The 56,106-nt window shown below is 72.7% G+C and carries 50 protein-coding genes, 3 pseudogenes and 1 riboswitch (1 of these 54 only partly in view); of the genes and pseudogenes, 25 read left to right on the top strand and 28 right to left on the bottom strand.

The features are described 5' to 3' along the window. Window positions 1-1,358: 1,358 nt before the first annotated feature. The 3 genes and pseudogenes from ACIG5E_RS28445 to ACIG5E_RS28455 all read left to right on the top strand — a co-directional run. Window positions 1,359-1,913, top strand: a pseudogene (locus tag ACIG5E_RS28445) (GDSL-type esterase/lipase family protein); the annotation flags it as partial. Between the two features lie 196 nt (window positions 1,914-2,109). Next, a complete protein-coding gene (locus ACIG5E_RS28450) occupies window positions 2,110-3,831 on the top strand; it encodes an FG-GAP repeat domain-containing protein (RefSeq protein ID WP_396538039.1) in 1,722 nt (573 codons plus the stop codon). 163 nt (window positions 3,832-3,994) lie between these two features. Next, a complete protein-coding gene (locus ACIG5E_RS28455; protein WP_396538041.1) occupies window positions 3,995-5,293 on the top strand; it encodes a hypothetical protein in 1,299 nt (432 codons plus the stop codon). Window positions 5,294-5,349: 56 nt separating this feature from the next. Here the strand turns inward: ACIG5E_RS28455 and ACIG5E_RS28460 are convergent, their stop codons facing one another. Then, a complete protein-coding gene (locus tag ACIG5E_RS28460; RefSeq protein ID WP_396538043.1) occupies window positions 5,350-6,087 on the bottom strand; it encodes an SDR family oxidoreductase in 738 nt (245 codons plus the stop codon). A 213-nt stretch (window positions 6,088-6,300) separates the two neighbouring features. Further along, a complete protein-coding gene (locus tag ACIG5E_RS28465; protein ID WP_396538045.1) occupies window positions 6,301-7,401 on the bottom strand; it encodes a Gfo/Idh/MocA family protein in 1,101 nt (366 codons plus the stop codon). A 223-nt stretch (window positions 7,402-7,624) separates the two neighbouring features. Here ACIG5E_RS28465 and ACIG5E_RS28470 point away from each other — a divergent pair, with 223 nt between their 5' ends. Next, the gene (locus ACIG5E_RS28470) at window positions 7,625-8,065 is read left to right on the top strand and encodes a winged helix-turn-helix transcriptional regulator (RefSeq protein WP_396538047.1); all 441 of its coding nucleotides are present in this window, start codon (window positions 7,625-7,627) and stop codon (window positions 8,063-8,065) included. 167 nt (window positions 8,066-8,232) lie between these two features. Here the strand turns inward: ACIG5E_RS28470 and ACIG5E_RS28475 are convergent, their stop codons facing one another. Genes ACIG5E_RS28475 through ACIG5E_RS28495 form a run of 5 tightly spaced genes read right to left on the bottom strand, consistent with a single transcriptional unit; the run spans window position 8,233 to window position 14,021 of the window. Further along, window positions 8,233-9,000: a 3-oxoacyl-ACP reductase gene (locus ACIG5E_RS28475; protein WP_396538049.1), complete on the bottom strand. Its 768-nt coding sequence runs from the start codon at window positions 8,998-9,000 to the stop codon at window positions 8,233-8,235. 5 nt (window positions 9,001-9,005) lie between these two features. Further along, window positions 9,006-10,379: an aldehyde dehydrogenase family protein gene (locus ACIG5E_RS28480; RefSeq protein WP_396538051.1), complete on the bottom strand. Its 1,374-nt coding sequence runs from the start codon at window positions 10,377-10,379 to the stop codon at window positions 9,006-9,008. Then, window positions 10,376-11,104, bottom strand: coding sequence for a gamma-glutamyl-gamma-aminobutyrate hydrolase family protein (locus ACIG5E_RS28485; protein WP_396538053.1), 729 nt, complete (start codon window positions 11,102-11,104; stop codon window positions 10,376-10,378). Before ACIG5E_RS28485 ends, ACIG5E_RS28480 begins: the two co-directional genes overlap by 4 nt. Beyond that, window positions 11,101-12,459, bottom strand: coding sequence for a glutamine synthetase family protein (locus ACIG5E_RS28490; protein WP_396538055.1), 1,359 nt, complete (start codon window positions 12,457-12,459; stop codon window positions 11,101-11,103). The genes ACIG5E_RS28485 and ACIG5E_RS28490 overlap by 4 nt, the downstream gene beginning before the upstream one ends. After that, window positions 12,456-14,021 (bottom strand): amino acid permease, encoded by a 1,566-nt coding sequence (locus ACIG5E_RS28495; protein ID WP_396538057.1) that lies wholly within the window; start codon window positions 14,019-14,021, stop codon window positions 12,456-12,458. The genes ACIG5E_RS28490 and ACIG5E_RS28495 overlap by 4 nt, the downstream gene beginning before the upstream one ends. Window positions 14,022-14,241: 220 nt before the next feature. Here ACIG5E_RS28495 and ACIG5E_RS28500 point away from each other — a divergent pair, with 220 nt between their 5' ends. Continuing rightward, complete coding sequence (locus ACIG5E_RS28500) at window positions 14,242-14,985, top strand: FadR/GntR family transcriptional regulator (RefSeq protein WP_396538185.1); 744 nt, start codon at window positions 14,242-14,244, stop codon at window positions 14,983-14,985. Window positions 14,986-15,076: 91 nt separating this feature from the next. On the opposite strand, the gene ACIG5E_RS28505 is transcribed toward ACIG5E_RS28500, so the two are convergent. Then, window positions 15,077-15,382, bottom strand: coding sequence for a hypothetical protein (locus ACIG5E_RS28505; RefSeq protein ID WP_396538059.1), 306 nt, complete (start codon window positions 15,380-15,382; stop codon window positions 15,077-15,079). Between the two features lie 510 nt (window positions 15,383-15,892). Here ACIG5E_RS28505 and ACIG5E_RS28510 point away from each other — a divergent pair. Continuing rightward, window positions 15,893-16,048, top strand: coding sequence for a hypothetical protein (locus tag ACIG5E_RS28510; protein ID WP_396538061.1), 156 nt, complete (start codon window positions 15,893-15,895; stop codon window positions 16,046-16,048). Continuing rightward, a complete protein-coding gene (locus tag ACIG5E_RS28515) occupies window positions 16,045-16,176 on the top strand; it encodes a hypothetical protein (protein ID WP_396538063.1) in 132 nt (43 codons plus the stop codon). Before ACIG5E_RS28510 ends, ACIG5E_RS28515 begins: the two co-directional genes overlap by 4 nt. Window positions 16,177-16,332: 156 nt before the next feature. On the opposite strand, the gene ACIG5E_RS28520 is transcribed toward ACIG5E_RS28515, so the two are convergent. Beyond that, window positions 16,333-17,049 carry a flavodoxin family protein gene (locus ACIG5E_RS28520; protein WP_396538065.1) on the bottom strand — a complete coding sequence of 239 codons (717 nt, stop codon included), beginning with the start codon at window positions 17,047-17,049 and terminating at the stop codon, window positions 16,333-16,335. Between the two features lie 994 nt (window positions 17,050-18,043). On the opposite strand from ACIG5E_RS28520, the gene ACIG5E_RS28525 reads away from it, so the two are divergent. Further along, window positions 18,044-19,651 carry a neuraminidase (sialidase) gene (locus ACIG5E_RS28525; protein ID WP_396538067.1) on the top strand — a complete coding sequence of 536 codons (1,608 nt, stop codon included), beginning with the start codon at window positions 18,044-18,046 and terminating at the stop codon, window positions 19,649-19,651. An 87-nt stretch (window positions 19,652-19,738) separates the two neighbouring features. Here ACIG5E_RS28525 and ACIG5E_RS28530 read toward each other — a convergent pair whose 3' ends face one another. Beyond that, entirely contained in the window at window positions 19,739-20,242 is a 504-nt protein-coding gene (locus ACIG5E_RS28530; RefSeq protein WP_396538069.1) for a DUF3995 domain-containing protein, read from the bottom strand. Window positions 20,243-20,437: 195 nt separating this feature from the next. On the opposite strand from ACIG5E_RS28530, the gene ACIG5E_RS28535 reads away from it, so the two are divergent. Beyond that, entirely contained in the window at window positions 20,438-20,944 is a 507-nt protein-coding gene (locus ACIG5E_RS28535) for an RNA polymerase sigma factor (protein ID WP_396538071.1), read from the top strand. Further along, window positions 20,941-21,435, top strand: coding sequence for a hypothetical protein (locus tag ACIG5E_RS28540; RefSeq protein ID WP_396538073.1), 495 nt, complete (start codon window positions 20,941-20,943; stop codon window positions 21,433-21,435). Before ACIG5E_RS28535 ends, ACIG5E_RS28540 begins: the two co-directional genes overlap by 4 nt. Before the next feature lie 88 nt (window positions 21,436-21,523). Here the strand turns inward: ACIG5E_RS28540 and ACIG5E_RS28545 are convergent, their stop codons facing one another. The 3 genes and pseudogenes from ACIG5E_RS28545 to ACIG5E_RS28555 all read right to left on the bottom strand — a co-directional run bounded on the left by ACIG5E_RS28545 (window position 21,524) and on the right by ACIG5E_RS28555 (window position 23,921). Next, the gene (locus ACIG5E_RS28545; RefSeq protein WP_396538075.1) at window positions 21,524-22,237 is read right to left on the bottom strand and encodes an IclR family transcriptional regulator; all 714 of its coding nucleotides are present in this window, start codon (window positions 22,235-22,237) and stop codon (window positions 21,524-21,526) included. Window positions 22,238-22,437: 200 nt separating this feature from the next. Then, window positions 22,438-22,580: riboswitch (SAM riboswitch) on the bottom strand. 104 nt (window positions 22,581-22,684) lie between these two features. Continuing rightward, a pseudogene (locus ACIG5E_RS28550) lies at window positions 22,685-22,978 on the bottom strand (CGNR zinc finger domain-containing protein); the annotation flags it as partial. A 169-nt stretch (window positions 22,979-23,147) separates the two neighbouring features. Next, a complete protein-coding gene (locus ACIG5E_RS28555) occupies window positions 23,148-23,921 on the bottom strand; it encodes a class I SAM-dependent methyltransferase (RefSeq protein WP_396538077.1) in 774 nt (257 codons plus the stop codon). A gap of 303 nt (window positions 23,922-24,224) precedes the next feature. Here ACIG5E_RS28555 and ACIG5E_RS28560 point away from each other — a divergent pair, with 303 nt between their 5' ends. Then, window positions 24,225-25,454 (top strand): hydroxymethylcytosylglucuronate/cytosylglucuronate synthase, encoded by a 1,230-nt coding sequence (locus ACIG5E_RS28560; RefSeq protein ID WP_396538079.1) that lies wholly within the window; start codon window positions 24,225-24,227, stop codon window positions 25,452-25,454. A 7-nt stretch (window positions 25,455-25,461) separates the two neighbouring features. On the opposite strand, the gene ACIG5E_RS28565 is transcribed toward ACIG5E_RS28560, so the two are convergent. Beyond that, window positions 25,462-25,758: a hypothetical protein gene (locus ACIG5E_RS28565; RefSeq protein WP_396538081.1), complete on the bottom strand. Its 297-nt coding sequence runs from the start codon at window positions 25,756-25,758 to the stop codon at window positions 25,462-25,464. 176 nt (window positions 25,759-25,934) lie between these two features. Here ACIG5E_RS28565 and ACIG5E_RS28570 point away from each other — a divergent pair, with 176 nt between their 5' ends. From ACIG5E_RS28570 to ACIG5E_RS28590, 5 genes are all read left to right on the top strand, one after another. Continuing rightward, window positions 25,935-26,279: a hypothetical protein gene (locus ACIG5E_RS28570; RefSeq protein WP_396538083.1), complete on the top strand. Its 345-nt coding sequence runs from the start codon at window positions 25,935-25,937 to the stop codon at window positions 26,277-26,279. Then, window positions 26,231-27,616 carry a M1 family metallopeptidase gene (locus ACIG5E_RS28575; RefSeq protein WP_396538085.1) on the top strand — a complete coding sequence of 462 codons (1,386 nt, stop codon included), beginning with the start codon at window positions 26,231-26,233 and terminating at the stop codon, window positions 27,614-27,616. Before ACIG5E_RS28570 ends, ACIG5E_RS28575 begins: the two co-directional genes overlap by 49 nt. A gap of 88 nt (window positions 27,617-27,704) precedes the next feature. After that, on the top strand, window positions 27,705-29,465 hold the full coding sequence (locus ACIG5E_RS28580; RefSeq protein WP_396538087.1) for an RNA ligase family protein: 1,761 nt from the start codon (window positions 27,705-27,707) through the stop codon (window positions 29,463-29,465). Continuing rightward, window positions 29,465-32,290, top strand: a complete 2,826-nt coding sequence (locus tag ACIG5E_RS28585) for a poly(A) polymerase (protein WP_396538089.1) — start codon at window positions 29,465-29,467, stop codon at window positions 32,288-32,290. Before ACIG5E_RS28580 ends, ACIG5E_RS28585 begins: the two co-directional genes overlap by 1 nt. Window positions 32,291-32,381: 91 nt before the next feature. After that, a complete protein-coding gene (locus ACIG5E_RS28590) occupies window positions 32,382-32,513 on the top strand; it encodes a hypothetical protein (protein ID WP_396538091.1) in 132 nt (43 codons plus the stop codon). Window positions 32,514-32,623: 110 nt separating this feature from the next. Here ACIG5E_RS28590 and ACIG5E_RS28595 read toward each other — a convergent pair whose 3' ends face one another. Together ACIG5E_RS28595 and ACIG5E_RS28600 are read right to left on the bottom strand one after the other, a co-directional pair. Beyond that, window positions 32,624-33,532: a serine peptidase gene (locus tag ACIG5E_RS28595; RefSeq protein ID WP_396538093.1), complete on the bottom strand. Its 909-nt coding sequence runs from the start codon at window positions 33,530-33,532 to the stop codon at window positions 32,624-32,626. Beyond that, window positions 33,529-37,974, bottom strand: coding sequence for a hypothetical protein (locus tag ACIG5E_RS28600; RefSeq protein WP_396538095.1), 4,446 nt, complete (start codon window positions 37,972-37,974; stop codon window positions 33,529-33,531). Before ACIG5E_RS28600 ends, ACIG5E_RS28595 begins: the two co-directional genes overlap by 4 nt. 236 nt (window positions 37,975-38,210) lie before the next feature. On the opposite strand from ACIG5E_RS28600, the gene ACIG5E_RS28605 reads away from it, so the two are divergent. Both ACIG5E_RS28605 and ACIG5E_RS28610 read left to right on the top strand, forming a co-directional pair. After that, window positions 38,211-38,804 carry an ArsR/SmtB family transcription factor gene (locus ACIG5E_RS28605; RefSeq protein ID WP_396538097.1) on the top strand — a complete coding sequence of 198 codons (594 nt, stop codon included), beginning with the start codon at window positions 38,211-38,213 and terminating at the stop codon, window positions 38,802-38,804. A gap of 30 nt (window positions 38,805-38,834) precedes the next feature. After that, window positions 38,835-40,100: an MFS transporter gene (locus ACIG5E_RS28610; protein WP_396538099.1), complete on the top strand. Its 1,266-nt coding sequence runs from the start codon at window positions 38,835-38,837 to the stop codon at window positions 40,098-40,100. A 13-nt stretch (window positions 40,101-40,113) separates the two neighbouring features. On the opposite strand, the pseudogene ACIG5E_RS28615 reads toward ACIG5E_RS28610, so the two are convergent. After that, window positions 40,114-40,617: pseudogene (locus tag ACIG5E_RS28615) on the bottom strand (2OG-Fe dioxygenase family protein); the annotation flags it as partial. Window positions 40,618-40,783: 166 nt separating this feature from the next. On the opposite strand from ACIG5E_RS28615, the gene ACIG5E_RS28620 reads away from it, so the two are divergent. Beyond that, window positions 40,784-42,181, top strand: a complete 1,398-nt coding sequence (locus tag ACIG5E_RS28620; protein WP_396538101.1) for a pyridoxal phosphate-dependent decarboxylase family protein — start codon at window positions 40,784-40,786, stop codon at window positions 42,179-42,181. Window positions 42,182-42,379: 198 nt separating this feature from the next. After that, a complete protein-coding gene (locus ACIG5E_RS28625) occupies window positions 42,380-42,808 on the top strand; it encodes a PPOX class F420-dependent oxidoreductase (protein WP_396538103.1) in 429 nt (142 codons plus the stop codon). 102 nt (window positions 42,809-42,910) lie between these two features. On the opposite strand, the gene ACIG5E_RS28630 is transcribed toward ACIG5E_RS28625, so the two are convergent. The 5 genes from ACIG5E_RS28630 to ACIG5E_RS28650 all read right to left on the bottom strand — a co-directional run bounded on the left by ACIG5E_RS28630 (window position 42,911) and on the right by ACIG5E_RS28650 (window position 48,982). Continuing rightward, on the bottom strand, window positions 42,911-43,702 hold the full coding sequence (locus ACIG5E_RS28630; protein WP_396538105.1) for a putative protein N(5)-glutamine methyltransferase: 792 nt from the start codon (window positions 43,700-43,702) through the stop codon (window positions 42,911-42,913). A gap of 258 nt (window positions 43,703-43,960) precedes the next feature. After that, window positions 43,961-46,042, bottom strand: a complete 2,082-nt coding sequence (gene ligA, locus ACIG5E_RS28635) for an NAD-dependent DNA ligase LigA (protein WP_396538107.1) — start codon at window positions 46,040-46,042, stop codon at window positions 43,961-43,963. 137 nt (window positions 46,043-46,179) lie between these two features. Then, window positions 46,180-46,842 carry a ScbR family autoregulator-binding transcription factor gene (locus tag ACIG5E_RS28640; RefSeq protein ID WP_396538109.1) on the bottom strand — a complete coding sequence of 221 codons (663 nt, stop codon included), beginning with the start codon at window positions 46,840-46,842 and terminating at the stop codon, window positions 46,180-46,182. 96 nt (window positions 46,843-46,938) lie between these two features. Continuing rightward, window positions 46,939-47,877, bottom strand: coding sequence for a BTAD domain-containing putative transcriptional regulator (locus ACIG5E_RS28645; protein ID WP_396538111.1), 939 nt, complete (start codon window positions 47,875-47,877; stop codon window positions 46,939-46,941). A gap of 382 nt (window positions 47,878-48,259) precedes the next feature. Next, entirely contained in the window at window positions 48,260-48,982 is a 723-nt protein-coding gene (locus ACIG5E_RS28650) for a ScbR family autoregulator-binding transcription factor (protein WP_396538113.1), read from the bottom strand. Between the two features lie 378 nt (window positions 48,983-49,360). Here ACIG5E_RS28650 and ACIG5E_RS28655 point away from each other — a divergent pair, with 378 nt between their 5' ends. Together ACIG5E_RS28655 and ACIG5E_RS28660 are read left to right on the top strand one after the other, a co-directional pair. Further along, the gene (locus ACIG5E_RS28655) at window positions 49,361-49,816 is read left to right on the top strand and encodes an ArsR/SmtB family transcription factor (RefSeq protein WP_396538115.1); all 456 of its coding nucleotides are present in this window, start codon (window positions 49,361-49,363) and stop codon (window positions 49,814-49,816) included. Next, entirely contained in the window at window positions 49,813-50,307 is a 495-nt protein-coding gene (locus ACIG5E_RS28660) for an SRPBCC family protein (RefSeq protein WP_396538117.1), read from the top strand. Before ACIG5E_RS28655 ends, ACIG5E_RS28660 begins: the two co-directional genes overlap by 4 nt. A gap of 148 nt (window positions 50,308-50,455) precedes the next feature. Here the strand turns inward: ACIG5E_RS28660 and ACIG5E_RS28665 are convergent, their stop codons facing one another. After that, window positions 50,456-50,743 (bottom strand): hypothetical protein, encoded by a 288-nt coding sequence (locus ACIG5E_RS28665; RefSeq protein WP_396538119.1) that lies wholly within the window; start codon window positions 50,741-50,743, stop codon window positions 50,456-50,458. Window positions 50,744-50,898: 155 nt separating this feature from the next. On the opposite strand from ACIG5E_RS28665, the gene ACIG5E_RS28670 reads away from it, so the two are divergent. Then, window positions 50,899-51,339: a hypothetical protein gene (locus ACIG5E_RS28670; RefSeq protein ID WP_396538121.1), complete on the top strand. Its 441-nt coding sequence runs from the start codon at window positions 50,899-50,901 to the stop codon at window positions 51,337-51,339. 125 nt (window positions 51,340-51,464) lie between these two features. Here ACIG5E_RS28670 and ACIG5E_RS28675 read toward each other — a convergent pair whose 3' ends face one another. After that, a complete protein-coding gene (locus ACIG5E_RS28675) occupies window positions 51,465-51,869 on the bottom strand; it encodes a RidA family protein (RefSeq protein ID WP_396538123.1) in 405 nt (134 codons plus the stop codon). 232 nt (window positions 51,870-52,101) lie between these two features. Here ACIG5E_RS28675 and ACIG5E_RS28680 point away from each other — a divergent pair, with 232 nt between their 5' ends. After that, entirely contained in the window at window positions 52,102-52,716 is a 615-nt protein-coding gene (locus tag ACIG5E_RS28680) for a C40 family peptidase (RefSeq protein WP_396538125.1), read from the top strand. Between the two features lie 2 nt (window positions 52,717-52,718). Here ACIG5E_RS28680 and ACIG5E_RS28685 read toward each other — a convergent pair whose 3' ends face one another. After that, window positions 52,719-53,195 (bottom strand): MarR family winged helix-turn-helix transcriptional regulator, encoded by a 477-nt coding sequence (locus tag ACIG5E_RS28685; protein WP_396538127.1) that lies wholly within the window; start codon window positions 53,193-53,195, stop codon window positions 52,719-52,721. A gap of 67 nt (window positions 53,196-53,262) precedes the next feature. On the opposite strand from ACIG5E_RS28685, the gene ACIG5E_RS28690 reads away from it, so the two are divergent. Then, window positions 53,263-53,673 (top strand): VOC family protein, encoded by a 411-nt coding sequence (locus tag ACIG5E_RS28690; protein ID WP_396538129.1) that lies wholly within the window; start codon window positions 53,263-53,265, stop codon window positions 53,671-53,673. An 80-nt stretch (window positions 53,674-53,753) separates the two neighbouring features. Here ACIG5E_RS28690 and ACIG5E_RS28695 read toward each other — a convergent pair whose 3' ends face one another. The 3 genes from ACIG5E_RS28695 to ACIG5E_RS28705 form a co-directional block, all read right to left on the bottom strand. Continuing rightward, window positions 53,754-54,296 carry a hypothetical protein gene (locus ACIG5E_RS28695; RefSeq protein WP_396538131.1) on the bottom strand — a complete coding sequence of 181 codons (543 nt, stop codon included), beginning with the start codon at window positions 54,294-54,296 and terminating at the stop codon, window positions 53,754-53,756. A gap of 129 nt (window positions 54,297-54,425) precedes the next feature. Then, the gene (gene thrS, locus ACIG5E_RS28700; RefSeq protein WP_396538133.1) at window positions 54,426-55,700 is read right to left on the bottom strand and encodes a threonine--tRNA ligase; all 1,275 of its coding nucleotides are present in this window, start codon (window positions 55,698-55,700) and stop codon (window positions 54,426-54,428) included. 214 nt (window positions 55,701-55,914) lie between these two features. After that, window positions 55,915-56,106 carry the 3' portion of a leucine-rich repeat domain-containing protein gene (locus ACIG5E_RS28705; RefSeq protein ID WP_396538187.1) on the bottom strand. It continues 543 nt past the right edge of the window, so the window shows 192 of its 735 coding nt (coding positions 544-735); its start codon lies off the right edge, out of view; the stop codon is at window positions 55,915-55,917.

The raw sequence follows: 56,106 nt of genomic DNA on the forward strand, positions 1-56,106 counted from the left end.
AAGCAGCGAGCCAGGCGCCACGACGTCGGCAAGACCGTCAAACGCGCCGAGTCGATCAAGGAACACCAAGCCCGCCGAGGTTAAACGGCAAGCTTGATTGAACGTCAGATTTCCGTTAGCCGCCGGTGGCTTTTCCCGGCACAGACCGGGCTGCGATGTTCGCACTGTCCGGATCGGACGCGCCGGGACCGGCCCCGCCCTCTCCTCAACCCAGCATCGCGCGTTCCGCGCAGATTGGTTGAACCGTGTCGATAGCCCCGCCGACGACCGGCGCTGCCGTCAACCCTCCACCGCGCGGCCGCCCGGCCGGGCACCGCGCCCGCCTCGGCCCGGCCCGGTCCGCCGCGGCCGCCCTGCGCGAGCTGTTCGAGACGCTCGGGCGCCTGAGGCTGCGCGGCTACGATCCGCGTGCGGTGGCCGTCTGCGTCGCACTGAGCCTGCTGAGCCTCGCGCTCTCCCAGGCCCCGGCCTCCGCGACCGCGGCACGGCCCCTGCGGGCCGCCGCGGCGAGCACGGCCGGCGCCCTGCCGAACCCGGCGACCATCACTCAGAACAGCTCCGGTGACCTGACGATCAGCTACCCCGTCGACAACGTCGACCCAGCTCTCGTCAAGGCCCACGTCCAAGACTTCATCGGCTCGGCGACCCCGTCCCCGACCGCCGTCAGCGACAAGATCGCGCAGAGCATCGCCGCGTGGGACGCCAAGGAGCCGGTGGGCACCCTGGGCCACATCGACGCGAAGTGGCCCGGCTGCGCGTGCACCCTCACGGTGAACTCGACGGGCAGCGGCAACTCGGCGACCAACACCCTGACCCTGGACGTGCCCGCGGCCGCGCTGGGCAATGCCGTCATCCCGCAGGGCGCCCCGTTCGACAAGGACAGCTACTGGGCCAACTTCATCGCCGGCGGCCTCGGCACGCTGATCGCCGTCGCCGGCGGAATCGTCTGCGCCTACGCCATCGGCGCCACCGGCCCCATCGGCGCGGCGGTGTGCGGCGCGGTCGCGGGCGCCCTCCAGGCGTTCACGACGCCCTGGATCACGGCCCTGCTCACCGGTCAGGACTTCTTCAACGACCCGGTCGTCTGGGGCAACGCCCTCCTCGCGGCCTTCTGGGGCGCGGTCAGCGGAGCCGCGGTCGGCCTCGCGATCGGCTGGACCGGGGTGAGCCTCAAGGGCGTTCTCGACGGGGTCGGGGCCAACATCCGAGCCGCCCTGGGCGCCCTCGATGACAGGACGGGTGGCTGGATCGGCAAGGGGCTCGGCACCCTGGCCTATCTGATCAGCAAGATCGGGGCCGGGACCGGCCCGGCGGCGCGGACCTTCATCACCTCACCGAACTGCGGCGACTTCTGCGGAATGGCACCGGCCCTCAACACGCCGAACTTCCTTCGTATCCTCCCCTTCGGTGACTCGATCACGTTCGGGATCCAGAGCTCGACCGGCGGCGGCTACCGGTGCGACCTGTCGGACTCGCAGACCGCCATGGGGCTGGGCAACATCTACGCCGGCAGCCAGACGGCCGGCCCCTGCGCGCAGAACGCGAACGAGGGGCACCCCGGCTGGACCATCGAGGGCCTCCAATCCCTGGAGCAGTGCACCATCGCGGGCTACCAGCCCAACGTGGTGCTGCTGGACGCGGGCACCAACGACATCAACGTCGCCACCCCATGGGTCAACGTCGCCGGTGGTGACCCCACCCACGCCGCCCACGCGATGGAGGACCTGATCACCTCCGTCCGCAACGACGATCCGGGCGTCACCATCGTGGTCGGCGGGCTCATCCCCACCACCAACGCCACCACCGCCGCCAACATGGCGTCCTTCAACCAGCAGGTCAGCTCCTGGATCAACCAGCAGCAGCAGAGCGGCTGGCACGTCCGCTGGGCCGACATGGGCTCCATCCAGACCGGCGACCTCGCCGACGGCCTGCACCCCAACGACACCGGCTACCAGAAGATGGCCGCCGCCTGGGGCGCCGGAATCAACCAGACGATCCTCGACGGCTGGGTCCATCCGGCCAACGCGCCCGGGAAGGGCTGCGCGAACCCGACGCCGAGCGGGCCCCCGGCCCCGACCTGGCAGGCCCAGGGCGTCGTCGCCCCCCGGCGTGCAGGGCTACAGCCCGCCGGTCTGGAACGCCCAGGGCCAGGTCGCGCCCGGCGTGCAAGGCTCCGGCTGGACCGACGCCGTCGGCCAGCAGATCCGCTTCGCCCCGCTGTTCGGCTCCGGCCGATCCGACTACCTGTTCATCCGCCCGGACAGCTCCGTCCTCGGCTGGCGCAACGACGGACCCGCCCCGGGCGGGGGCATCACCTGGACCTCCGTCGGCCTGGTGGTCCCCGGCATCCAGGCCTCCGGCTACAAGGGTCCCGGCGACGGCACCCTCTCGTTCGTCGACCTGACGGGCCAGGGCAGGGCCGACTACGTCTGGACCAAGAACGACGGCACCACCCTGACGTGGCTCAACTCCGGCGCCAGCTCCGCCGGACAACCCGTCTGGGTCGGCCCGTTCACCATCTTCCCGGGCAGCACCGCGGCAGCGGCCGGCTACACCGGCCCGCAGTCCGGCACCCTCCAGTTCGCCGACCTCAGCGGCGACGGCTGGCCCGACCTCGTCTGGACCAAGCCCGACGGCACCGTCCACTGGTGGGAGAGCGGGCACGACGGCCTGGTCAACCACACCTGGACCGACCGCGGCAACCTCGCGAGCATCGGCGCCCCCGGCGGCGAACTGCACTTCGCCAAGGCCACCGGCGGCGCCCGGGCCGACCTGCTCGACATCCGGCCCGACAGTTCGGTGGTCGGCTACGGCCTGCGCGACAACGGCAGCGGCGGCCTGTCCTGGGGTTCCGAGGGCCTGATCGCCCCCGGCGTCCAGGGCGTCGGCTACACCGGAGCGGGCGACGGCGACATCGACTTCGCCGATCTGTCCGGCCACGGCCGCGCCGACTACGTCTGGGTCAAGCCCGACAGCTCGGCGCTGATGTGGCAGAACACCGCCGGCGCCGGCCTGGACGACCAGATCCGCTTCGCCCCACTGGACACCGGCAACACCAAGCGCGCCGACTACCTCGACATCTCACCGCTCGACGGATCCATCACCGCCTGGGCGAACGTCGGGCAGGCCGCCGCCGGTGGCGCCTACACCTGGGTACCCCAGAACACCGTCTTCGCGGGCGTTCCCGGCTACCAGGGGCAGGGCAACGGCAGCATCGGCAACATCCAGCTCGCCCACGTCACCTCGCCCGGCCAGATCGCACAGGACGCGCTGTACATCCGCCCCGACGGCTCGGTCCAGGGCTGGGTGCTCCTGACCGGCAACGCCACCAACGTGCCGCTGGGCACCGTCGTGCCCGCCCTCAAGAACGGCTACGACGGCACCGGCGAGATCCAGTTCGCCGACATGGACGGCAAGGGCACCGCCGACTACCTGTGGGTGCACCCCGACAGCTCCGTCAGCATGTGGCAGAACCAGTACCCCAACTGGATCCCCAAGGGCGAGATCGCCGTAGGCGTCCAGGCCTCCGGCTGGACCGACTCCCCGGGCCAGCACATCCGCTTCGCCGACCTCACCGGCTCCGGCCGGGCCGACTACCTGTTCATCCGACCCGACAGCTCCGTGATGGCCTGGTTCAACCCCGGACCCAGCGCCAACTACGCCTGGCAGCCCATGGGACAGATCGCCGCCGGTGTCCAGGGCTCCGGCTGGACGGCCGGAGCCCCCGGCAACACCATCCAGTTCGCCGACCTCAACGGCGACGGCAGGGCCGACTACCTGTGGGTGCGGCCTGACAGTTCCGTCCTCATGTGGCAGAACACCCCGGGCTAGGCGTGCCGCACTGGCGGCTCACCCCGCCGCTGCACGCAGGCTCACGGTCCCGCTCCGCCCGTCCTCCGACGGGCGGAGCGGGACCACCACCGCACCGGCTCGCAGTCCCAACCGCCCGGCAGTGCAACCTTGTTCGCATCCTCGTGACCCTCAGGAGCCGACCGTGCCCTTCCTCCCCCACCTGCGCTCGCGCCTGCTCCGGGGCGCAGTGGCGGCCACGCTGGCGGCCCTCGCGCTCGCCTTCGCCTTCGGCTGCTCCCGGGCCGGCACCGGGGTCGGCGCCGCACCCTCCAGCCCCGCGCCGACCGTTGCCGCCGTCTCGGGCACACTGACCGGCGTCTCGTGCACCTCCTCGACCTGCGTCGCCGTCGGCTCGTACGGACGGACCTCCGTCGGCACCGTCCCCGTCGCCGAGGCGACCCGGCCACTGGCCGAGTTCTGGGACGGGTCGCACTGGCGCGCCCAGCAACCGCCGGTGCCGCCCGAGGCGGCGGTGGCGATGACCGTCCTGCAGAGCACGCTCACCAGCGTCTCCTGCACCTCGCCCTCGGCCTGCTCCGCGATCGGCTCCTACACCAAGGGCCACGGCAAGGTGCCCTTCGCCGAGACCTGGGACGGCACCACCTGGACCGTCCACCCCATCGCCCAACCGACCGACGCCACCAGCACGGAACTGCACCGCGTCTCCTGCACCTCGCCCACCGCGTGCACGGCGGTCGGCTCCTGGACCCGCCGCCCCGACGCCGTCCTCTCCTCCACCGAGCCCGGAGCCGAGCCGCTGGCCGAGCGCTGGGACGGCCGGGCCTGGACCCTGGACGATGTCCCCGCCCCGACCGACAGCCGAGGCAGCCACCTGGACGGCCTGGCCTGCCCCGCACCCACCGCCTGCACCGCGGTCGGCACCGCGCTCGACGCAGATCCCGCCGTCACCTCCGAACACGCCTTCGCCACCGCCTGGGACGGCAACCACTGGACCACCCAGCAGCTGGACGAGCCCGCCGGCGCCAGCAGCACCCTCCTGACCGCCCTCTCCTGCACGACAGCCCCCTGGTGCACGGCGATCGGCTTCGCCGTGACCGGGACGAACGTGGCAGCACTGACCGAGACGACCGACGGGACAAGCTGGCACACACTCAACCCGACCGCCCCCACCGGATCCGGCGCCACCCTCACCGACATCTCCTGCGGCGGCGCCACCGACTGCGTCGGCGTCGGCAGCACCACGGCCACCACGGGCATCCGCCCGGCCGCCGAAATCCTGGACGCCACGGCCCGGACCAACCGCCCACCGCTCGCTCCGCCCGGCGCACAACGGGCCTACTTCACCGGTGTCTCCTGCGCCGGCCCGGCCCACTGCATGGCCGTCGGCGAGGCCGTACCCAGCACCACCGTGGCCATGACCCAGCAGTGGGACGGCCGACGCTGGACCCTCGAACCGGTGCCGATGCCCACAGCCGCATAAGCAGGGACAGAGCCGAGAGCGGGCAGTGGCTGTGCGGTGCCCCGCCTGCCGGAACCTCAGCCCTGCGCGGTCGGCCGGACGACGATGTCGTTGACGTCCACCGTGTCCGCCTGGGCGACGGCGAAGGCGATCGTCTCCCCCACGGCCTCCGGCGGGATCGCGAACTTCTCCCTCGCGGCAGCGAGTTCCGCACGCACGCGATCGTCCGGAACGGAATCGATGAAGTCGGTCCGGACGAATCCGGGCGAGACCACGGTGACCCGCACACTGTCCCCGGCCTCCTGGCGAAGGCCTTCGGACAGGGTGCGCACCGCGTTCTTGGTCGCGGCGTACACCACCTGATTGGGCACGATCCGCAGGCCCGCGGTGGAGACGACGTTGACGAAGTGGCCGCTACCTTGCGCACGGAAGACCGGCAGGGCGGCGGCGATTCCGTACAGCACGCCCTTGATGTTGACGTCGACCATCGCCTCCCAGTCCTCGACCCGCAACTCGTCGAGCGCGGAGACCGGCCCGATGCCGGCGTTGCTGACCAGCACGTCCAGGCGGCCGAACCGCTCGCGTGCGAGCGCCACGAGGGCGGTCAGATCGGCGCGGCGGGTGACGTCCGTGCTGGTCCAGGCGACCTGGCCCCCCTTCGCCGCGATGCGCGCCGCGAGGTCCCGCAGACGCTCGGTGCGCCGGGCACCGAGCACGACCCGCGCGCCCCGTCCGGCCAGCAGCAGGGCGGTGGCCTCGCCGATCCCGCTGCTGGCGCCGGTGATGGCGATGACCTTGCCGTCGACTCCCGACATGTGCGACCCCTCAATAGTCCAAGCGAATGTCAGGTTGCGACCTTAACTGGCGCGTCAAGGCAGGGCTACGGGCGTTCGACGTGCCCAACGCACCGTTCGTCGACGCAGCCCACGCCCTCATCAGAGGCGAGCGGGTTCCTCCGCTCATCCTCGTCGGCGGCAGGCAGGACAACCTGGTCTGCCTCGACTTTCTGGAACCCCCGCACAGCCGTGTCAGTCCCGCAGGGTCTGCCGCTGTCCGCTCTCGGCGGACCTCTTGATGGCATCAAGCAGGCGGTGCGTGCGCAAGGCGGTGCCGAAGTCCGGCTCGAACGGCTCCCCGGTACGGATCGCGTGCGCCAGATCGGCGTACACCTGGCGCACGTTGCGCACCGCGGGCGGCGCGGCAGCCGGCTGCCGCCGGTAGCGCTCGGGCACCTCCAGCTCCACCGGCCTCCCGCCACCGCCCGCCGCGTGGGTGAGTACGAATTCGGGGCCGACCAGCGAGTCGTCCGTGGAGCGCAGCACCAGCCGGCCGGCGCGCCCGTGCACCTCGATGCGGAAGCCGTCGCCGTGGGGGCCGCCCGTCATGAAGTGTGCCGATGCGGCGGCACCGGACTGGAGCAGCCCGGCCACCGCGATCTGGTCCGGGGAGGTTACCTCGATCTCCCGACCGGTCTCTTCCAGCGTGATGCGGCGGATCCGGGTCGTCAGTGTCGCCGACAGTTCGGTGAAGTCGCCGACGATGAAGCGGTACATGTCCATCGAGTGGCCGCCCACGACCGCCACGTGGTTGACGCCCTTGGTGTGGTCGAACAGCGCGGCGTACCGTTCGGACCAGACCTCCGGTGTCGACAGGGAGTACGTCAGCGAGGTCGACAGCACCTCTCCGACGAGGCCGTCCGCGATCAGGTCGCGCATCAGCCGGACCGCCGGGTGGTGGCGGCTCTGCAGTCCCACCGCGTGCCGCACCCCTGCGGACTCCGCCTCCGTACGGAACTGCTCGGCCTGTGCCGCGGACAGGGTCAGTGGCCACTCGCTGTAGACGTGCTTGCCCGCCGCGATGGCCGCGGAGACCAGCCCGTCGCGACGCGGAAGCTGTACGGCGATGGTGACCAGGTCGACCTCCGGGTGCGCCATGAGCGCCTCGGGGTCGGTGAAGGCGTGCCGGGCGCCCCACACCTCGGCCGCGGCCCCCGCCGATGCGTCGCTGGTCCCGGCGACCGCGGTGATCTCGTAGTCGTCGAGCGCCGCGAGCGCCGGCAGGTGCACCCCGCGTGCCCAGCCCCGTTGTGCGTGCGCGCCGACGACTCCCACTCGGATCTTGTCCGCCACGATGAACCCTCTCGTTTCCGTCTGAACTCGTCTGCCTGGTCGGCCTGTTCTTTTGGCTGGTGGTACCAGCTGCCGGGCGTGCCCGTTGCGGCCCCTGGCTGGCGCACGGGTTCCGTGCCCATGCCGCTATCGCGCGGCCGCCGTGCGCGGACCGACTAGGTGCACGTCTTGTTACAGAGGTAATGTTCTGAAACCATGCCCGGCAGCGGAAGGAGGCACTTTCATGTCCCAGAGGAACACCCGTGTGACACCCCAGGTCAGCGGCTCAGATCGGTGCGAATCTCCTGCCGCGGAGGCTGCCTGCTCGGTCCTCGAAGTCCTCGGACGGGTGAGTGGGAAGTGGAGTATCGGCATCCTGCTCGTCACCACCCAAGGCCCGGCGCGCTTCACCGAACTGGAGCGCCAGGTCAAGGGCATCAGCCGCCGCATGCTCACCCTCACCCTGCGCAACCTGGAACGGGACGGCCTGCTGACCCGCACCGTCTACCCGACCGTTCCGCCCAAGGTGGAGTACACCGCCACCCCGATGGCCCGCGAGCTGTATGAATCGCTGCTGGCGCTCACCGGCTGGGCCGAACGCCATCGCCACCAGATCGACCAGGCCCGCACCGCCTACGACAACGCCCAGGTCGAGGAGGCGGCCATCCCGGCCCCGGCAGCCTGAGAGGGAGTACTGCGGGCCGCTGCCGGAGTTCAGCTTGAGTTGGCCTCCGGGGCGTTTCAGCTTGGCACGGGTGTTCTTCGGTGTGCCGCGGCTCGGGTCCAGGCCGACGGCTCGCCCGCCCCTGTCACGGGGGGCGAGCCGTCGGTGCCCTCCGGGGGAGGACGCCGCTACTGCGGCGTCACGTAGGCGCCGGAGATGCCGCCGTCGACGAGGAAGGTGTTCGCGGTCATGAAGGACGAGTCGTCGGAGGCGAGGAAGGCCACCGCTGCGGCGATCTCCTCGGGCTCGGCGAAGCGGCCGAGCGGGATGTGGACCAGTCGACGGGCAGCCCGCTCCGGGTCCTTGGCGAACAGTTCCCGCAGCAGCGGGGTGTTCACCGGGCCGGGGCAGAGCGCGTTGACCCGGATGCCCTCGCGGGCGAACTGCACGCCCAGCTCGCGGGACATGGCCAGCACTCCGCCCTTGGAGGCGCTGTAGGAGATCTGCGAGGTGGCCGCGCCCATCACGGCGACGAACGAGGCGGTGTTGATGATCGACCCCTTGCCCTGGCGCCGCATGTGCGGGATCGCGTACTTGCAGCACAGGTAGACGCTGGTCAGATTGACCTCCTGGACCCTCTTCCAGGCGTCCAGGCCGGTGGTGAGGATGGAGTCGTCGTCCGGCGGCGAGATGCCCGCGTTGTTGAAGGCGATGTCGAGCCGCCCGTACTCGTCGACGACCCGCTGGAAGAGGTCGCGCACCGCCTGCTCGTCGGTGACGTCGGCCTCGATGAACAGGCCGCCGACCTCGTTCGCGGCCTTGGCGCCGGTCTCCGCGTCGAGGTCGACGCAGACCACCTTGGCGCCCTCGGCGGCGAAGCGGCGGGCGGTCGCCAGGCCGATGCCGCTGCCCGCGCCGGTGATGACGGCCACCCGGCCGTCGAGTCGCTGGGTCATGATGATCACTCCTCCGTGGAGATGAAGACGTTCTTGGTCTGGGTGAAGGCGTCGAGGGCGTCCGGACCGAGCTCGCGGCCGAGGCCGGACTGCTTGAAGCCGCCGAACGGCGTGGTGTAGCGCACCGAGGAGTGCGAGTTGACGGACAGGTTGCCGGCGTCCACGCCGCGCGAGACCCGCAGTGCGCGCCCGACGTCCCTAGTCCAGATGGAGCCGGACAGCCCGTACTCGGTGGCGTTGGCGATGCGCAGGGCGTCCTGTTCGTCGCGGAACGGGACGACCGCGACGACCGGGCCGAAGATCTCCTCGGTGAAGACGCGGTCGTCGTGCCGCACGGGCGCGAGCACGGTCGGCGGGTACCAGAAGCCGGGCCCGTCGGGGGCGCTGCCGCGGAAGGCGACAGCCGACCCGTCCGGGACGTAGGAGGAGACCCGCGCCCGGTGGGCAGCGGAGATCAGCGGGCCCATCTCGGTCTTCTCGTCGGTCGGGTCACCGACCCGCACGCCGCGGACGGCTGGTTCCAGGAGCTCCAGGAAGTCCTCGAAAACGGATGCTTCGACCAGGATCCGGGAGCGGGCGCAGCAGTCCTGGCCGGCGTTGTCGAAGACCGCGTAGGGGGCCGTCGCGGCGGCCTTGGCGAGGTCGGCGTCGGCGAAGACGATGTTGGCGCTCTTGCCACCGAGTTCGAGGGTGACGGGCTTCACCTGGGCGGCGCAGCCCGCCATGATCTCCTTGCCGACCCGGGTCGAGCCGGTGAACACCACCTTGCGCACGTCGGGGTGGGTGACGAAGCGCTGTCCGACGACCGGGCCGCGGCCGGGCAGGATCTGCAGCACGCCTTCCGGGATCCCGGCCTGGAGGGCGAGTTCGCCGAGGCGCAGGGCGGTGAGTGGAGTGAGTTCGGCCGGTTTGACGATGACGGTGTTGCCGGCGGCCAGCGCCGGGGCCAGGGCCCAGGCGGCGATCGGCATCGGGAAGTTCCACGGCACGATGACCCCGACCACGCCGATCGGTTCCTGGAAGGTGAGATCGATGCCGCCCGACACCGGGATCTGTCGGCCGAACAGCCGCTCGGGCGCGGCGGCGTAGTACTCGATGACGTCACGCGCGTTGCCCGCCTCCCAGCGCGCGTTGCCGATGGTGTGGCCGGCGTTGGCGACCTCCAGGGCGGCAAGGTGCTCGCGGTCGGCGTCGACGGCGGCGGCGAAGGAGCGCAGCAGCCGGGCCCGGTCGGCGGGTGCCACCCGGCGCCAGGCGTCGAAGGCGGCGCGGGCGCGGGCGACGGCGGCATCGGTTTCGGCGAGGCCAGCCAGTTCGACGGTGGTGATCACCTCCTCGGTGGCGGGGTTGACGACCTCGAAGAGGTCCGGTGCGGTCATGGGGCTGTCTCCCTGTGTGTGGAGGTGGTCTGGCCGGCGGCGACCAGGGCCTGGAAGAGGCGCAGGTCGTCGGGGTTCGTCTCGGGGTGCCACTGGACGCCCAACGCGAAGCGGCGGCCCGCCAGTTCGAGCCCTTCGACGGTGCCGTCGGCGCTGCGGGCGGTGACCTGCAGACCGGCGCCGAGCCGGTCGACGGCCTGGTGGTGGTAGCAGGAGACCTCGGCGGTCGGCCCCAGGACGTCGGCGAGCCGGCTGCCCGCCACCACGCCGACCCGGTGGCGGACGTAGCGGGCGGGGACGATCTGGTGGTTCCCGTCGGGCAGGTGTTGCAGGAGGGTGCCGCCGAGTTCGACGTTGAGCAGCTGCATGCCGCGGCAGACGCCGAGCACCGGCAGGTCCCGGGTGAGGGCGGTGTGCAGGAGCATGCTCTCCCAACCGTCGCGGGCGTGGTGCGGCGGGCCGGTGCGCGGGTCGGCGTCCGCCGCGTACCGGGCCGGGTCGACGTCCGGTCCGCCGGCGAGGACGAGTCCGTCCAGGGCGTCGAGCAGGTGGTCGGCACCGCCGGGTTGCGGCGGCAGCAACACCGGGGTGCCGCCCGCGCGGACGACGGCGTCGACGTACGTCTGGGGCACGAGGGAGGCGCGCTGGTTCCAGACGGACCAGGCGGCGTCGTCCTGGTAGCTGGTGATGCCGATCAGCGGTCGTCGGCGGTCGTTGCGCGTCACAGCCGCTCGAAGCCGCGGCGCCGCTCCCAGTCGGTCACCGCCCGTTCGTAGGAGGCGAGTTCGGCGCGTCCGGCGTGGGTGTAGTGCCGGACGACGTCCTTGCCGAAGGCCTCGGTGGCGACTGCGCTGCGCTCGAAGGCGTCGACCGCGTCGCGCAGGGTGGCGGGCACCCGGGGCGCGGCGGAGGCGTACGCGTTTCCGGTGAACTCCGGTTCGAGTTCGAGCTGTTGCTCGACGCCGTGCAGTCCGGCCGCGATCAGCGCGGCGACCGCGAGGTACGGGTTGACGTCACCGCCGGGGACGCGGTTCTCGAAGCGCAGCGAGGGGCCGTGGCCGACCACGCGCAGGGCGCAGGTGCGGTTGTCGCGGCCCCAGGCGATGGCGGTGGGTGCGAAGCTGCCGGGCACATAGCGCTTGTAGGAGTTGACGGTGGGTGCGAGCAGCAGGGCGAAGTCGGCCAGGCAGGCGAGCTGTCCGGCGAGGAAGTGCTCCATGGTGCGGGAGAAGCCGTGCGGACGGTCACCGGCGAACACCGGGGCGCCCTGCTCGTCGCGCAGGCTCAGATGGATGTGGCAGGAGTTGCCCTCGCGTTCGTCGTACTTCGCCATGAACGTGAGGCTGCAGCCCTCCTGGGCGGCGATCTCCTTGGCGCCGGTCTTGTAGACGGCGTGGTTGTCGCAGGTGGTGAGGGCGTCGGCGTACTTGAAGGCGATCTCGTGCTGGCCGAGGTTGCACTCGCCCTTGGCGGACTCGACGGTGAGGCCGGCGCCGGCCATGCCGTTGCGGAGTCGGCGCAGGAGGGGCTCGATCCGGCCGGTGCCGAGGATGGAGTAGTCGACGTTGTACTGGTTGGCCGGGGTGAGCCGGGCGTAGTCCTTGCCCCAGGCCTGTTCGTAGGTGTCCTGGAAGACAATGAACTCCAGCTCGGTGGCGGCCTGGGCCTGCCAGCCGTAACCGGCCAGCCGGTCCAGCTGGCGTTGTAGGACCTGGCGCGGGGAGACGGCGACCGGGCTGCCGTCGTGGTGGGTGACGTCGCACTGCACCATGACGGTGGCGGGGTGCCAGGGGACGGACCGCAGGGTGGCGAGGTCGGGGCGCAGCACCAGGTCGCCGTAGCCGTTCTCCCAGGAGGAGATCTCGTACCCGTCGACGGTGTTCATGTCGACGTCGACGGCCAGCAGGTAGCCGCAGCCTTCCGCAGCGCCGGGCACGACGTCGTCGAGGAAGTACTCGGCGGCGACGCGTTTGCCCTGGAGGCGCCCCTGCATGTCGGTCATGGCGAGCACGACGGTGTCGACGGATCCGTCGGCGACGTGGGCGCGCAGTTCGTCGAGGGTGAGCCGGGGGCTGGTCATCGGACCTCCAGTTCGGTGTCCCGTGCGTCGGGTTCGGGTGGCGTGCCGTGGACGGTCGGCCCGGTGAACCAGTGCCGGGCGGAGGCCAGCCACCACAGGCCGGCGAATCCGACGACGACGGCCACGGCGACGGGTGTGTAGTTGAAGCTCTCGACGGTGATCGGGCTGACGGTGGGGAGCATGAACAGGACCGTGATCACCGCGGTCCAGCCGACCGCGACGACGCCGATCGGCCGGCTCCATCGGCCCAGGTGCCAGGGGCCGCGCGGAAAGTCCTCGCCCTGGCGCAGCCGCAGGTAGACCGGGATGACGTAGGAGATGTAGAGGCCGATGACGGAGATGGAGGTCACGGCGGTGTAGGCGGTGGTGTTCCAGAGCGCGGGCAGCCCGAGCAGCAACGCGCCGCCCGTCGCCAGCCAGACCGCGTTGGTCGGGGTCTGGGTGCGCGGGTCGATGCGGTGCCACAGGCGGGAGCCGGGCAGCGCGCCGTCCCGGGAGAAGGCGTAGATCATACGGGAGTTGGCGGTGACGGAGGCCATGCCGCAGAAGAACTGGGCGCCGATGACGATGAGCAGCAGGAGCTGGGCGCCGCCGGCGCCGATCGCGTCGATGAAGATCTGCGCGGGCGGGACGTCCGTGTCGCTGGCGAGCGCGCCGTCGTAGTCGCGGATCGCGAAGGTGATGCCGAGCAGCAGGATCCAGCCCGCCACCAGGGAGACGGTGATGGCGTTGACGATGCCGCGCGGGCCGGAGCGGGCGGCGTCGTGGGTCTCTTCGGTCATGTGCGCGGAGGCGTCATAGCCGGTGAGGGTGTACTGGGCCATCAGCAGGCCGAGCATCGCGACGTAGAACTGGTTGTGGAAGCCGGTCTGGTTGACGAATTCCGTGAGGACGAAGGAGACGGAGGCGTGCCGGTCGGGGAGCACGGTGAGCGCACCGACGATGACCGCGACGCCCACCAGGTGCCACCACACGGACACGCTGTTGAGGACCGCGACCAGGCGCACCCCCCGGGTGTTGAGCAGGCCGTGCACCAGCAGGATGACGGCGAAGATCTCCATGGTGTGCGCGGGGCTGGCCGCGACGCCGAAGCGGAGGGTGAGGAACGCGTTGGTGAAGAAGGCGGCGCCGTAGTCGACGCTGGCGGTCACCGCGACCTGACCGAGGAAGTTGAACCAGCCGGTGAACCAGCTCCAGGCCGGGCCGCGGCTGCGGGTCAGTTTGGCGGACCAGTAGTAGAGCCCGCCGGCCGTCGGGTAGCTGGAACAGATCTCGGCCATCGCCAGCCCGACGCAGAGCGTGAGCAGGCCGACCACAGGCCAGCCCCAGACGATCAGCGCGGGGCCTCCGGTCTTCATCCCCGTTCCGTACAGGGTCAGGCAGCCGGAGAGGATGGAGACGATGGAGAAGGAGACGGCGAAGTTGGAGAAGCCTGACATCGAGCGGGCCAGTTCCTGGGTGTAGCCCAGCTCGCGGAGCCGCTGTTCGTCGGCGGAAACGGGGGCGGTGTTCTCCGGAAACACTTCGGGGGCAGGGTGATCGGGTGAGCGTGCGTCGGTCATGGGCACCCCTGGGGGTTGAGGGTGTGCCGGGGAGCACACGGCCACGACGGCGTGGCGCGGTCGCCCCGACGAGTTCGACGGTCGGACGGCTCTTCAATGGCCTGGAATCAGTCCATTGGGGTGGGTGAGCAGCATCGTTCCGGCTGGATCGGGGCCGCGTCAAGAGCGAGGAGGGAACGAGTCCGGGGAACCCGTTCATAGGTACGATTCCGGCGTGGACGTGGACGAAACACGTGAGCAGGCGCGGCTCGACTGGCAGGCCGGGGCGATCTTCCGCCCGGTCCGGACCGGCAACGCCTTCGAGGAGACCGTCGAAAGGCTGCTCCAGGCGATCAAACTCGGCGTCTTCGACCTCGGCGACCGACTGCCCGCCGAACGGGATCTCGCCGCCCGGCTCGGCGTCAGCCGGGAGACCCTGCGCGAGGCGCTCCGCACGCTGCAGCAGGCCGGCTGCGTCGAACCCCGCCGCGGCCGGTACGGCGGCACCTTCGTCACCTATCGGCTGCCCGCGCCGGACGTCGCCGACCTGCGCCGCGCGGCCCGCGACCTCGGCGGCGCGCTGGAGGACGCGCTGACCTATCGCCAGGTGCTGGAGGTCGGCGCCGCCGAGGCGGCCGCCCGTCGCCCCCTCTCCCCCGACCAGCGGGCCCATCTGGAGAGCCGGCTGACCGACCTGGAGGGAGCCCCGCCGGAGCAGTACCGCCAGCTGGACTCGCGCTTCCACCTCGCCATCGGCGAGCTCACCGGCTCCCCCACCCTTGCCGCGGCCATCGCCGAGGCCAGGATGCGTCTCAACGACCTGCTCAACGCCATCCCCATGCTGGACCGGAACATCGAGCACGCCGCCGAGCAGCACCGGGCGATGGTCCGGGCGATCCTCGCCGGCGACGGTGACGCCGCCCGACGCGCCACCGAGGAGCACCTCGCCGCTACGGCCGCACTGCTGCGGGGCTTCCTGGCCTGAGGTTTTACCGCCGCAAGCTCCTACCTTCACATCACCTACAGCGTCGTTGGTGCGCCGGCCTCCTGAGGATCCCGATGACTCCCGGCGTCGGTCATGCCCTCACCGCCGCCGAGGTCGCCCGATCCGCAAACCGGGTGCTGGGCGCATGACGTGGCCCTGGGAGTCTCTCCACGGTGTTGACGACCTCGTCGCCGGTGTCGATGGGCACCATGGAGAAAGCGGACGGCTCACCGGGGACCTTGAGGCTGAAGATCAGATCGAGATGTGCTGGCAGGCCGACGCTCGCCAGGGTGTCGACGTCAGCGTCCGCAATCTTGTTCCGGACGGCCTCTTCACGGTCGAGGGTGATCACTCCTTCGGGGCTGAACAGCTGGGTGAGTTCGTCGTGCGTAGCCACGGTGCTCCTCGGTCGGTTCGGTGGTCGGGCAGGAGCGAGACCACGTGGTGAGCCCGCTGAGCCGGAGCAGCTGGTACCAGTGGCTGGCTCCGAGGTCACTGGGGTCGAGCGTCAACCTGGAGATCGGTGGCCTGATGGGAAAACCGGGCACCGTATCAGAGCGAACGGTCAACAATTCGCTTACGGGTAAGACCAGTTGGCCGCCCGCCAAACACCCGGAGGCACTCAGGGCAGTATTCGGGTGTACTGGTCCAGACCTCAGGTTCGTCCAACCCGGGAGAGGCAATCGCGTGCACCCGGGCACCCGAAGCACGCCGGCATGCTCGACCGATTCGGCTCAGCCTTGCTGAACATGGCGCCGAACAGTCCCCATACGCAAACTCTGGGACCAGTACACCCACGACAACCGAAGGACACCCGCGTGACAGAGCCGGACCTGCGCCACTTCACCGAATTGCCCCCCTTGCACGCCAGACGCTGATCGACCTCTATGGGGACGTCCGAGCACCGTTGCTCCACCTCGCCGACTACGCCGTCGCGACGTTCGCCGAGCGCCTTGACCGCCACGGCGGCGAGCCCGGCTTCGACGCCGTCATCGGCTACGACGAGGAGGAACCGATCCGCTACGCCTACGGCAACACCATCCGCTCCGGCGACCGCTGGTGAACCCGGCCGCGGCCGACGGCAAGCTGCTCGCACTGTACGAGTCCTGGGGTTACTCGGCCGTGAACGAGGTCCAGCCGAATCCGGACGCACCGCCGCTCGTGGCGATGATCCGGAAGTGCGTGGTCTGAGGGTCCGATCGCGCCTGGGGAGCAGTTCCCGGTCCCGCCCGGCCCGGCCGGACGAACTCCTGGTCTGAGTGAGTGGTGGCGCAGCTGTAGACAGTGAGGAGCTGTTCGGCTCGGGCGTCGTCGGCGCCGTGGCGAAGACGGTCGGCCAGGTGCAGTTCAGCGGTGTTCGGGGTTCTCGAAGTCGAAGCGGCAGCCGGCGTCCCACTCGGAGCGCTGGTTGCCGTGGGCCGGGATGCCGCCGGCATCCTTCAACATCCGGGCCAGGTGGAGCTGGTTCCAGGTCATGAAAGTGGCGTTGCGATTGGTGAAGTCGTTCTCCGGACCGCCCGAGCCCTCATCCAGGTAGGACGGCCCGGGGCCCGCCTCGCCGACCCAGCCGGCGTCGGCCTGCGGGGGGATGGTGTAGCCCAGATGCTGAAGGCTGTAGAGGACGTTCATCGCGCAGTGCTTCGCACCGTCCTCGTTCCCGGTGATCAGGCAACCCCCGACCCGGCCGTAATAGGCGTACTGGCCATGCTCATTGAGGATCGACGAGCATGCATACAGCCGCTCGATCACCTTCTTCATCACCGAGGAGTTGTCTCCTAGCCACACAGGCCCGGCTAACGTGAGGATGTCTGCGGCCATCACCTTCGAGTAGATGACCGGCCACTCATCGGTCTCCCATCCGTGCTCGGTCATGTCCGGCCACACACCGGTCGCGATATCAAGATCCACCGCCCGCAAGACCTCGACCGCAACTCCTTGACGCTCCAGGATGCCCGTACTGAGGTCGATCAGCCCCTGCGTGTGGCTGCGCTCCGGTGACCGCTTCAGCGTGCAGTTGATCACCAGAGCGCTCAGATCACGGTAGGACGTCGCTGGTTCCGGCATGAACGTATCTCCTTCGCGCAGGCCGGGCGCACGGTGTCCAGCGCCAGCGGCTGCAGCCTCTCTGCTGCTTTCCGCCTCCTACTCCAGCAGATCTCGGACACCCGCGCCCGGCACGTTCGGCCACCCGCCTGATGTGCCGCCCTTCGCCCCCTTCGCGCACCACCGCGATCGGGCGGTAACCGACGTCACGGCCGTCAGCCATCAACAACCTGACTGGCTCAACCTTCAACTGACACTCGATTCGCCGATCGGGCACACGCAGGGCCTCCACCATGGGGGCGACAGCCTCCGCCAGGCCCCACGAGGAGGAGGTGAGAGCGAAGCGCCCGACGCCTGGCTCATCGGCAAGCCGGAAGGTGATCCTGCTATCGGGTTTCGGGCCGACACCAGCCCGGGCCGCAGCCCTCCTCGCGGACCAGGTGGGTCCACACCCACGTGGCAGCGCGGCTCGACTCGGAGGCTGGAGGAAACGGTCACCGTCACAGACGTGTTCGAAGCCGCGCGCCCCTCGCCGCACCATCCGAAAGGAGAATGACTCCCGGCCGTCGAGGACCATCGACAAGCTGGTCCGATTGGTGACTACCTGATCCCCCGTGCTCCGCCACCAGCCGCGACCGGCTTGAGCCTCCGAGCGACGATGCAATCGCCTCGGCGGGTTCGCGAGTTGGGCCCGTGAAGCACCAGGTGTGGCCAGCGCTTACGCGTCCGGCCTCAGCGCTCCCCTGACCGTGGCAGCTTGAGCCAGGACCGTCGAGCGTGCCCTGCGGGAGGACGGGCGGTAGGCGGGGCGCGCAATAGGCCTGTCGTACCGGAGGCCGGTCGGCCAGGCGGATGGTGTCCATGCGGTAAGAAGCGTGTCCTGATCGTTGGCGAGGCGCCCGTGCCTGGATAGACTCGCGCGGCCGACCGAACATCAACTCCAGTTCGGTACCGGAACAGCGCAGCACCACCCAGGACACCAGGCAGTTTGCAGCCGACGACCATGGGGGTCTCCATGCAGTTCCGCACCAGAGCGTCGCTCGCCACCGCGACCGCAGCGCTCGTCCTCGCCGCCGTCGCAGGCGGCACACCGGCCGGTGCGAGTACGGCCGATGGAAGCACGGGCGGCGCGAATGCGGCCCGCCCGCCGCTCGCCGTGATCTCGCCCGGCGATCCGTACGCCTCGTGCAACCTCGCCGCGGACGGCCCCGGCACCAATAGCCCGTCCGCCGAGGACGAACCGTACGCCGCCTCCAACCCGCTCGACCCGGCCAACACGATCACCATCTACCAGCAGGACCGGTGGTCCAACGGCGGCGCCCGGGGCCTGAGTTCGAGCTACACCACGGACGGCGTGCACTTCACCCAGACCGCCCTGCCGTTCACCCACTGCGCGCCGGGCGGGCTGGCCTACCAGCGGGCCTCCGACGGCTGGGTGAGCTTCGGTCCGGACGGCGCCGCCTACGCCAGCGCCCTGATCTTCGACGCCACCACGCCGCGCAGCGCGGTGGCCGCCGCCACCTCGACCGACGGCGGCCGCAGCTGGCAGCACGTCGCCGAGCTGATCAGCGACAACGACCCGGCGATCACCGACGACAAGAACGCCGTCACCGCCGACCCGGTGCACCCGGGCGTCGCCTACCAGGTCTGGGACCGGATCGACCAGACCACCGGCCCCACACCCACCTTCGACGGGCCGGGCTACATCTCCATCACCCGTGACCACGGCCGCACCTGGACCCCGGCGAAGCCCTTCGTCATCACCAGCACGACGCCGAACACCCAGACCATCGGCAACCAGATCGTGGTCGACCCGCGGACCGACACGCTGTACGACTTCTTCGACTGGATCACCTTCACCGACGGAACCGCCACCACCGTCACCGACGTGCACTTCGGCATGGTCAGCTCCACCGACCAGGGCCGGACCTGGAGCCAGCCGGTCCGGGTCGCCGCCGACACCTCCGTCCCCGAGGTCGACCCGAACGCGCCCGCCGACGCCACCAAGTCCCTCCGGGCCGGCGCCGGGCTGCCGAGCGTGGCCATCGACCCGCAGACCGGCGAGCTCTACCTCGCCTACGAGGGCTCGGAGTTCACCGGCGGCCAGTACGACGCGATCCAGCTGGCGCACTCCACGGACGGCGGCCGGACCTGGAGCGGCCCGATCCGGATCAACCAGGCCCCGGGCGCCCCGGCGTTCACCCCGTCCATCACCGTGACCGCCAACGGCACCGTCGCCGTCAGCTACTACGACCTGCGCTACCTCACCGCGGGCAACACCATCACCCTGCCCACGGCCGCCTGGCTGCTCAGCTTCCCGCGCGGCGGCGAGGACAGCCCGATCGAGCGGCAGGTCTCGCCGGTCTTCGACTGGCTCCAGGCACCCTTCGCCGGAGGCCACTTCCTCGGCGACTACCAGGCGCTGATCAACGACGGCCACCAGATCCGCCCGGTCATGGTGACCGCCAACAACGCCGACCCGCTGAACTCCACGGACGTGTACAGCGGCCGCTTCCAGCCCAGCACCCTGCGCAGCCCGGCCGCCGGCGCGCCGAGCGCACAGACGGCGCACGCCGCAGCGCCCGTGGCCGCCCCGCGCGCCGTGCAGCACCTGCGGCGCTGACCCGGTCGGTCCGGATGGACGGACGGCGTCCTGCGGCTCCTGCCTCCCGAAGGCGGAGCCGCGGGGCGCCGTTCGGGTTCCGGAGGCTCAGGGCCGCACCGCCATGCCCACTGCCGCAGTGCCCGGGGCCGTGCCAGAAGCGCTGTCCCAGGCGGACACCTGCCAGGCCGCCCGGCTGAGCAGCAGGCACAGCGGGGTGTAGAGCAGCAGGTTGAGCCAGTAGAAGGTGTCACCCGGGTCCGCCCAGGCGCCGGTCACCCAGACCAGTCCGGCCGCGCCGCGGACGAGCAGTCCGCAGGCCACCGCCCGGCTCCCCCAGCGCGGCAGCAGCGCGGGCAGCCGGCGGGCCAGGGCCGGCAGCCGGCCGCCCCGGACCAGCACCAGCGTCGCGCCCGAGAAGAGCATCCCCGCGAGCGGCACCAGCACCTGCGGGGTGAACGGCACCTGGGTGTTGAGCACCAGCTGCGAGAGCCGGGCGGTGCCGTCCACCGGCCAGGTCCGCCCGGTGGCCCAGTAGAGGTGGACCAGACCGTCCACCGCCAGCACCACGCCGACCGCGGTGGCCCTGCTGCTGATCTTCTTCGACTTCATGCCGTCACCTCACGGGGTCTCAGGACGCTCGGACACCCGAAGGAGCACCCCGCCGACCGATCCGTTCCTGTGACGAGGAACACTGCACCGGGGCGAAATCCGCAGGGAACGTTTCACCGCTTCGGGTCCTCCTTCTACGGACCCCGGTCGCCCGACGGACGACCCGACAGCAGAAGAAAGAGCGGAGAGACCACCATGCAGGAGCCACCGCCCGGCCTTGCCGAGCTGGTAAGGGCCGCCCAGGGCGGCGACCAACTCGCGGTCGGCCGGCTGCTGGACCTGATCACCCCGTACGTCCGCCGGCTCTGCGGCCCGATCGCGCTGGACGACGGCGCCGACGCGACCCAGGAGGCGCTCATCGTGGTCTTCCGCAAACTGCGCCAACTCCAGGACCCCGCAGCGCTGTACGGCTGGGTCCGGGCCATCGCGGTGCGGGAGGCGGTGCGGTGCGCCACCCGGGCGGCGCGCTCGCGGCCGGCCGAACTCGGCGAGGTGCCCGCGCCCGGCGACCCCCAACTCGCCGCGGACATCCGCGACGTGCTCTCCCGGCTCTCCCCCGAGCACCGCGCCGTGCTGCTGATGCGCGACCTGGAGGGGCTGGACGAACGACAGACCGCGGCACTGCTCGCGGTCGCGCCCGGGACGGTCAAGTCCCGGCTCTCCCGGGCCCGACTCGGCTTCCGAAAGGCGTGGCAGCAGTGACCGACACCCCGATGCCGCAGTGGCCCGTCGCCGAGTTCGACCCGGTCCGGCGACTGCACGTGATTGCCGCGACCGCGCCCGGGGCGGCCCGGATCGGCGAGACCGTCCTCGACGCGCCGTTCGAGCGGGTCTGGGCGCTCGCCCAGGACCTGGAGCGCACGATGCCGCTCTGGATCCCCGACGTCCGCACGGTGCACCTCGTCCGCTCCGCCCCTTCCGATTCGCCACGGGCGGCTTCGCTCCACGCCCGGATCCATGGTCACACCCGGCTCCGGGCGACGTTCGGGATCGACCTCGCGCCGGGTTGGTGCCTGATGCAGAGCCGCCTGGTGCTCGGCGGGATGGCGGCCCGCCCGGAGACCGACCGCACCACCCGCTTCGCCTTCCTCGGCGGCCTGCGGTTCCCCGGCGCGCGCCTCCTCGCCCCCGCGCTGCGCCCGTTCACCGGGGACCCGCTGGCCCGGTTCGCCGCCCTGCTCGACGAGGAGTAGGGGGGCACCGGTTGGGAGGCGGCGGCCCGGACGCGCGGCAGCGGCCCGGACGGGCGGCAGCGGCCCGGCCGCGGAGGCGGCCTCCCGGTCAGGGCCGGTGCAGGGCTTCGGTGAGCCGGGCGGCCGCCTCGATGACGGCCTGGGAGAGCTGGGCGCCGGGGTGGCGGGTGAGCCGTTCGATCGGGCCCGACACGGACACCGCCGCCACGACCCGGTTGGACGGGCCGCGGACGGGGGCGGAGACGGAGGCCACCCCGGGCTCGCGTTCGCCGATGGACTGGGCCCAGCCGCGACGCCGTACGCCGCTGAGGGCGGTGGCGGTGAAGCGGGCGCCCTGCAGGCCGCGGTGGAGGCGCTCGGGCTCCTCCCAGGCCAGCAGGACCTGGGCCGCCGATCCGACCTTCATCGGCAGGGCGAGGCCCACCGGGACGGTGTCTCGCAGGCCGAAGAGGCGCTCGGCGGCCGCCACGCAGATCCGCACGTCGCCCTGCCGGCGGTAGAGCTGGGCGGTCTCGCCGGTGAGGTCGCGCAGGTGGGTGAGGACCGAGCCGGCCGCTGCCAGCAGGTGGTCCTCACCGGCGGCGGCCGAGAGCTCGGCGAGTCGCGGGCCGAGGACGAACCGGCCCTGCAGGTCCCTGCCGAGCAGGCGGTGGTGTTCCAGCGCGACGGCGATCCGGTGGGCGGTCGGCCGGGCCAGGCCGGTGGCATCGACGAGTCCGGCCAGGGTGGCCGGACCGGCCTCCAGGGTGCCGAGGATCGAGGTGATCTTGTCGAGCACGCCGACGCCGCTCGTGTTCTCCATGGACGGGTACTCCAGTCTCGAATCCCGTGAGCCGTGGGTGGGTTCGGCTCACGGACGCTCCGGTGGGGTGGGGAGCGGGGTGGTCAGCGAGGACAGGCCTGCGAATGCAGCCGATTGCCTGCGCCGGACACGAGACGGGTACGCGGAAGGGCCGGGGCGGGAAGCGCCCGGGCGAAGGACAGCACAGAGAGCACCGTGTCTCCTCATCTTTCCCGCGCCACGTTGGCGACAGGCCGGAGTTGGCACTGATCCCGGGCGGCACGGCGCGTACTTCGGACGCCGGGTCGACCGGGGAGTTGCCGGGGCTTCGTAGGGCCGGTCCCTCCACCCCTCTGGATGATTCGCGACGAACCATACAAGACTTCCCCGGCGCCCCGCCAAACTTTTCCCTCACCCACACACCCGGGACCGCACCGGGCAGGGCCGCCCCCGGAACGCCCCCGGCCGTCAGAGCCGAGGAGTGCTCCCGTCGGCCGCCGCGCGCTGCCGCTGGTCGTGGCGAGCCACCCGGGCACGGTTGCCGCAGGACGGCTTGCACCACTCCTGCCGCCCGTGGCTCTTCACGAAGTAGCGCAGGCACCGGGGCACGGTGCAGGCGCGCAACTGCTCTCGTTGCGGGCCGCTCAGGAAGTCGATGGCGGCGCGGGCCAGGGCCGTGACGAGTCGGACCTCCGGTCTCGTCTCCGCCGACAGCAGCCGGGGCGCCGGGGCGCGGTCGGCGGCCGGCCAGCCCAGGTGCGGGACGAGTCCAGGCCGGCGATGGTCTCGGTGAGGGCGCGGTTGCCCGCGGGGTGGCGGGCGGTGCGGGTGAACAGGTCGACGAGCGGGCCGAGTTGCTCGTCGGCTTCGCCCGGCAGTACCTGGGCGCGGGTGTTGGCCAGCACGTTCCGGGACTGGTTCTGAGGATCAATCAGTCCTGGGCGTGGCGGATGATCAGCATGTCCTGGGTGTGGCCGATGGTGTAGCCGCCGTCGGGTCGGGTGAAGTGCTGCCGGACGTAGGCGGTGAGGGCGGCCCTGGTCGGGCGGGCGTCGAGGGTCGCGAGGTCGGCGACGTTGACCATGAACTCGGCGACGTCGACGGCTTCGGCGAGGTGGGGCGTGCGGTAGTGGAGGGCGAGGGTCTCCAAGGCGTAGTCGTGGGACGGGTGGTGGGTGCGCAGGCGGTCGAGGAGGGGGCGCAGGTCGTAGCGGACGCCGGTGAAGTGCGCGGCCATCCGCATGCAGGGGCTGTCGGGGTTCTGCAGGACGACCAGGAGGGTGCCGCCTGGGGCCGTCCAGCCGAGGGCGCGGGCGACGGTGGGGAACCAGTCGGGCTCCGGGACGTAGTAGAGCACGTGGGAGAGGTGGACCAGGTCGGCCGGCTCGGGCGGGGTGGCGCGGTCCAGCGGTTCGGGGAGGACCAGGGCGTCCGGGCAGGCGGCGGTGAGCTTCTCGCGCATGGCGGCGCTCGGCTCGACGGCGATCGTGCGGTCGAAGTGCCGGGCCAGGTAAGCGGTCGTGCGGCCGTCGCCGGCGCCGAGGTCCAGCAGGACCCGGCGGTGCGGCAGGGAAGTGGCGATCTCGCTCAGCCGGGCGTGGGTCCGGGGCTTCTCGTCGGTGCCGGCGAGGAAGAGGTCGAAGGCCCGGCGGTAGTCGGTGCCCGAGGTCTCCAGTACGCGGACCGGATCGGTGTCGGTGGTCATCGGCTGCTCCATCGGGCGGCCCTCTCGTGTGATGTGCGGCCGGCGTTCGGCTCGGGTCGGCCCATTGCAGCCCGGTACGGCGCCCGCGGAGTGCAGGGACGTTCCTGCCCGCGTGTTGCGTGCACGGCGGTGTGGCCGCCTTGAGCCCTTGACCGCCTTTCGTCAACCTGCCGAACGGCAGCTTCACCTGGTGGGGTGGTTAGCTTTCGCTTTTCGATAGGTAGTCGAACCAGGCTTGGACTTCTCGCCTGGTACGAATACGGAACGACAGGAAATCCGGTACGGGCGGGGGAGTTGAAACGGATGAGGGCGAAGGCGGAGACCCGGACGGTTGCCGTGGCCGGGGTGGAGTTCGGCTGGGGCAGTTCGGGGAAGTTGAGCGCGGTGCTGTCCGCCCTCCGGGGCGCCGGCGGCGACCGGCTGAGATTCATCGGGCTGGCCTCCGGACTGGGGAGGTCGGTGCTCGCCGAGCAGCCGGTGGAGCGCTGGTTCGACCTCCCGGACACCCGGTCGGACGCTGAGCTGAGACGGATCGTCCAGGCGGAGCGTGTGGAGGCGGCACTGGTGGTGCTCGACGGCGGGTTGGCGAAGGCGCTGCGGGCCTGTGGGGTGCCCGTGGTGTTCGTGGACAGCCTTCCGTTCCTCTGGACGGACGGCGACCGCGCCGACCTCCCGCTGGACGTCGAGGTGTACTGCGCCCAGCGGTGCGTGGAGCTGCCGCGGGAAGGCGCCAGGGTGCTGGCCGACGTGCACCACCTCCGCTGGGTGGACGCCGTGATCGTCGACGGCGGAGCCACCCGCAGCACCGCGCCGACACCGCACCCCCGGCGTGCCCTGCTCAACCTCGGCGGCCTGCGCGCGCCCCAACTCACCGACTGGGCCGGCTATCCGCGGCTCGTCCTGCCCGCAGCCCTGGAGGCGCTCACCGCGAGCGGGATCACCGAGGTGCACGTCGCGGGCAACCTGCCCGCCTGGCTGGCCGCGCAGCTGGTGGACTCCTGTGTGCATCCGGCCACCACCACCGTCGGCGCCCTCCCCCATGAGGCCTTCCTGCGCCGCCTCGCCGAGTGCGACGTGCTGCTCACCTCCCCCGGCCTGACCACCCTCCTGGAGGCGGGGCAGCTCGGGACCCCAACGGTCTGCCTGCCACCGCAGAACCTCAGCCAGATCTTCAACGGCCGCTTCCACAGCCAGGCGCTCGGCATCGACATGCGCGTCCGCTGGCCCGAGGAGGTCTTCGACGAGGACGAGGCCCTGGCACTGCGGACCCACGGCGAGCGCAAGGCCCTCGACCTGATCCACAGCGGCATCGCCCGCGCCGCCGACCTCGGCCGCCACCGGACGGCGACGGCCGTACGGCAGGGGCTGGTCGAGAAGCTCAAACGCCTGGCCGACGTGTCGGGGTCGGACACGCCCGGCTCCGACGCGCCCGGCCTCAGCACGCCCGGACCGGACTGGACAGCGATGACGCGCGCGGTCGGCACCGCCGGCGCGGCGCAGGTCGCCGACGCTCTGGTCCAGCTCATGGTCTGACCCGCAGTCACTCGCGGGCGTAGGCATCGACCTCACCGCCCGGACCTGGATGGTCGAGCGGTTCCTCGGCGGCACCGACTGGAAGGCCTGCGCGATCGTCCACCGGGGTGAAGGTGCTGGACGCCTGGCCGAGCGCGCTGCCCTGCCGCCCGCTGGACGCCGTGGCCGGCTTGAACAACATGGCCAGGTGGCCGGCGTGGCCGGTGCGATGAACACCAGCATGAGCGTCGGCACCCGCGAGGCCCCTCCAGTCGATCGGCGCACGCTGGTGCAACGGATCGTCACCGGCATGGGCATCGACCACGGCACGCGTACGGCTTCGACGTCCTCAGCGCCACCCTGGACGTCTACCGGGGCATCCGGCCGGACCTGCACTACGCCGTGCGCCGGTGCGCGGGGAGCCTGCTGCTGCCGCTGCCGGGTACGGGAACGGGAACGGGAACGGGAACGGTCCAGTGGATCACTCCGACGGAGGAGCTGGTGCGTGTCCCCGGGGTGGTCGGGGCCGTTCTCAAGATCGGTGTCGGCGACTCGGTCTCCGCCCGGCGGGCCTCGGACAACGCCTCGGGGTACGTCCGGGTGGTGGGCGCCTCGATCGAGGAGGTGGAACGGCTGGTGCGCGAGGTGCTCGACTCGTTCACCGTCGGGCTCGGCGCGCCGCCCGCCGGGCAATCGGCCGGCTCCCGGCCCGGCACCATCCCTGATCCCCCACCGCTCCCCCCCTTCCAACGACTTCCAACGACTTCCAACGACTTCCAACGACAGGAGTCCACGGCGTGCGACGACGCCTCCACCCCCTGTTCGCCGTCCTCACCGTGCTGCTGACGGTGGCCGCCGCCCCACCCGGCCGCGCCGCTGCCGCCGACCCGACACGCACCCCCGGCACTCCCTCCTACACCGTCGAGCTGCGCAGCGACGCCACCGGAGCGCACTGGCGCGGCCACGAGCGGATCGCCTTCGGCAACGCCTCGCCCGAACCCCTTCACGAGGTGTACCTACGGCTCTGGGACAACTTCCGCGGCGGCTGCGCGACCCCGTCCGTCCGGGTGACCGGCCTGAACGTCGCCCAGGGCACCCAGAACGCCCAGCGCACCGAGAGCACCCAGGGCACCCAGGATCACTACGAGGTCGACTGCACCGCCCTGCGCGTCCCCCTGCCCCGCCCGCTGCCCCAGGGCGCCTCCGGCACCGTCGAGTTCGACCTCGCCGTCGACGTCCCGGACGGCATCGACCGCTTCGGCCGCGACGGCGCCTTCAGCTTCATCGGCAACGCCCTGCCCGTCCTCGCCGTCCGCGACGAGACGGGCTGGCACCTCGACCCGTACTCCGAGCTCGGCGAGTCCTTCTTCGGCCTCAGCTCCGACTTCGCCGTCACCCTGGACCACCCCACCGACCTGCTGGTCCCCGCCACCGGCACCGCCGTCGACACCCCCGGCGAGCCGGGCCGTACGGTCACCCGGATCGGCGCCCGCAAGGTCCGCGAATTCGCCTGGGCCGCCGGGCCGTTCAGTCGCATCGCGGGCCGGTCCGCGGGCGGCGTCCGGATCGCCGTCTACGCGGTCGCCGGCATCACTCCCGCGGACGCCCAGGCGATGCTGGACCTGTCCCTGCGGACCATCGACGACCACGCCGCCCGCTACGGCCCCTACCCGTACGGGGACCTCGCCACGGTGCTCGACAACCGCTTCGACTTCGCCGGCATGGAGTACCCGGGCTTCGTCCTGGACCGGATCCGGCCCTCCGCCGTGATCCACGAGTTGGCGCACCAGTGGTGGTACGGCATCGTCGGCGATGACCAGTACCGCGCGCCCTGGCTGGACGAGTCCTTCGCCGAGTACGCCATGGCCGTCGCCATGGGCGACACCGGCGAGGGCTGCACCGCCAGGACACCCTGGCAGTCCGCGGACGAACGCCTCACCAACCAGATGAGCTACTGGGACACCCACCCGGACCGCTACGTGCCGGTCATTTACGACCACGGCTCCTGCGCCCTGCACGAACTGCGCCGCCTGATCGGCGCGGACACGATGGCCGCCCTGCTGCACGACTACGCCCACGCGCACTGGTACGGCGTCTCCACCACCGCCGAGTTCAAGGCCGCCGCCCAGGCCGCGACCACCGTCGACCTGACGCCCTTCTGGCGGGAGCACCGCATCGACTGAGCCGCACAGCGGTCCGATATTCGGTGGCCCGCCCCTTCCGCCCGCTCCTACAGTGTCCGCCGGATCAAGGACGTTCAGGGAGCCGGACATGCGTGTGCACTACCCCCGGACGCCGCATCTCCCCTGGTCACCAGGGGCTGCGGCGGACGACGTACGGACCGGGGACCTCTCCGGCCTGGCCAGGGCGGAGGTCGTCGTCACCGAGAAGCTGGACGGTGAGAACACCACGCTCTACGCCGACGGCCTGCACGCCCGCTCGCTGGACTCCGCCCACCACCCCTCCCGGGCCTGGGTGAAGGGCCTGCAGAGCCGGGTCGGCCCCCGCATCCCGGCCGGCTGGCGGGTCTGCGGCGAGAACCTGTTCGCCCGGCACTCCATCCCGTACACCGACCTGGACAGCTGGTTCCACGGCTTCTCGGTCTGGACGGATCAGGACCGCTGCCTGGACTGGGACGACACCGTCCGCTTCCTGCGCCGCCTCGGCATCCCGACGCCCCGGGTGCTCTGGCGCGGCCACTACGACGAACGCGCGCTGCGCGCCCTGCGGTTGGACCTGGACCGGCAGGAGGGCTACGTCGTCCGGACGGTCCGGGGCTTCCCCCGGGCCGAGTTCGGTGACCGGATCGCCAAGTGGGTCCGCCCGCAGCACGTCCGCACCGACACCCACTGGATGCACGCCGCCGTGGTGGAGAACGGTCTCGGCCCGAACGCCGCGCTGTGGGACGTGCGCTCCGGCCAGCTGCCCGAACTCCCGCCGCTGGCCGATGCCTTGGGCCTGCCCGAACTCGACTGCCCAGCCGAGGAATTGGCGGACGTGTCCGCCCGGCTGGACGAGCTCGGCCGCACCGGCGACGCCCGGCTGGCCGGCGTGCTCGCCACCGCGCTGCGCACCACCCGCCGACAGCCGCTCGCACCCCAGTTCGCTTCCCGGCTCACGCCCCAGCTCACCCCCCAGCTCGCCGACCGGCTCGGCCTGCCGCTGGCCCGCCGGGTCGCCGATCTGGTCGGCCTCCACTCCGGCCTCCAGCAGCCGTACCCGGACGAGGAGCGTCGCGCCGGACTGGTCCGGCTCGCCGCTGCCGCCGACCTCGGCGTGCTGCACGCGGTGGCCGCGGCCACCGCCCCCGGGCCCGACGAGCGCGAGCAGGTCGCCTGGTCCGCCCTGCACGCCGAGGACGCCGGACTGCTCGACGCCGACCCGCTGGCCTGGCTGCGCACCGGCCTGCGCGAGGCCCTGGCCGACCTCGACCCCGACGCCGCCGACCGCTGCTGGGCCCAGGCCCGCGAGGCGTACGCGCTCGGCCGGATCACCACCGTCGAGGAGGCGGTCGCCGCCACCTGGCGCTGGCGGGACGGCCGCTTCCCCCGCCTGGTCCACCTGAGCGGCCCGTCCGGCAGCGGCAAGAGCACCTTCGCCGCCGCACTGCCCGGCGCCTGCGCCCGGATCAGCCTGGACGACCTGCGTGCCGCCCGTGGCCCGCGCGCCGACCAGCGCAACAACCCCGAGGTGCTGCGCACCGGCCTGGCCCGGCTGGACACCGCCCTCGCCGACCCGGCCGCCACCGCCGTCTGGGACGCCACCTCGCTCAACCGCGAGCAACGCTCCCATGTCCACGCCATCGCCCGGCGCCGCGACGCCCTGGTCACCCAGGTCGTGCTGCTGGTCGGCGAGCAGGAACTGCTGCGCCGCAACGCCGTCCGCCCGCACCCGGTGCCGCCCGAGGTGCTCACCGCCCAACTGCACCGCTACAGCCCGCCCCACCCCGGCCAGGCGCACCGCACCTGGTACGTCGGCCCGGGTGGCACCGTGGAGGACACGGCGGGCACGCTCGACTCCGAGGAGGACTGATGCGCCCCATCGAACAGGTCTGCCAGCGCATCCGCTGGGACGCCCGCTTCGACCCGGCCCGGTTCACCCTGGGTGTGCGCCAGCGCGACGACCGCACCAAGCGCGTCCCGCTGGAGGCCTTCGCCGCCTCCGGCGAGGTCCCCTGGCACCGGGTCCGCTGGGTCGAGGCGGACGGCGTCGTGGTGTGGGACCGCACCACCGGCGTGGACGTCCTGGACACCACCGAGGCCGGGCGCCGCACCGAACCGCGTCTCCTGCCCTCGCCCTTCTTCACGGCCGCCACGCCGTACGCCTGGCGGCCGGACGGCGGCTGGCAGCCCCACGAGGCCCGCACCGACGCAACCGGCGCCGGAACCACCGGCACGGACGCCCTGCGCGTGGTCACCTGGAACACCCTGTGGGACCGCTACGACGCCGACCGGATCGCCACCGCCCGCCGCCGGCCGCTGCTGCTCGCCGAGCTGGAGGCCGCCGAGGCCGACGTCATCGCACTCCAGGAGGTCGAACCGGCCCTGGCCGCCCAGCTACTGGCCGCCCCCTGGGTCCGCGACGCCTACACCCTCGGTGGTGACCCGTCCGACGGCGACGTGGCCGAGTACGGGCTGCTGCTGCTCAGCCGGCTCCCGGTACTCGAGGCCGGACGGCACGTGCTCGGCCCGCACAAGGCCGTCACCGCCGTCACCGTCCGGGCCGCCGACGGGCCGCTGACCGTCGCCGCCGTCCACCTGAGCAGCGACCACTCGACGGACGGCCCCGCCCGCCGTCAGGCCGAACTCGCCCGGCTGGCCGAGGGACTGGCCGCCGTCGAGGGCGAACTACTGCTGCTCGGGGACTTCAACGACGCCCGCTCCGGCCCGGCCGGCCCCGCCGCCGCCCTCGGCCTGCGGGACGCCTGGACCCAGGTGCACGGCCCCGCCGACGACACCCCCACCTTCGACCCGACCGTCAACCCGCTCGCCGCCGTCTCCTCGCTCACCGGCCGGCCCGGCCGGATCGACCGTGTGCTGCACCGCTCCGACCGCGCCCGCGCCACGGCGGCCGCCCTGCTCGGCGACCGACCGGGCCCCGACGGGCTCCACCCCTCCGACCACTACGGCGTGGCCGTCGACCTCGCCCTCGGCGGCGCCTCCTCCCCGGAGACGCTGGACGCCGCGCCCACCCCCCGGACCGCCGTCGCCTGGCTGCCGCCCGAGGAGCTGTGGCCGCCGATCCAGCAGCTGCGCACCGCCTACGACCCCCAGCTGCGGCGCTGGCCCCCGCACGTCAACCTGCTGTTCGGCTTCGTCCCGGAGTCCGCGTTCGACCGCGCCCTGCCACTGCTCGGCGCGGCCGCCGCCGAGGTCGCCCCGTTCGCCGCCCGGCTGGCGGGCGTGCACACCTTCGGCCACCGCGAGGACGCCACCATCTGGCTGGACCCGGCAGCCGCCGCGCCCGAACCCTGGGCCGCGCTGCGGCACGCCCTCGAACGTCACTTCCCCCGCTGCCGGGGCCGCGCCGAGGGCTTCACCCCGCACCTGAGCCTCGGGCGCAGCGCCGACCCGCAGCGGGTGGCCGCCGACTGCGCGGCCCGGCTGAGCGGCATGGACGCCCGGGTGGGCGAGCTGGTGGTGCTCTCCCGCCGGGGCGACGAGCCGATGCGCCCGCGCGCGGTGGTCGCGCTGGGGACGGGCGAGGTGCGGGTGCTGCCGGAGGAACCGGTGGTGTCACTGGACGCCGAATCCCCCGAACGCGCCGCCGCTGCCGCCGAGTTGGCGCGGAGAATCGCCTCGGCAGTGCCCGAGGGCGTCGTCCACACCGTCGGCTCGCGGCGCCTGGGCTGCCAGTTGGACGGCGGCGACCTGGATCTGGTGGCCGCGCTCCCCGGCCCGGTCGACGTACCCGGGGTGCTGGCCCGGGTGGCGGCCGCCGTGCCGCAGGCCCGGCAGGTCCGGGAGGTGCGCGGCGCCCGGGTGCCGGGGCTGCGGTTGGAGGCGGACGGGCTGACCGTCGACCTTGCCCTGGTGTTCACCGGCACGCTCGACCCCGCCCAAGCCGCGCCCCGGCGCGCCGAGTTGGGCGAGGCGGCGGCCGTCGCGCTGAGCGCCGTCACGGACGCCGAGGCGGTCCTGTCGGCGCTCGGGGAGCTACACCCCCGCTTCGTCCGACTGGCCCGGCAAGTCAAGGCCTGGGCGCGGGCGCGTGGCCTGGACGGTGCGCCGTTCGGCCAACTGCCGTCGCTGGCCTGGTCGGTGCTCGCGGCCCGTACCGTCCTCTCCGCAGCCGACGCCGCCGAGGACGACCTGTTCCAGCGCTTCACCGAAACGTGGGCCTCCTGGGACTGGCGCCAACCCGTCGCCCTCACCGACGAGTCCACCGACCGGAGCCCCGCACCGCTGACCGTCCTCACCCCCTCCGCCCCCGTCCGCAGCTGCACCACCCAGGTCGGCCCGGACACCCGCGACCTGCTCACCGAAGAGCTCTACCGCGCCTGGGAACTCACCGCCACGAACCCCGACCCCTGGCCCGCCCTGCTCACCCCGCCCCCGCTGCACCGCCGGCACGCCGCGTGGGCGGTGATCAGCGCCGAGCAGACGTCCACCGGCCCGGTCCGAGGCCGCCTGCGGACCCTGCTCACCGCCCTGCAGGACGCCGGAGCCACCCACCTCCACGCCTGGCCCCAGCCCTACCGCACCCGCGACGGCCGCACCCACTTCCCGATCGGCCTCGGCCCCGCCCCACTCCCCCGCGCCCAGCTCACCTCCATCGCCGCCGCCTGGTCCCGCGGCCTGCCCGGCGTCCACGTCGACTACGCCGAGTGCGGCGCCGTCCCGACCCTCACCCGTTGACGGGCGCCTCCGAGCCGTCTCCTGGGCGGACCGCGACCGAGGCTTTCAGGCCCCGGCCCCCTGGCTCCGGAGGAAGGTGCGGCGCCGAGGCATGCTCAGGGCCGGGCCGGGCCGGGCCGAAGCCGTCACCAGGACCACCACTCCCGTGCCCGCCAGCATCCGGCCCACCTCGCGCCACCCGAAGCGCAGTGAGCTCGGCATGGTCACCGCGCCCACCCGCTAGCACGCGAGCGTGAGCACGGCTGTCTCCCACCAGTCGGACAGTTGGAAGGCCATTACCTCACCGCGTCGAACGCCCAGGGCGTGCAGTCCCCGCGCGCCTCGGCGCCCCCGTCAGATACCCAGGTACGGGGCGATGGTGGCGGCCGTCGTTGCGGACTGCAGGTAGTTCGTGGCGTGGTGGAAGCGGAACAGGCCGCTGACGACGGTGGTGTGGTCGAGGTCGACGCCGTCGAAGAACCTGCTGAGCAGGGGAGGGACGGCCACCGGGTCGCCCGGATCGGCGATGTTGACCCATCGCGTCCGGCGGGGCAGGCCGGCTCCCTGAGGCAGGCCGGCTCCCCGCGGTGTCTGGCCGTCCGCCCGCGGTGCGGGTACGAGCCGGTCGAAGACCACGCGGGGAAGCGCGAGTGGCGAGCCCAGGGTGAGGAACAGCTCGGGACGCAGTTCCGGGTGGGCGTGCAGGGCCTCATAGGCGACGACCGAGCCCAGGGAGTGCGCGATGACGATCCGCGGCCGATGGCGGGCGAGCCGCTCGGCGACCTCCTCACGCGCGGCAAGTCGCTGCGGGGCGTCGTGGGCCCGCAGGTAGGCGGCGACCTCACCGCACCACATGCGTAGGAACACCCGTAGCGGCCCCTCCGCGAGGTCGAACCGGCGGGCCACCCACGACGACAACGCCCGCAGCGGCATGGCCGCGTGACCCTGCGCCGCTTCGTCGGGAGCCCCCAGTTCCCGCGCCCACTCCTCCAGCATCATCTGTGCCAGCGGATCGTCCAGGACGTCGTCGCTCCCCACTCCCTGGGCGGCCGGGCCGGTGGCCAACTTGTCCGCGTAGTAGGCGAAGTCGAGATCGATCCGGTCCGGGGTGACACCGAGACCGTTGCTCAGGTGCCGTGCCCACAGCGCGGCCTTCTGGGCGCGGAGCTCCTCGGTGCGGCTGCGGGACAGACCGGCACCGAAGCTGTTGCCGATGCCGTGAACGGCGACGATGCGAAGAGTTGGGGCACTGGTGCTGGTCAACGGGTTCTCCCTCCCAGGGGGGTGAGGCTGACTGAGCGTGTGAGGCTGAGTGCGACGACCTCGTTGCCGGCTCCGACGACGACCGTGCCGTGAGCGGCGACGGCGACGGCTCCGCAGGTGTCGGGGAGGCGGAAGACGGCACGGCAGGACCCGGTTTCGAGGTCCCACACCCGTACGGACGCGTCGTCGCTGCCGGTGACCGCGTACGTGCGCCCCTCCCACTCAGCGACCGCCACCGCCCGCACCCCTTCGGTGTGGCCGTCGAGAACGAGGACACAGGCGCCGGCGGCGAGGTCCCACAACCGCGCCGATCCGTCCTTACTGCCGGTGACCGCGTGGGGACGACCCGCCAGGTCCGTGACCGCGACCGCGTACACCGAGCCGGTGTGGCCGGTCAGGGTGCGGACGTGGGTGGGGCGGTCGGGAGTGAGGTCCCAGATCCGGAGGTCGCGCCCGGAGCTGCCGGTGACGGCGTGCGGGCGGCCCTCCAGTGTGGCGACTGCGATCGCGTGGATCCCGTAGTCACCCATGAGGGCGGTGCGGGGGTGGCCATCCGTGGTGAGGTCCCACACCGACACCAGACCTTCGCTTTCCTCCCGGCCCCAAGTGCCGAGCACCGCGTGCGGACGGCCCGCCACCGTCGTCGACGTCGCCGCTACCGAGAAGGCCCAGCTGGGGGTGAGGGTGCGGCTGGCGGTGCCGCTGTTCAGCTCCAGCACGGGCGCGCGGCTGTCCTGGCAGCCGATGATCACATGTGGGCGACCCTGCAGCTCCGTCACCGCGATCGAGCACACCTTCCGGTCGGGGCCGGGCAGGGAGCGGACGCAGGTGCCGGCGGCGAGGTCCCACACCCGCAGCAACCCGTCCCCTTCGTCGCCACCGGTAATGACGTGCGGGCGGCCGTCGAGGTCCGTCACCGCCATCGCCGTCACCTGACTGGTGTGGCCGGCCAGGGCGCGACTGGGAGTGCCGGAGGCCAGGTCCCAAATCCGCGTCTGCCCGCTCCAGTCCGTGGTGACGGCGTGCGGGCGGCCGTCCAGGTGCACCACTGCCACCCCGTGCACTCGTCTGGTGTGGCCGGTCAGGGTGCGGACGCACGCGCCCGTGGTCAGGTCCCAGACCCGCACCTGCCGGTCCCGGCCTGCGGTGACGGCGTGCGGGCGGCCGTCCAGGTGCACCACCTCCGCCCTGTGCACTCGGCCGGTGTGGCCGGTCAGGGTGCGGACGCACGCGCCCGTGGTCAGGTCCCGGACCCGCACCTGCCCGTCCCGGTCCGTGGTGAAGGCGTGCGGGCGGCCGTCCAGTTCGGCCACCGCCACCGCGTCCAACTCCTCGGACTGGTCTGCCAGGGGGTTGGTCAGGTCACCGGTGGCCACGTCCCACGCCCGCACCTCCCTTCTCCCGGTACCGAGTTCGACGATGGCGTACACGCGGTCCGCCAGGACCGCCATCGCCGCGGCCTTGCCCCAGTCGCCCGTCAGGACATGGGTGCGGACACCGGTGGCGAGGTCCCAGATCCGAATCTGCGTCGGCCCCCGATCTTGTTCACCGCCGGCGAGCAGGTGCGGGCGACCCCCCAGCTCCACCACCGCCACCGCCTCCACCCATCCGCCCTGCCCGGCCAGAGGGTGGGCGCGACCACCCGTCACCAGGTCCCACACGTCCACCGATCTGCCGCTACTGATGACCACGTGGGGATGCCCGTTCAGCTGCACCACCGCCATCGACCGCGCACCGCCGGTGTGGGGCAGGGTCCGGACGAGGGCGCCGGTGGTGGCGTCCCACACCCGTACCGGTCCGAGGTCGCAGCCGGCGATCACGTGCGGCCGGCCGTCCAGCTCCGCCACCACCGCCGCTGCCGCGTACGTCGCGTCGTCGTGGACCAGCAGGGTGCGGACCAGGGCCGGTGAGACCTGGCCGCCGGTCGCCCACCGGACGTGCCAGTCGGCGTCACCCGGCAGGTCGGCCTGCAACCGCGTGTTGGCGAAGCGGGCCGCGTCCAGGGCCAGGAGCTGGCGGCGGGCACCGGCCGGCAGCGCGTGGTGCACGCCCCAGGACGCCCGGTACACGGCGGCGTCCAGCCGGGCCTGGTCGGATCGGGCGTGGCCCGCGGCATCGGCGACGGAGCGCGGGTCGGCGTGGACGAGGAACTCGGCGTCGCCGACGAGGCCGTCGAACTTCCCGGCGTCCACAGCGTGTTGGGCGATGTGCCGCAGTAGGTACGGAACGGCCCGGTCCCATCGCGTGCGGCCCGCCCCGTCGCGGTCCACACAGTCCACCAGCCGCTCGTACAGCCGCTCGGCGCGGGGGAGGAGGTCGATGCCGGTCGGACCGGTGCGGCGTACCTCCTCGCGGGCCGGCCGGTCGGCCGGGGTGTCCCGCAGCCATTCGGCGAGGCCCTCGTGGAAGAGCCGGTAGAGGGCGGTGCCGTCCTCGTCGACCTCCCGGCGCAGGTAGAAGCGCGCCTCGCCGTCCAGGAGTTCCTGCAACTGCTTCCAGGGGATCGGGTCGACGCCGGTGGCGGTGAAGGCCGCCGCCGCGTGGGCGAGGACGCTCTCGGGCATGCCGCGCCCGTACGCGAAGGCCAGCGCGGTCAGCACCGGGCGCAGGAGGGGGCTGACGGTGCGCCGTCGCAGGTCGAGTTCGAGGAGAGCGGGCAGGCTGCGAGGCACGGCCCGGCCCAGGGCGGCCGCCTCCTCGGCGGTGGCTCGGGGCTCCTCGCCGGCCAGCAGGTAGTGGACGTAGAGCCCGGCGGTCAGGAACTCGCCCCACTGGAGGGCGTCGTCGGCCCCGGGCCCGCCCTGGCGGCCGTCGGCGCGGCCGGTGAGGCGCTCGGCGATGGCCCGCGCGAGGGCGTTGCGGGCCGGGCGCCGGGTGCCGTCGGAGTACGGGCTGCCGTCGGTGGCCAGGAGCCGGTTGACGTAGTCGGTGAGGCCCAGGCGGACGGCGACCGGGCTGGCCGCGCTCAGGTCGGTGTGGCCGGCCTGGTCGCGGGCGAGGGCCCGCAGTGCCGCGAAACGGGGGTCGTCGCGCGTGCCGACCAGCAGCCGCAGCCGGCTTCCCCCCACGTTTCCTTCTGCCTGCGACCGCTGGGCGAGGGGGAGCAGGACGGTGCCGGCGATCTCCTCGGGCCGGATCGCCTCGTCGAGAGCGTCGATGATCACGGTGACCGGGGGGCCGTCGCCGGGCAGCATGCCCAGCAGCAGGTCCGCGGGGCTCCGGTCCATGCCGCCGTGCCTCTCGCCGGGGGCGGCCGCGCCGGCCCGGCCAGCCATCCCGCGCAGCTGGCGGCCGAGGGAGTCGACGACCTGCCCACGGTCCAGACGGCGGGCGTGGACCACCGCGATCCGCTCGTTGCGCCCAGGAGCCCGCTCGCCCAGCCCGCGCCACAGCGGCTCGGTGTGCTCCCGCAGCAGGGGATGCGCGGCACACACCAGGATGCCCAACAGGGCGGACTTCCCCGCACCCGGTTTGCCGGTGACCACGCGCAGGCCCGGTCCGGCAGCGGGATCGTCGAGCCAGGCAGACAGCTCGTCCAACTCCTCGTCACGGCCTGAGAAGTAGCCCTTGTCCCAGCCGCGGCCGACGGGTTCGCCGCCGCCGGCACGTCGCATGAAGTGCTCGGGATCGACGTCCGCCCAGTCCGTGAGGCGGGCGATCTCCGGCGGCAGGCCGGCGACCGGGCTGCTGACGGGGTCGTAGGAAGGGTTGGGGAAGAACGGAAGGTGGGACAGGTCGGCGTGCGAGGGCACCAGGCTGGTGCCGACCCGCTGCTCCAGGCCGTCGGCCTCCCGCCACAGGCGGTCCACCGCGTGCGCGATCTCCCGCCAGACGGCGGGCGCGGGGATGTACCGGACGGAGGGGTCGAACCGGACCTGACCGGAGGCGTACCCAGCCAGCACGCTCACCAGGGCTCGGCTCAGCCGGTAGTCGTACGCCCGGTCGGTGGGCTCGGTCGCGGCCAGGACCCACGCGCGCCGCTTCGCCGTGTCCATCCGCGCATGCCACGACAGCACTGCGGCCTGACCGGCGTGGCACACGTCCAGGATGAACAACGTCATGGGCCGGTGCTCGTCCGGATGGTCCTCGATCAGATCGATCCACTCGCCCACCGGAGGCCGGATGCGCCTGCCGCCACGATCGAGCAGGTACAGCTGTTCGCTGCCGCCACCGGCCAGCTCGCCGTGCCCGACGACATGCACGACCAGCACGTCGACGTCCGCGTCCGCCAGCGCCGAGTCGACCAGCGCGGGGAAGCTTGCGTCCGGGCCGAGCGAACCTGCGCTCGGGCCGTGCGCCTCGACCGACGTGTAGCCGAAACCCCGGAAGGCCTGCGCGACATTCGCGGCATGCCGCGGGGCATGTTCGAGTGGATCAAGGCCCGGCCTCGGCGAGTCGCCGTCCTCGGTGCGCTCCAGCGACAGGCCGAAGGACAGCACCACGTGTCGCAGCGCGCCGCCCCCACCCCGTGATCCGCCCGCCACAACTCCCGCCCCTGTCACGTTCATTCGTGTTCCGCCGCTGCCCCGACGATAGACATGCCGGGCCCTTCCGGCCAGCACAACGATCACATCCGGACACCCGAACCACGCCCGCGCAGCTCGCGTCGCCCGATATCTGAAGGATTTATTGCGCAGTTTCCATTGCGCAACTTTCCCTTCGTACCTACCGTGGAGGCATGCCCGAAACCCCCCATCCGGAGCGGATCACCGACCTCTCCCGCCTCAAGGCGTTCACCAACCCCCTGCGGATGCAGCTCTACCGCCTGCTCTACGCGGCCGGCACCGCCACCGCCTCGCAACTCGCCGAGCAGGTCGACCAGGCGCCGTCCCTGGTCAGCTACCACCTGCGCAAGCTCGCCGAGCTCGGCTTCGTCACCGAGGCGAGCACGCAGAGCGCCGACGGGCGGGAGCGGTGGTGGCAGGTCGCCTCCGAGGAGGGCTGGGGCTTCCGCGAATCGGACCTCGCCGGCACGCCCGAGGGCGCCGCCGCGGTCGGCGCGGTCACCCGCGGTCTGGTCGACAGCCGCACCGCCCAGTACCGCACCTACCTGGACCAGGGCGCCGCCTGGGGCCCGGAGTGGACCGACGCGGCCTTCACCTCCGAGTGGCTGCTCGACCTCACCGCCGCCGAACTCGCCGAACTGAACGATGAGTTGCAGGCCCTGGGCCGCCGCTGGCGGGAGCGCGGCAAGGCGGCCCGGGCGGCCGGCGAGAGCGAGAACCGCGAGCACGTGTCCGTCCACCTGTACGGCTTCCCGTTCCGCCCCTGACGCATCCGCCGATCCACAGGAGCCCGCCCCATGGCCACGTTGGAGACGACCCCCTCCATACGCCCCGCCGTACCCGCGCACCGCGACGCCAACGTCCTGCGCTGGCTCACCGCGTACACCGCCTCGCTGGTCGGCGACACCGTCTACTTCCTCGCCCTCGGCTGGTCCGCCCAGGGGGCCGCCGGCCCCACCGAGGTCGGCCTGGTGATGGCCGCGGGCGCGCTGCCCCGGGCGGTGCTGATGCTCGGCGGAGGGGTGGTCGCCGACCGGCTCGACCCGCGCCGGGTGATCCTCGGCAGCGACGCCCTGCGCTGCCTGCTGATCCTCTCCGTCGCCGCCGCCATCGCCCTGACCACGCCCGCCCTGTGGCTGCTGGTCGCGGTCGCACTGGTCTTCGGCGCCGTGGACGCCCTGTTCGTCCCCGCCGTCGGCGCCCTTCCGCCCCGGATCACCAGTGCCGACCAGCTGGCCCGCGTCACCGGTCTGCGCTCCCTCGCGATGCGCCTCAGCCAGATCGCCGGCCCGCCGATCGGCGGTCTGGCCATGGGCCTCGGCGGTCCGGCCGTCGCCTTCACCGTCGCGGGCGGGCTGTTCGCCCTGTCGCTGCCCCTGCTGCTGTCCGTATGGATCCGGCCCCTGGATCCGCCCAACGACCAGGCCGCGCCCGGCGGATCCGGCACCGCCCGCGCCGAGTTGCTCGACGGCCTGCGCTACATCCGGCGCCACCGGCTGCTCGGACCGCTGGTCCTGGTCGGTGCCGTCTGCGAACTCGGCCTCACCGGCACCCTCAACGTCGGCATGGTGCTCCTCAACGCCGAACGCGGCTGGGGCCCGTCCGGCCTCGGCCTGATCGTCGCCTGCTTCGGCGCGGGCGCCGCCGCCAGCGCCGCCCTGCTCGCCGTCGTCGGCTGGCTGCCCCGGGCCGGCCTCACCATGGCCACTACCCTGCTGCTCGGCAGCGTCGGCGCGGCCGCCATGGGCGTGGTCCCCGCCCTGTGGTCGGCCGCCGTGCTCGCCGGGTTCGTCGGCCTGAGCGCGGGCGTCTTCGGCAGTCTGGACGGCGCCCTCGTCCAGACCACCGCCGACCCCGCCTACCTCGGCCGGGTCACCTCCGTCGTGATGCTCACCATGGTCGGCCTCGCCCCGCTCAGCTACCCGCTGGTCGGCGCCGCCATCGGCACCTGGGGCGCCACCCCGGTCTTCCTCGCCTGCGGCGCCTTCTCCTGCCTCGGCGCGGCCTACGCCCTGGCCTCCCGGGCGGTCCGGCGGGCCGAACTGCCCCGGCGGGAACCGTAACGGGCGCCGCCGGCTACAGCCCGGGTTCGTACGGGGCGATGCCGACGATGAGGATCTCGCGCCGGCCGTCGCCCTCCTCGTCGCCGAGACGGACCGGGCCGACGTAGTGGCTGACCCTCCGGTCGTGCACACCGTAGCCGTCCAGGGGCTCGGTCAGGACGAACCGGGTGTGGACGGCCCCGGGCGGCAGGACTTCGGGTTGCCGGCCGGCACTCTCCGCGTTGGCGATGACGTTCTCGCCGCCCTCGACGTTGCGTCGCCCGACGAGGTGGGCGAAGGTGAACGTCGCCGGTGAACCGCCGTCCTGGTGCAGGCAGTTCGGCGAGGACACCGCGACCTGGTCGCGGTCCCGCACGGCGAGCGCGATCAGGTGGACACCCACGTAGGCGGGGACGCGGTGCAGGTCCTCCAGCCACAGGGCGTGGTCGAGGTCGGCGCGGATCAGGGCGTCGAGCAGTCGGTTGCCGTGCAGGGCGGTCGGGATGTCGGGCAGCCGACGGCGCACGCGAGGGTACTCGGGGTTGTGCTCGTCCTACCAGTACTCGGTGGCGGTGCCGAACTCGTCGTCGGGAGCGCCCCCCGCGAGCCCGATCCGCCCAGGCCACCGGCTGCGGATTGGCCCGCGACACGATCTCCGTCCGCCCACTACCCTCGGCCTGACAATCGATCAACGGAGAACCCCCATGCACCCCGACCTCGCCACCGACCTCGACCAGTTGCCCGTCCTCCTGGAGGAGGCCCGGCAGCGGGCGGTCGGCTTCCTCGCCGGACTCGACGAGCGGCCGGTGATCCCGCCGCAGGCCGACCGGCCGACGCCCGCGGGGCCGCTGCACGAGGACGGCGGGGGCCTGCGGGCGGCCCTGGCGGAGTTCGGCGAGCGCTGGGAGCCGCGGCTGTCGGCCAGTGCCGGGCCGCGCTACTTCGGGTTCGTGACGGGCGGGGCGACCCCGGCCGCGCTGGTGGGCGACTGGCTGACCGCCACCGCCGACCAGAACTCCAACTCCTCGCTGGACCCGGCCGGTCAGCACCTGGAGCGCGAGACGGTCGGCTGGCTGCGCGAGCTCTTCGGGCTCTCCCCCGCGCACAGCGGCACCTTCGTCAGCGGCGCCACCATGTCCAACACCGTGGGCCTGGCGATCGCCCGGGAGTGGCTGGGCGAGCGGCTCGGGGTGGACGTCGCCGAGGACGGAGTGGCTGCCCTGGGGCGAGTGCGGGTGCTGTCGGGCAGTGCGCACTCGAGCGTGTCCAAGGCGCTGTCCGTCCTGGGTCTCGGCCGCACCGCGCTGACCGCCGTGCCCGCCCTGCCCGGCCGGGAGGCCGTGGACGTGGCCGCGCTGGAGCGGGCGCTCGCCGAGGCCGACGGCCCGTGCATCGTGGTCGCCAACGCGGGCACCGTGAACACCGTCGACTTCGACGACCTGCGCGCGATCGCCGCGCTCCGCGAGCGGTACGACTTCTGGCTGCACGTCGACGCCGCCTTCGGCGCCTTCGCCGCCCTCTCGCTGGAGCACGCGGAGCTGGTCGCCGGGCTGGACCTGGCCGACTCGGTCTGCGTGGACCTGCACAAGTGGCTCAACGTGCCCTATGACAGCGCCGTGCAGTTCACCCGCCGCCGCGACCTCCAGGCCCGGGTGTTCCAGAACGCGGCCGCCTACCTCGGCCCGATCGGCGACCACCCCGACCTCGTGCACCTCACCCCCGAGAACTCGCACCGGCTGCGCGCCCTCGCCACCTGGTTCAGCCTGCGCGCCTACGGCCGGGCCGGCCATCGCGAGATCGTCGAGCGCTGCATCACCGGCGCCCGCGCGCTCGGCGAGGCGATCGGCGCGATAGACGGCCTGCACCTGCTCGCCCCGGTCCGCCTCAACGTCGTCTGCTTCACCCTCGCCGAGGACCCGACCCCCGAGCGCCTCGCCGCGCTCGCCGCCGAGCTCGCCGACGAGGCCTTCCTCACCCCCACCCGCTACGCGGGCCGGCCCGCCCTGCGCGCCGCGTTCAGCAACTGGCGCACCACCGAGGCGGATGCGCGGCGGACGGCCGAGGCGCTCGCCGGCGCGGTCCGCAAGCTCGGGACCGCCTGACCGCAGGGCATTCGAGCGGAACGCGCGCGGCGCCACCGGCCCGAACCGGCCGGTGGCGCCCGCGACCGCTCACGGGTGCGCCCCTCGCGCCGAGCAGGTCGCCCAGGTGGATGCAGTCACTGCGGGTGGTGTCAACAGGGGCAACACGCCCGCCGGGCCTTGACCTTCACACCGGTGTGAGGCCCGATGATTGCTCGCATGACCGCCACTGCTCACGACCCGTACGCCCTGCTCGCGCAGAGCCGCCTCGGCATCCTCGCCACCATCAAGGCGGACGGACGGCCCCAGCTCTCCCCGATCATGCCCTTCTACGACCGCGAGGCGAACGTCATCCTGATCTCCACCCGGGAGGGGCTGGCGAAGACCGCGAACCTGCGCCGGGACCCGAGGGTCAGCCTGGAGGTGACCGGGCCGGACGGGCGGTCCTGGGCCACCGCCGAGGGCGTCGCCACCCTCACCGGTCCGGGCACCGACCCGAACGGACCCGAGGTCGAGGCGCTGGTGGACTACTACCGCCGGGCCGCCGGGGAGCACCCGGACTGGGCGGAGTACCGCGCGGCGATGGTCGCCGACCGCCGGGTGCTGCTCACCATCCCGGTCGACCACGTGTACGGCGCCAAGCTCTGACCGGCCGTCCGCCCGTCCGACCACCGGCACGGGGGTCCGGTGGCCGGGCGGGCGGCGCACCGCCCGGAGCAGCGCCAGCAGCCTCGCGGGACTCGTCGCGGGTCAGCCCAAGCTCGCCGTGACCACCGTGGCGTCCAGCTCCTCCTCGCGGCTCACCGCCGCCGCCAGCCCGGCCGCCCGCGCCACGGCCAGCGCGCCCGCCGCCTGCCGCTCGCTGGTCTCGAACAGCAGCGCGCCACCGGCAGCCAGCCACTGCGGCGCCGCCGCGGCCACCCGGCGCAGCACGTCCAGCCCGTCCGCCCCGCCGTCCAGCGCGGGCCGCGCCTCGTGCAGCCGGGCCTCGGGCGGCAGCAGCTCGATGTCGCCGGTCGGCACGTACGGGACGTTGGCGATCAGCACCTCCACCCGGCCGCGCAGCTCGTCGGGCAGAGCGGCGAACAGGTCGCCCTCGAATACCTGGGCGCCCGTCCCGGCCAGGTTGCGGCGGGCGCAACGGACGGCCGCCGGGTCCAGGTCGGCGGCGTACAGCTCGACGGGGTGTCCGGCAGTGGCCGCGACGGCGGCGCCGAGTGCACCGCTGCCGCAGCACAGGTCGACCACCACCGCTCCGGCGCCGGCGAGTAGGGCGGCCTCGGCGGCCAGGAACTCGCTGCGTCGGCGCGGGACGAACACGCCGGGGTCGACGGAGATCCGCAGGCCCGCGAACTCGGCCCAGCCGACGACGTGTTCGAGCGGTCGGCCCTGGGCGCGGGCGTGGACCATGGCGGCGAGTTCGGCGGTCGTGGCGGCGGCGGTGAGCAGGATGCGCGCCTCGTCCTCGGCGAACACGCAACCGGCGGAGCGCAGTTGGGAGACGACCGAGGAACGGAGAGCAACGGAGGCGAAGACGGGCAAGGGGACCCCTTGGGCAGGACAGGAGGAGAACGGAGGACTCCGTCAGGGCTCCCGCCAGGGCCAACGCCGCGTCGGTGCGCCCGCGCTACGCGCGCGGTGCGCCCGCACGGCCGCGCTCCGGGAGCACCCGCTCGGACATACCGGTAATGGGTCTCACCTCCCTGGCTCGCGGTCGTGTTCAGCGTCGGTCACCCTACCGCACCCGCGCCGCCGGCGATCAAACCCGCGCACGCCCCGGCCATGGGCTCGGCGGGCGGCTCAGCCGAGGAAGTCGGCCACCAGGACGGCGAACTCCTCCGGGGTGCTGATCGGTACGCCGAGTTCCTCCGCCTTGGCGCGCTTGGAGCCCGCCTTCTCGCCCGCGACCAGCAGGCTGGTGCGCTTGGACACCGAGGAGGAGGCCTTGCCGCCCGCGCGCTCGATCAGCTCGTTCATCTCGTTGCGGGAGAGTTCGGCCAGGGCGCCGGTCATGCTGCCGGTGACCACCACGCTCTGCCCGGCCAGCGGTCCGGCTGCCGTGCCGCCGTCCGTCACGCTCGCGTTGGTGGCGGCCGCAGCAGCTCCGGCCGCTGCCGCCACGACGACCGGCTCGGACACCTCCGTGCCCACCCCCTGCTCCACCAGCCGGTCCAACAGCCCCGCCACCTCGGCGAGTTCGGCGACGATCACGGCCGCCTTCTCCACCCCGATGCCGTCCACGCCCGCCAGCGCCACGGCGTCGGCGGCCCGGATCGCGGCCATGCTGCCGAAGTGGGCGGCGATCCGGCGCGACATCGTGCGCCCGGTGCCCCGGATGCCGAGGGCGCAGAACACCCGGTTCAGCGGACGGGTGCGGGCGGTCTCGATGGCGGCGAGCAGGTTGTCGGCGCTGGTGTCGCCCATTCGCTCCAGGGTGAGCAGCTGCTCCTTGGTCAGGGTGAACAGGTCGGCGAGGTCGGCGACCAGCCCGGAGTCGACCAGTTGGACGGCCCGGGTGCCGCCGAGGCCCTCGATGTCGAGTTGGTCGCGCCCGGCCGCGTAGATCACCGAGGCAACGGCCTGGCAGCCCCGGCCGCGCACGCAGCGCCAGCGCTGCTCGGCGCGGTCGATGGCGTCGCCGCACCGCGGGCAGACCTCGGGGAAGGCGATCGGCTGCTCGGCGCCGGTGCGCTCGTCGACCAGCGGCGCCTCCACCCGCGGGATGACGTCCCCGGCGCGGTAGACGAAGACCTGGTCGCCGATCATCAGTCCGCGGCGCTCGATGTCGGCGGGGTTGTGCAGGGTGGCGTAGGTGACGGTGACGCCGTCGATGATGACCGGCTCCAGGACGGCTCGCGGGGCGATGATGCCGGTGCGGCCGACGTTCCACTCCACGCCGAGGAGCCGGGTGACCTTGTGCTGGGCCTGGAGCTTGCGGGCCACCGCCCAGCGCGGTGCCCGGGAGCCGGAGCCGGCCGCCTCCTGGTCGGCGACCGCGTCCGCCTTGACCACGACGCCGTCGATCCCGAACGGCAGCGCGGCGCGCAGGGCGGCGATCTCCTCGATCCGCTGTTCGGCCTCGGCGAGGGTGGCGCAGCGAAGGGGTGCGGCCTGGGTGGTGGCGGCGGTGTTGGCGCCGAGTTCGGCGAGGCGGGTGAGCAGTTCGGCGTGGCCGAGGTCGGGCAGGCCGTGGGCGTCGTAGCCGAAGAAGGTCAGCTCGACCCGGTAGGGGCGGTCCTTGGCGCGCAGGGTGCCGGCGGCGCCGCTGCGCGGGTGGGCGAAGGGGGTGGCGCCGTGGGCGGTGCGCACGGCGTTGGCCTGTTCGAACTGCTCGTGGGTGAGCAGCACCTCGCCGCGCAGTTCGACGTCGAGCGGCTCGGCGAGCCGGGCGGGCAGGCCGAGCACGGCGTCGGCCGCGTGGGTGATGTCCTCCCCGGCGAGGCCGTCGCCCCGGGTGAGCACCTGCTGCAGGCGGCCGGCCCGGTAGCGGGCGGCGACGGCGAGGCCGTCCAGCTTGGGTTCGACGCACCAGGCTGCGACCGGCCGGCCGAGGCGGCGCTCCAGCCCGGCGGCCCAGGACTCCAGCTCCTCGGCGGAGAAGACGTTGTCGAGCGAGAGCATCGGCGTGCTGTGCGGGACGTCGCCGACGGCCGCGCCGCCGGCCACCTTGCCGGTGGGCGACTCGGGCAGCACCTGGTCGGGGTGCTCGCGCTCGTAGGCCTCGACCGCCCGGACCAGGGCGTCGTACTCGTCGTCCCCGAGCGGGGTGGAGCCGTCGGCGTAGTACGCCGCGGCGGCCCGTACGGCGGTGGCGACGGCGTCGGCGTAGGCCTCCGGGGAGGCGAGGGCGGCGGGGGTGGCCGTGGTGGCTGCGTCCTTCATACCGCCATCATGGCGAGCCGCACTGACATTCGACCTGTCCGCCGCGGGCGGGCCGGGCGGGGTCTGGCCAGACGGGTCCGGTCAGGCGGATCCGGTCAGGCGAGTCCGGTCAGACGGACCCGGTCAGGCAGATCCGGTCAGGCGGGCTGCGGCGCCGTCGGCCTGGTGCGGTACCCGCCGGAGCCGCCCGGCGGGACGAGGCAAGGCAGCAGCCAGTCCCACAGGGCGCCCACCCGGCGGGCGCGCTCCTCGGTGGGGCAGCCGTCGACGAAGACCACCTCCAGCCCGCAGGCCGCCGCCAAGACCAGGGTCTCCGGGCCGAACCCGCCCGAGCGGTCGCGCAGTTCGCCGGCCCGGCGGGCGCCGAACAGCAGGTCCCGGACCACCCCGGCCCACACGCCCTGGAAGCCCTGCATGCCCGCGAAGCCGCCGGGCGGCTGCGCCGGGCGGGGTTCCGTCTGCCACTCGCCGTCGCGCCCGAGGCGGAAGGCCGCCCGGATCACCGCGTCCGAGCCGAGGGCGTCGACCAGCCAGTAGCCGGCGTCGATCAGGGCCTGGAGCGGCGAGGAGCCGAAGTGCGGGGCGGCGCAGGCGGTCCGCAGCGAGCGCTCGGCCTGCTCGAACACCGCTCTGGCCAGGTCCTCCTTGGAGGCGAAGTGGAAGTAGAGCGCACCCTTGGTCACCCCGGCGGCTCCGGCGATCTCACCGAGCGTGGCACCGGCGTACCCACGGCGGTCGAACAGCGCCGCCCCCGCCGCCACCAACCGCCCGCGCGTCCGTTCCGACCTTTCCTGGACCACCCGTCCCACCACCCCTCACAGCGACCAGCCCGTTCCGACCGAACCCCGGCAACTCCCTTACGGGCACCGGCTCCTGCGCCTCTCGCTGCGCGTTCCTCAGCCGACCGCGGTGAACCGGTCGACGACGGCCCGCGCCGGGCCGGCTGATCCGGTCCTTGGCGATCCGGCCCCTGGCGATCCGCTCCCGGTCGGGGCCACGGCGGCGGCCTGCGGGGTGGCGGCCGACGGCCCAGCGGGCACGGGCCCGCGTTCCGTCCAGTCCGGGCCGGCCAGCAGGATGGATCGCTGGAGTCGGCGCAGTCCGGCCGAGGGCTCCATGCCCAACTCCCCCACCAGGGTGTTGCGCAGGCGCTGGTAGGCCTCCAGGGCCTCGCCGCGGCGGCCGGAGCGGTGCAGGGCGACCATGTACTGGCCGTGCAGGTTCTCGTGGGTGCGGTAGCGGTCGACCAGGACGGTCAGTTCGGCCAGCAGCACCCGGTGGCGGCCGAGCCGCAGATCGGCCTCGATCCGCTGGTCCAGCGCGCACAGCTGGGTCTCCTCCAACCGCTTGGCCTCGATGGCGAGTTGACCTCCCACCGGGACGTCCGCGAAGGCCGGGCCGCGCCAGAGCGCCAGCGCCTCGCCGAGCATCCGGGCGGCGAGCGGGTGGTCGTCGCCGTCCATCGCCCGGTAGCCCATCCCTGCCAGCCGCTCGAACTCGCGCACGTCCGTCAGTCCGCCGCCGCTGTTCAGCATGTAGCCGCCGGGCGAGGTGACCAGGACGTCCTTGGCGCAGGAGACCCCGGCCGCTGCACCGGCCCGGGCGAGCGCCCGGCCGATCTGGTCGCGCAGCTGCAGCACGTACGTCTGCACGGTGGTGCGCGCGCTGCGCGGCGGACGGCCGGACCACAGCTCCTCGGCCAGCACCCCGGCCGGGACCACCTGGTCCGCGCGTAAGGCCAGCAGGGCGAGCACCTGACGGGGCTTCGGCGCGGTCGGCACCACCGATGCCCCGCACACCCGGACGTCCAGCGTCCCGAGCACCCGAATTTCCACGATGACCACCCCAATCACACGGAACGCCGCAGCCCCTCCGCTACGACCGGCACCCGGGTCGGCACCCTGGGTCAACTGCCCCCAGTCAAAAACAGGACGCGCGGTTTGTCAATACAAAACCGAACGTGCTGTTTGTTCCGAGACAGCCATCCTCTGTGACTCCCGGCGGGCGCCGGCCACCCCATCGACACCTCCGCCCACCCCGCCACTCCCCATGCGTCCCCGGGCAAAGCGAAGGCGGCGTCGGACCCCCATGGATCCCGCGCCGCCGTCCATTCGCCCGCACCCTCAGCGGCCTCCGCGAGCAGGAGGCCGGAACCGTTCAACTCACCCCCGGCCAGGGCTACTTCCGGCCGGAGCCGGGCCGCCCGGGCCGACCCGGTCAGCCCACTCCGACCCCGTCCACGACCACCTCGGCCCCGGTCCGCGACTGTGCCGACGACCCTCCGCCGCCTTCCGCCGCCACCTGGGCCGCCGCGACCTCGGCGACCACCTGGGCGCCGCGGTCCGGCCCCATCTGCAGCGAGCCGAGGACGCCGGGCACCGCGACGCTCGGCATCAGGTGCTGGAACAGGCCGGACACCCGCAGCTCCAGGTCGGCCCGGCCGCAGAGCTTCTGCGACTGGATCTGAACACCCGTCCAGGCGGCGGTGATCAGCCACGCGGTGTCGGCCGGAACCACGTGCGGCAGCAGTTCGCCGCGCTCGCCGGCGGCGATCAGCAGCGCCTCCATCCGACTGATCCAGCCGGGGATCGCCCCGCCGCCGAGATCGTCGAACACGTCCTGGCCGAGCGAGAGCCGGGCGCCCGCACTGAGCAGCGGGTCACGCGGCATCAGATGCGCGACCACCATTCCGGTGTCCACGAACTCCTGCAGTTTGCAACTGCGTTCCGGCACTCCGTCCTGGACGAACTGCTCCTCGACGACACCTTGCGCGAGATCCCGCTTCGAGGCGAAATGGAAATACACCGCACCGCGCGTCACACCGGCCCGGGAGACCACCTCCCCGATGGTGGCTCCCTCGTAGCCGAACTCGTCGAAGACCGACGCCGCGGCCTCCAGGATCAGCCGACGCGTCCGGAGCGCCCGTTCCTGCCGTACCACCGCAACCACCCCGCCCTGAGCTCCGGAAAACAAAACCAAACACCCCGTACCTTAGCTGCGGGCCACCTACGGGCGACAAGACGATGCCGGGTCATCAGCTCGATTGATCCCTACTCCCCCACCCGGCCTTTCACTCTCCCCAACGGTCCGTCAGCTCCCAGCCCGACGGCCCGAAGCCGGACATCCTGGGCAACCCGCCGACGACCATTCCTCCCCTCGGGCACCCTTAAGCAGAAACCGAACGATCGGTTTCCTGTCGGCGGCCACTGTGGCCACGCAGCCAACCCCAGCGGACCCACAACCAAACGGTTGAATACATGGCGAGGCCGGAGTACCGTCGTTCTCAACCAAACGGTTGAGGATGAACAGAGGTGTGTGGTGGCCGTCGACCAGCTCTCCCGGGCGTTCGTCGCCCTGGCCGATCCGACCCGGCGGGACATCGTCGCCCGGCTGTCGGTCCGGGACGCGACCGTCGGCGAGCTGGCGGAGTCCTATGCGATGTCCCTGCAGGCCGTCTCCAAGCACCTCAAGGTGCTGGAGGAGGCCGGGCTGATCAGTCGCAGCCGGGACGCCCAACGTCGGCCGTGCCACCTGGAGCCGCAGGTGTTCGACTTGATGACGAGCTGGATCGAGCGCTACCGCCGCCAGGCCGAGGCACGATTCAGCCGCCTCGACACCGTGCTCGCGGCCATGGGCGACAGCGATGCCGCCCCGGGCACCGAAGCACACGCAGCCCCGGACCCGCACCAGCCCCCGGACCCGACCGATCCGGCGGATGCCGGTACCGGCTCCCACCCCGACCGACCCCAGCGCACCGAAGGAGCCCCGTCATGACCTCCACGCCCGGCCACGAGACCCGGATCGAAGCGGACCCGACGCTGCCCACCATCCGGATCGTCCGCGAGTTCGACGCCCCGCGGGAGCGGGTGTTCCGGGCCTGGATCGAGCCCCAGCTCGTCGCCCAGTGGCTCGGCCCCGACGACCTCGACATGAAGATCGACGACTGGGACGGCCGCACCGGCGGCCACTACCGCTACTCCATGCACCGCGAGGGCCAGGAGGTCGCCGCCTTCTACGGCTCCTTCCACGAAGTCCGGCCGGCCACCCGGATCGTCCAGACCTTCACCTTCGAGGCCGTACCGGACGGCGTCTCGCTGGACACCGCCGTCTTCGAACCCACCGGCGAGGGCCGCACCCGCGTCACGGTGCTGTCGGTGGTCGACAGCCTGGCGGCCCGGGACGCGATCCTCGCCAGCAGCATGGAGCACGGCGTGGTCGAGGGCTACCGGAAGCTCGACGCCCTGCTCGCCGGCGCTTCCTCCTGAACGGCTGAACGGGTGAACGGCTGAACATCCGGACAGCTGAACATCGGGGCCTCCGCACCACTTCGACCTCCGGCGGTGCTCCGAGCGAACTGCGCGCGGGTAGGTGCGACGCCCGCCGCCGTGCGCCCGGACCCGGCCTTCGGACCCGTCAGACGTGCGGGTTCAGCCGCTGGCGGACGATGTTGAGGACGTCGGGGGCCTGCGCCCAGTACATGACCCTGGGGCCGTCCTTGCCGGCTGAGTTGGCGGAGACGATGCCGCGGCCCTCGCGGTCGGTGTTGTTGGTGATGGTGAAGACCAGCCCGCCCGAGTCGCCCTGGGTGCAGGCCCAGTTCGCGTTGTGGCCCATGACGCCGTACACCGCGTGGACCGAGCCGTCGTCCCAGCGCAGGTTGTAGGCGATGCTCTCGTTCTGGACCTTGATGCCGCAGGGCACACCGTGGCCAGTGTAGGTCGACCGGTCACGGTGATGCCCGAGGCGTCCGGGTTCACGGCGACCGTGTACGCCTCCAGGTCGTCCGCCCGGTCCACCTCGGCGCTCCGGAGGATCCGGTCGACCTGGGCCTGCAAGTTCCGCTTGGTGTACTCGGCATGGGCGATCCTGACCAGGCCCGCCTCGATGTCCGGGTGCGCGGCCTTCGCGGCGTCGACGAGTGCGCGGCCCTGCTCGTCGGTGACGGCGTAGAGGGTGACGGTGCCGCCGTCCTCGTCCACGAAGAGGTTGCCGTACGCGTCGGCGTGGTCACCGCGGCCCTGCTCGTTGAGGGCGTCGGCGAGCGCGTTGAGCGGGGCAACCTTCCTCGCGTGCTCGAGCATCGCCACATCCGTGGTCGGCGCACCCGGGGTGGGCTTGGCGAAAACGGCGCCGGCCTCGGCTGCGGCCGCCGCGGGACCCACCGGCACGGCGGGCACGAGTGCGATGGCGGCGGCAGCGGCGACCATCCGGGCTTTCCTCGACATCGGTGCAGAGAGCAAGAATCCGGGCCTTTCCGAGTGCGCCTCAGGCCCCTCGCCCGAAGCACGGCCAGTTGAGCACGGAGAGTTACAGCTCCATCACCTCGCTTGATCCGTGTCGCGCGAAATCGCCTGGCCGCCGCACGGACGCACGGGGCCGCCCCTCCTGCGGCCGCCCGACGGACCGGCTCGTCGCCCGACCGTCAGGGCAGCACGGCCACCGCCTCCACCTCCACCAGCTGGTCCGTGTAGCCGAGCACCGTGACTCCGAGCAGCGTGCTGGGGGCGTCATGCTCCCCCAGGTACTCCCGGTACACGTTCCACACCTTCACCAGGTCCGCCTGATCGCTGGAGGCCACGTACACGGTGGTCCGGGCGATGTCCGTGAGCCCCGCACCCGAGTCCTCCAGCACGGTTATCAGATTGCGCATCACCTGGTGCGTCTGGCCCTCGTAGTCACCGACGGCGACCGTACGCCCCTCCTCGTCCAGCGGGCAGGCCCCGGCGAGCCAGAGCGAGCGGGCCGGGGCATCGACGACCGCCGCGTAGGCGTAGTCGACGGCCGGGGTGAGACGGGTGCTGCGGACCAGCTTGACGGCGCTGCTCATGAGGCCCTCCGAGGGCTGTGACCGAACGTTCGCGCTCATCGTTGGCCCCTCACGAACGGCCGTCAAACCGATTTCCGGCGAACTCCCGGCCCGGCCAAGGCCCGTGTGCCCACGATTCACCTGTGCGGGTGATGGCGGACGGCACCGCCGGACCGCGATCCTGGTGCCCGCCCACGCCAACAGGGCGACCACCACCGCAGCCAACACCGCCACCAGCCCCGGGAGTCGACCGATGGAGCCCCAACCGCCCGGCCGCGACCAGGCCTTCGGAGTCGGACGCCGCCGCATGCTCGGCCTCGCCCTCGGCGCGGGCCTCGCCCCGGCCCTCGCCCCGGCCGCCCAACCCGCCCACGCCGCACCCCCGTCCGAGCCCGCCGCCGCCCTGGGCCTGCGGGTCGCCGCCGTCGCCGCCGCGCAGATCGGCGTCCCGTACGCCTGGGGTGGCGGCGACCGGCTGGGCCCGGGCCTCGGCTTCTGCGACGCGGACAACGGCTACCTCAACGGCGTTTGCCTGGGCGAGAGCACGGTCGGCTTCGACTGCAGCGGCCTGTCCCTCTACTGCTGGTACCGCGCCAGCCACGGGACCGTCGAGCTCGGGCACTACACCGTCGCCCAGTTCAACCGCAGCGCGCCGGTCGAACGCGACGCCCTCGCCCCCGGCGACCTGCTGTTCTTCTCCCGCCCCGACGCCCCGCTGCACCACGTCGGCATCTACGCGGGCGATGGCGCGATGATCCACGCCGAGCGCACCGGCACGCTGGTCGCCCGGGTGGAGAAGGTGCTCGACCTCCCGCGCTGGGCGGGCGAGTTCGCGGGCGCCCGCCGCCCCACGCCGCCTGCCGCCTGAGCTCACACGGCGCCGCGCCGCACCGCCATCCCCTCGTTCACCCGCCGCAGCAGCCCCTGCAGCACCCGCCGCTCCCCCTCGTCCAGCGGTGCCAGCACCTCGTCCTGCACCGCCCGGGCCTGTGCCTCCAGTTCGGCCAGCAGCGCCCGCCCGGCCGCGGTGACGGAGACCGAGACCCGCCGCCGGTCCGCCGGGTCCCGGCTGCGCTCGACGTACCCGGCCGCGCCCAGCTGGTCGGCGACCTTCGCGAGGTCGCTCGGGTCGATGCCCAGCCGCCGCACCAGGTCCCGCTGCGCCTGCGGGCCGAAGTCGGCGAGCGCGGCGAGCACCGCCATGTCCCAGAGCCGCAGGCCGCGTTCTGCCAGCTGCTCGCCGAGCCGCCCGCGCGCGGTCCGGCCGATCCGGGCGAGCAGGAAGGTGCTGAGCTCCAGCAGGGTCGGCGGCAGTCCGTCGGACGGGGCGGGGGTCTCGGAGGCCATGGCGTCATTCTAGGGTTCTCCCTATAGTGGGTTCCAACCCACTATTTTCGATCCCAGGAGTTCGACCGTGGACGCCCTCTACCCGCGCCTGCTCGTCACCCGCTTCGCCGAGTGCTTCGGCTTCTACCGCGCGGTCCTGCCCCCGCTCACCGGCGCCAACCTGGTCAAGGGCGCACCCGAGGGCCCGTACGCCAACTGGGACGTCGAGGAGCAGGCCGTCCTGGTGCTCTACGACCGCGCCGCGATGGCCGCCGCCCTGGGCACCAACGGGCTGCCCGCCCACCCGGCCACACCCGCCCAGGACGCCGCGATGCTGGTCTTCCGGGTCGACGACGTCGACAAGGCGCTCACCCTCTGCCTCGAACACGGCGGTGTCCTCGTCGCCCCGGCGACCGACCGCCCGGAGTGGGGTCCCACCCTGCGCAGCGCCCATCTGCGCGACCCCGAGGGCCACTTGATCGAGCTGCAGTCCTACTGACCGCCGACAGTCCCGCCGGACACCGCCGGCCGCCGGAGGTGCGCTCGCACTCCTCCGGCGGCCGGCGGTGTCCGGGGCGCTCAGCTGTGGAAGACCTGCAGCTCGCGGACCGCGTCGTTGAAGTCCGGCCCCAGGTAGGCGGCCGGCAGGCCCAGCGTCTCCTCCTTGCCGAGCGTCGACCAGAGGTGGACGGTGTTGCAGTTGTTGTAGCCCTTCATCGAGGAGACGCTCAGCGCCACCCCGAAGTAGTTGACCAGGTGGTAGCCGGTGGAATCGCAGCCGCCGGCATCGCCGAAGAAGGAGTAGATGACGCCGCCGCCGTAGTTGATGTCCTTGTACTCCTCCAGCAGCAGCGTCCGGTCGGCCGGCTGCTGCGCGCCGCGGGTGCGGTGGTCGGCCTGGGCGAGCGCGTCGGCGGTGGAGTCCGGTGAGCAGGCCCGGCCAAGCACCGGCGAGACGCCGTCGGCTCCGGGCAGGTGCCCGAGGACGGCGGCGCAGTACTGGACCTCCGGCACGGGCAGCGGGCGGAGCCCGGCCGAACTCGCCGGGGCGGCGGCCACCGCCCCGGCGAGGGCGAGACAGGCGGTGAGGACGGGAGCGACGAACCTGCGCGGTCTGCGCATGGGTACCTCCGGAACCATGGGGACAGCGGCGGCCGTGGACTCGGCCGCCGCGCCCATTCGACGGGCGGTCGTCTCCCCCGGCCCCGCCGACACACCGGGCACCGCACTAGTCGTACGTATGCCCCTGGTTCACCGGGCGGGCGCGTCCCGCCACAGCTCGGCGCTGCAGTCCGCGACCAGCGCGCCGATCCTCGACCAGGCCTCCTCGGCGGGCATCGGCTCCAGCCGGCGGCCGTCCCGCAGCCGCAGTGCGACCCGGTCGTCCACGGCCTCCTTGGCGCCGATCACCGCCTGGTAGGGCACCAGCCGGGCCTCCCGGATCCGGGCGCCGAGGCTGCCGTGCTCGGGGCCGGCGACCTCGGCCCGCAGTCCGAGGTCCAGGCAGCGCTGCCGCAACCGCTCGGCCTGCGGCAGCTCGGCGTCGGAGATCGGCAGCAGCACCACCTGGGCGGGGGCGAGCCAGGCCGGGAACGCCCCGCCGTACAGCTCGATCAGGTGGGCCACCACCCGCTCGACGCTGCCGATCACGCTGCGGTGCACCATCACCGGACGGTGCTTGGCGCCGTCCGGGCCGATGTAGTGCAGGTTGAAGCGCTCGGGCTGGTGGAAGTCGATCTGCACGGTGGAGAGGGTGAACTCGCGCCCGGCGCCGTCCGCGATCTGCACGTCGATCTTGGGACCGTAGAACGCGGCCTCGCCCTCGGCCGCCTCGAACGGCACCCCGGAGCGCTCCAGAACGTCGGTCAACAGCGCGGTGGCGCGCTGCCAGAGTCCGGGATCGGCCACGTACTTGCCGCCCTCGCCGGGCAGTGAGAGCCGGTAGCGGACCGGAACGACGCCGAGCGCGCGATGCGCCTCGCGGATCAGCTCCAGGGCGGCGACGGCCTCGTCGGCGGCCTGCTCGGGGGTGCAGAAGACGTGCGCGTCGTTCAACTGGATCGCCCGGACCCTGGTCAGCCCGCCGAGCACACCGGACAGTTCGGAGCGGTACATGCCGCCCAACTCGGCCATCCGCAGCGGCAGTTCCCGGTAGCTGTGGGGGCGGGAGCGGAAGATCAGCGCGTGGTGCGGACACAGGCTCGGGCGCAGCACCATCTCCTCCGAGCCGAGTTCCATGGGTGGGAACATGTCGTCGCGGTAGTGGTCCCAGTGGCCGGAGATCTCGTACAGCTCGCGCTTGCCGAGCACCGGCGAGTAGACGTGGCGGTAGCCGGCCCGGCGCTCGCGACCGCGGATGAACTCCTCCAGGGTGTGCCGGATCGCGGCGCCGTCGGGCAGCCAGTACGGCAGGCCGGAGCCCATCAGCGGGTCGGTGTCGAACAGGTCGAGCTCGCGGCCGAGCTTGCGGTGGTCGTGCCCGGGCCGGTCGTTCACGGGCCGGTCGTTCATGAGCTGGTCGTTCATGGGGTGGTCTCCACTCGGGATCCGCGGGCGAGTGGAGCCGGGAACGACGAAGCCCCGGGGCACTCGCCCCGGGGCTTCGGACTTGGTCAGCAGTCAGCGCGCCGGGACTTGTTCCGGCGTCGTCGTGACGAGTGCAGCGCGCTTCATGCGTTCCACGGTAGCAGGTCTTCGATCCGCGTGTTGATCTTCATGAGCGAGCTCACAGCAGGCCGGCTCACCGCAGAACGACGCAGCCGCGCTGGGCGAGCGCCTCCCGCACCCGGTCCGACACCTGGACGTCGTTCCACCGCAGGTCGAGCTTCTCCAGTGCGGGCAGCGCGGCCGGGTCGGCCAGCCAGTCGGGCAGTTCGGCGATCTCGTTGCTGCGCAGGTCGATGCGGCGCAGCCGCGGCAGCCGGGCGAGGAC

The sequence above is a fragment of the Kitasatospora sp. NPDC053057 genome (assembly GCF_044546945.1).
GTDB lineage: Bacteria > Actinomycetota > Actinomycetes > Streptomycetales > Streptomycetaceae > Kitasatospora.

Bases quoted from the DNA above. Each gene is read 5' to 3' on its own strand.
- thrS (WP_396538133.1), bottom strand. From the start codon at position 55,700: ATGAACGACCAGCTCATGAACGACCGGCCCGTGAACGACCGGCCCGGG.
- ACIG5E_RS28680 (WP_396538125.1), top strand. From the start codon at position 52,102: ATGGAGCCCCAACCGCCCGGCCGCGACCAGGCCTTCGGAGTCGGACGC.
- ACIG5E_RS28675 (WP_396538123.1), bottom strand. From the start codon at position 51,869: ATGAGCAGCGCCGTCAAGCTGGTCCGCAGCACCCGTCTCACCCCGGCC.
- ACIG5E_RS28545 (WP_396538075.1), bottom strand. From the start codon at position 22,237: ATGGAGAACACGAGCGGCGTCGGCGTGCTCGACAAGATCACCTCGATC.
- ACIG5E_RS28660 (WP_396538117.1), top strand. From the start codon at position 49,813: ATGACCTCCACGCCCGGCCACGAGACCCGGATCGAAGCGGACCCGACG.
- ACIG5E_RS28685 (WP_396538127.1), bottom strand. From the start codon at position 53,195: ATGGCCTCCGAGACCCCCGCCCCGTCCGACGGACTGCCGCCGACCCTG.
- ACIG5E_RS28460 (WP_396538043.1), bottom strand. From the start codon at position 6,087: ATGTCGGGAGTCGACGGCAAGGTCATCGCCATCACCGGCGCCAGCAGC.
- ACIG5E_RS28695 (WP_396538131.1), bottom strand. From the start codon at position 54,296: ATGCGCAGACCGCGCAGGTTCGTCGCTCCCGTCCTCACCGCCTGTCTC.
- ACIG5E_RS28560 (WP_396538079.1), top strand. From the start codon at position 24,225: ATGAGGGCGAAGGCGGAGACCCGGACGGTTGCCGTGGCCGGGGTGGAG.
- ACIG5E_RS28590 (WP_396538091.1), top strand. From the start codon at position 32,382: ATGCTCAGGGCCGGGCCGGGCCGGGCCGAAGCCGTCACCAGGACCACC.
- ACIG5E_RS28470 (WP_396538047.1), top strand. From the start codon at position 7,625: ATGTCCCAGAGGAACACCCGTGTGACACCCCAGGTCAGCGGCTCAGAT.
- ACIG5E_RS28625 (WP_396538103.1), top strand. From the start codon at position 42,380: ATGACCGCCACTGCTCACGACCCGTACGCCCTGCTCGCGCAGAGCCGC.
- ACIG5E_RS28530 (WP_396538069.1), bottom strand. From the start codon at position 20,242: ATGAAGTCGAAGAAGATCAGCAGCAGGGCCACCGCGGTCGGCGTGGTG.
- ACIG5E_RS28670 (WP_396538121.1), top strand. From the start codon at position 50,899: ATGGGCGATCCTGACCAGGCCCGCCTCGATGTCCGGGTGCGCGGCCTT.
- ACIG5E_RS28490 (WP_396538055.1), bottom strand. From the start codon at position 12,459: ATGACCAGCCCCCGGCTCACCCTCGACGAACTGCGCGCCCACGTCGCC.
- ACIG5E_RS28475 (WP_396538049.1), bottom strand. From the start codon at position 9,000: ATGACCCAGCGACTCGACGGCCGGGTGGCCGTCATCACCGGCGCGGGC.
- ACIG5E_RS28480 (WP_396538051.1), bottom strand. From the start codon at position 10,379: ATGACCGCACCGGACCTCTTCGAGGTCGTCAACCCCGCCACCGAGGAG.
- ACIG5E_RS28525 (WP_396538067.1), top strand. From the start codon at position 18,044: ATGCAGTTCCGCACCAGAGCGTCGCTCGCCACCGCGACCGCAGCGCTC.
- ACIG5E_RS28520 (WP_396538065.1), bottom strand. From the start codon at position 17,049: ATGCCGGAACCAGCGACGTCCTACCGTGATCTGAGCGCTCTGGTGATC.
- ACIG5E_RS28495 (WP_396538057.1), bottom strand. From the start codon at position 14,021: ATGACCGACGCACGCTCACCCGATCACCCTGCCCCCGAAGTGTTTCCG.
- ACIG5E_RS28620 (WP_396538101.1), top strand. From the start codon at position 40,784: ATGCACCCCGACCTCGCCACCGACCTCGACCAGTTGCCCGTCCTCCTG.
- ACIG5E_RS28585 (WP_396538089.1), top strand. From the start codon at position 29,465: ATGCGCCCCATCGAACAGGTCTGCCAGCGCATCCGCTGGGACGCCCGC.
- ACIG5E_RS28535 (WP_396538071.1), top strand. From the start codon at position 20,438: ATGCAGGAGCCACCGCCCGGCCTTGCCGAGCTGGTAAGGGCCGCCCAG.
- ligA (WP_396538107.1), bottom strand. From the start codon at position 46,042: ATGAAGGACGCAGCCACCACGGCCACCCCCGCCGCCCTCGCCTCCCCG.
- ACIG5E_RS28610 (WP_396538099.1), top strand. From the start codon at position 38,835: ATGGCCACGTTGGAGACGACCCCCTCCATACGCCCCGCCGTACCCGCG.
- ACIG5E_RS28580 (WP_396538087.1), top strand. From the start codon at position 27,705: ATGCGTGTGCACTACCCCCGGACGCCGCATCTCCCCTGGTCACCAGGG.
- ACIG5E_RS28555 (WP_396538077.1), bottom strand. From the start codon at position 23,921: ATGACCACCGACACCGATCCGGTCCGCGTACTGGAGACCTCGGGCACC.
- ACIG5E_RS28605 (WP_396538097.1), top strand. From the start codon at position 38,211: ATGCCCGAAACCCCCCATCCGGAGCGGATCACCGACCTCTCCCGCCTC.